Annotated in this window: 55 protein-coding genes (1 of these 55 cut by a window edge); 22 read left to right on the top strand and 33 right to left on the bottom strand. The window is 60.6% G+C overall.

Annotated elements, in window-relative coordinates; genetic code table 11:
- On the bottom strand, positions 1-350 hold the 5' portion of the coding sequence (locus tag AC09SL_RS13455) for an NAD(P)H-dependent flavin oxidoreductase (RefSeq protein ID WP_058544506.1). Its footprint begins 721 nt before the window's first position; 350 of the gene's 1,071 nt are visible here — the first part of the coding sequence; its start codon is at positions 348-350; its stop codon lies off the left edge, out of view.
- A 148-nt stretch (positions 351-498) separates the two neighbouring features.
- Between AC09SL_RS13455 and AC09SL_RS13450 the strand changes: the two genes are divergently transcribed.
- Positions 499-1,014 (top strand): GyrI-like domain-containing protein, encoded by a 516-nt coding sequence (locus AC09SL_RS13450; RefSeq protein WP_058544507.1) that lies wholly within the window; start codon positions 499-501, stop codon positions 1,012-1,014.
- Here the strand turns inward: AC09SL_RS13450 and ada are convergent.
- From ada to AC09SL_RS13425, 5 genes are all read right to left on the bottom strand, one after another.
- Entirely contained in the window at positions 951-2,024 is a 1,074-nt protein-coding gene (gene ada / locus AC09SL_RS13445) for a bifunctional DNA-binding transcriptional regulator/O6-methylguanine-DNA methyltransferase Ada (RefSeq protein ID WP_058544508.1), read from the bottom strand. The genes AC09SL_RS13450 and ada overlap by 64 nt on opposite strands.
- Positions 2,025-2,112: 88 nt before the next feature.
- Complete coding sequence (gene alkB / locus AC09SL_RS13440) at positions 2,113-2,793, bottom strand: DNA oxidative demethylase AlkB (protein ID WP_413468823.1); 681 nt, start codon at positions 2,791-2,793, stop codon at positions 2,113-2,115.
- Positions 2,780-3,499 (bottom strand): 2OG-Fe(II) oxygenase, encoded by a 720-nt coding sequence (locus AC09SL_RS13435; RefSeq protein WP_058544509.1) that lies wholly within the window; start codon positions 3,497-3,499, stop codon positions 2,780-2,782. The genes alkB and AC09SL_RS13435 overlap by 14 nt, the downstream gene beginning before the upstream one ends.
- A gap of 301 nt (positions 3,500-3,800) precedes the next feature.
- Positions 3,801-3,971 (bottom strand): hypothetical protein, encoded by a 171-nt coding sequence (locus AC09SL_RS13430; RefSeq protein ID WP_165826019.1) that lies wholly within the window; start codon positions 3,969-3,971, stop codon positions 3,801-3,803.
- A 30-nt stretch (positions 3,972-4,001) separates the two neighbouring features.
- Entirely contained in the window at positions 4,002-4,304 is a 303-nt protein-coding gene (locus AC09SL_RS13425; RefSeq protein WP_003182962.1) for a DUF1883 domain-containing protein, read from the bottom strand.
- Positions 4,305-4,506: 202 nt separating this feature from the next.
- Here AC09SL_RS13425 and AC09SL_RS13420 point away from each other — a divergent pair, with 202 nt between their 5' ends.
- Positions 4,507-4,857, top strand: coding sequence for a hypothetical protein (locus AC09SL_RS13420; RefSeq protein WP_058544510.1), 351 nt, complete (start codon positions 4,507-4,509; stop codon positions 4,855-4,857).
- Between the two features lie 109 nt (positions 4,858-4,966).
- Positions 4,967-5,197: a hypothetical protein gene (locus AC09SL_RS13415; protein WP_058544511.1), complete on the top strand. Its 231-nt coding sequence runs from the start codon at positions 4,967-4,969 to the stop codon at positions 5,195-5,197.
- A 1-nt stretch (position 5,198) separates the two neighbouring features.
- Here AC09SL_RS13415 and AC09SL_RS13410 read toward each other — a convergent pair whose 3' ends face one another.
- Both AC09SL_RS13410 and AC09SL_RS13405 read right to left on the bottom strand, forming a co-directional pair.
- Positions 5,199-5,480 carry a hypothetical protein gene (locus tag AC09SL_RS13410; RefSeq protein WP_058544512.1) on the bottom strand — a complete coding sequence of 94 codons (282 nt, stop codon included), beginning with the start codon at positions 5,478-5,480 and terminating at the stop codon, positions 5,199-5,201.
- Positions 5,481-5,606: 126 nt separating this feature from the next.
- A complete protein-coding gene (locus AC09SL_RS13405; protein WP_058544513.1) occupies positions 5,607-5,822 on the bottom strand; it encodes a hypothetical protein in 216 nt (71 codons plus the stop codon).
- 235 nt (positions 5,823-6,057) lie between these two features.
- Here AC09SL_RS13405 and galU point away from each other — a divergent pair, with 235 nt between their 5' ends.
- The 4 genes from galU to ahpF all read left to right on the top strand — a co-directional run bounded on the left by galU (position 6,058) and on the right by ahpF (position 11,221).
- Complete coding sequence (galU, locus tag AC09SL_RS13400) at positions 6,058-6,897, top strand: UTP--glucose-1-phosphate uridylyltransferase GalU (RefSeq protein ID WP_003182953.1); 840 nt, start codon at positions 6,058-6,060, stop codon at positions 6,895-6,897.
- Positions 6,898-7,273: 376 nt separating this feature from the next.
- The gene (gene gorA / locus AC09SL_RS13395) at positions 7,274-8,629 is read left to right on the top strand and encodes a glutathione-disulfide reductase (protein WP_058544514.1); all 1,356 of its coding nucleotides are present in this window, start codon (positions 7,274-7,276) and stop codon (positions 8,627-8,629) included.
- 342 nt (positions 8,630-8,971) lie between these two features.
- Positions 8,972-9,535, top strand: a complete 564-nt coding sequence (gene ahpC / locus AC09SL_RS13390; RefSeq protein WP_014337814.1) for an alkyl hydroperoxide reductase subunit C — start codon at positions 8,972-8,974, stop codon at positions 9,533-9,535.
- A gap of 123 nt (positions 9,536-9,658) precedes the next feature.
- Positions 9,659-11,221: an alkyl hydroperoxide reductase subunit F gene (ahpF, locus tag AC09SL_RS13385; RefSeq protein WP_058544515.1), complete on the top strand. Its 1,563-nt coding sequence runs from the start codon at positions 9,659-9,661 to the stop codon at positions 11,219-11,221.
- Between the two features lie 73 nt (positions 11,222-11,294).
- On the opposite strand, the gene gloA is transcribed toward ahpF, so the two are convergent.
- The gene (gene gloA, locus AC09SL_RS13380) at positions 11,295-11,816 is read right to left on the bottom strand and encodes a lactoylglutathione lyase (protein WP_058544516.1); all 522 of its coding nucleotides are present in this window, start codon (positions 11,814-11,816) and stop codon (positions 11,295-11,297) included.
- A gap of 194 nt (positions 11,817-12,010) precedes the next feature.
- Here gloA and AC09SL_RS13375 point away from each other — a divergent pair, with 194 nt between their 5' ends.
- Complete coding sequence (locus AC09SL_RS13375) at positions 12,011-12,538, top strand: DUF4946 domain-containing protein (protein WP_058544517.1); 528 nt, start codon at positions 12,011-12,013, stop codon at positions 12,536-12,538.
- Between the two features lie 109 nt (positions 12,539-12,647).
- Here AC09SL_RS13375 and AC09SL_RS13370 read toward each other — a convergent pair whose 3' ends face one another.
- The 3 genes from AC09SL_RS13370 to AC09SL_RS13360 form a co-directional block, all read right to left on the bottom strand.
- Positions 12,648-13,013: a histone-like nucleoid-structuring protein, MvaT/MvaU family gene (locus AC09SL_RS13370; RefSeq protein ID WP_058544518.1), complete on the bottom strand. Its 366-nt coding sequence runs from the start codon at positions 13,011-13,013 to the stop codon at positions 12,648-12,650.
- Between the two features lie 211 nt (positions 13,014-13,224).
- Entirely contained in the window at positions 13,225-14,769 is a 1,545-nt protein-coding gene (locus AC09SL_RS13365; protein ID WP_058544519.1) for an EAL domain-containing protein, read from the bottom strand.
- A gap of 191 nt (positions 14,770-14,960) precedes the next feature.
- Positions 14,961-15,824: a LysR family transcriptional regulator gene (locus AC09SL_RS13360; RefSeq protein WP_058544520.1), complete on the bottom strand. Its 864-nt coding sequence runs from the start codon at positions 15,822-15,824 to the stop codon at positions 14,961-14,963.
- 246 nt (positions 15,825-16,070) lie between these two features.
- Here AC09SL_RS13360 and AC09SL_RS13355 point away from each other — a divergent pair, with 246 nt between their 5' ends.
- Positions 16,071-17,015 (top strand): DMT family transporter, encoded by a 945-nt coding sequence (locus tag AC09SL_RS13355; protein ID WP_058544521.1) that lies wholly within the window; start codon positions 16,071-16,073, stop codon positions 17,013-17,015.
- A 249-nt stretch (positions 17,016-17,264) separates the two neighbouring features.
- Complete coding sequence (hppD, locus tag AC09SL_RS13350) at positions 17,265-18,341, top strand: 4-hydroxyphenylpyruvate dioxygenase (RefSeq protein WP_058544522.1); 1,077 nt, start codon at positions 17,265-17,267, stop codon at positions 18,339-18,341.
- Positions 18,342-18,430: 89 nt separating this feature from the next.
- On the opposite strand, the gene rarD is transcribed toward hppD, so the two are convergent.
- Both rarD and AC09SL_RS13340 read right to left on the bottom strand, forming a co-directional pair.
- A complete protein-coding gene (gene rarD, locus AC09SL_RS13345; RefSeq protein ID WP_064106926.1) occupies positions 18,431-19,315 on the bottom strand; it encodes an EamA family transporter RarD in 885 nt (294 codons plus the stop codon).
- A 155-nt stretch (positions 19,316-19,470) separates the two neighbouring features.
- Positions 19,471-20,505, bottom strand: a complete 1,035-nt coding sequence (locus AC09SL_RS13340; protein WP_058543506.1) for an aldo/keto reductase — start codon at positions 20,503-20,505, stop codon at positions 19,471-19,473.
- 213 nt (positions 20,506-20,718) lie between these two features.
- Here AC09SL_RS13340 and AC09SL_RS13335 point away from each other — a divergent pair, with 213 nt between their 5' ends.
- From AC09SL_RS13335 to AC09SL_RS13310, 6 genes are all read left to right on the top strand, one after another.
- Entirely contained in the window at positions 20,719-21,855 is a 1,137-nt protein-coding gene (locus AC09SL_RS13335; RefSeq protein WP_058543507.1) for a glycerate kinase, read from the top strand.
- 81 nt (positions 21,856-21,936) lie between these two features.
- Positions 21,937-23,121, top strand: coding sequence for a pyridoxal phosphate-dependent aminotransferase (locus AC09SL_RS13330; RefSeq protein WP_058543508.1), 1,185 nt, complete (start codon positions 21,937-21,939; stop codon positions 23,119-23,121).
- Positions 23,122-23,379: 258 nt separating this feature from the next.
- A complete protein-coding gene (locus tag AC09SL_RS13325) occupies positions 23,380-26,208 on the top strand; it encodes a hypothetical protein (RefSeq protein ID WP_196764462.1) in 2,829 nt (942 codons plus the stop codon).
- Between the two features lie 217 nt (positions 26,209-26,425).
- Positions 26,426-28,960, top strand: a complete 2,535-nt coding sequence (locus tag AC09SL_RS13320) for an autotransporter outer membrane beta-barrel domain-containing protein (RefSeq protein WP_058543509.1) — start codon at positions 26,426-26,428, stop codon at positions 28,958-28,960.
- A 178-nt stretch (positions 28,961-29,138) separates the two neighbouring features.
- Entirely contained in the window at positions 29,139-29,840 is a 702-nt protein-coding gene (locus tag AC09SL_RS13315) for a response regulator (RefSeq protein ID WP_058543510.1), read from the top strand.
- Between the two features lie 4 nt (positions 29,841-29,844).
- The gene (locus AC09SL_RS13310; protein WP_058543511.1) at positions 29,845-31,146 is read left to right on the top strand and encodes an ATP-binding protein; all 1,302 of its coding nucleotides are present in this window, start codon (positions 29,845-29,847) and stop codon (positions 31,144-31,146) included.
- 204 nt (positions 31,147-31,350) lie between these two features.
- On the opposite strand, the gene AC09SL_RS13305 is transcribed toward AC09SL_RS13310, so the two are convergent.
- Together AC09SL_RS13305 and pncA are read right to left on the bottom strand one after the other, a co-directional pair.
- A complete protein-coding gene (locus AC09SL_RS13305; protein ID WP_058543512.1) occupies positions 31,351-31,992 on the bottom strand; it encodes a DUF1345 domain-containing protein in 642 nt (213 codons plus the stop codon).
- A gap of 41 nt (positions 31,993-32,033) precedes the next feature.
- A complete protein-coding gene (gene pncA / locus AC09SL_RS13300; RefSeq protein WP_058543513.1) occupies positions 32,034-32,687 on the bottom strand; it encodes a bifunctional nicotinamidase/pyrazinamidase in 654 nt (217 codons plus the stop codon).
- 281 nt (positions 32,688-32,968) lie between these two features.
- On the opposite strand from pncA, the gene AC09SL_RS13295 reads away from it, so the two are divergent.
- Entirely contained in the window at positions 32,969-35,047 is a 2,079-nt protein-coding gene (locus AC09SL_RS13295) for a putative bifunctional diguanylate cyclase/phosphodiesterase (protein WP_058543514.1), read from the top strand.
- 6 nt (positions 35,048-35,053) lie between these two features.
- Here the strand turns inward: AC09SL_RS13295 and AC09SL_RS13290 are convergent, their stop codons facing one another.
- On the bottom strand, positions 35,054-36,154 hold the full coding sequence (locus AC09SL_RS13290) for a DNA alkylation repair protein (RefSeq protein ID WP_058543515.1): 1,101 nt from the start codon (positions 36,152-36,154) through the stop codon (positions 35,054-35,056).
- 382 nt (positions 36,155-36,536) lie between these two features.
- Here AC09SL_RS13290 and AC09SL_RS13285 point away from each other — a divergent pair, with 382 nt between their 5' ends.
- The gene (locus AC09SL_RS13285) at positions 36,537-36,845 is read left to right on the top strand and encodes an RcnB family protein (RefSeq protein WP_058543516.1); all 309 of its coding nucleotides are present in this window, start codon (positions 36,537-36,539) and stop codon (positions 36,843-36,845) included.
- 8 nt (positions 36,846-36,853) lie between these two features.
- Here AC09SL_RS13285 and AC09SL_RS13280 read toward each other — a convergent pair whose 3' ends face one another.
- On the bottom strand, positions 36,854-37,177 hold the full coding sequence (locus tag AC09SL_RS13280; RefSeq protein ID WP_058543517.1) for a protealysin inhibitor emfourin: 324 nt from the start codon (positions 37,175-37,177) through the stop codon (positions 36,854-36,856).
- A complete protein-coding gene (locus tag AC09SL_RS13275; RefSeq protein WP_058543518.1) occupies positions 37,177-38,238 on the bottom strand; it encodes a M4 family metallopeptidase in 1,062 nt (353 codons plus the stop codon). The genes AC09SL_RS13280 and AC09SL_RS13275 overlap by 1 nt, the downstream gene beginning before the upstream one ends.
- A gap of 146 nt (positions 38,239-38,384) precedes the next feature.
- On the opposite strand from AC09SL_RS13275, the gene AC09SL_RS13270 reads away from it, so the two are divergent.
- On the top strand, positions 38,385-38,726 hold the full coding sequence (locus tag AC09SL_RS13270; protein WP_058543519.1) for an FKBP-type peptidyl-prolyl cis-trans isomerase: 342 nt from the start codon (positions 38,385-38,387) through the stop codon (positions 38,724-38,726).
- A gap of 15 nt (positions 38,727-38,741) precedes the next feature.
- Here AC09SL_RS13270 and AC09SL_RS13265 read toward each other — a convergent pair whose 3' ends face one another.
- Positions 38,742-39,878, bottom strand: coding sequence for a cytochrome P450 (locus AC09SL_RS13265; RefSeq protein WP_058543520.1), 1,137 nt, complete (start codon positions 39,876-39,878; stop codon positions 38,742-38,744).
- Between the two features lie 82 nt (positions 39,879-39,960).
- On the opposite strand from AC09SL_RS13265, the gene AC09SL_RS13260 reads away from it, so the two are divergent.
- Positions 39,961-40,770 carry an ArsR/SmtB family transcription factor gene (locus AC09SL_RS13260; RefSeq protein ID WP_058543521.1) on the top strand — a complete coding sequence of 270 codons (810 nt, stop codon included), beginning with the start codon at positions 39,961-39,963 and terminating at the stop codon, positions 40,768-40,770.
- Between the two features lie 20 nt (positions 40,771-40,790).
- Here AC09SL_RS13260 and AC09SL_RS13255 read toward each other — a convergent pair whose 3' ends face one another.
- Positions 40,791-41,585, bottom strand: coding sequence for an AraC family transcriptional regulator (locus AC09SL_RS13255; protein ID WP_058543522.1), 795 nt, complete (start codon positions 41,583-41,585; stop codon positions 40,791-40,793).
- A 109-nt stretch (positions 41,586-41,694) separates the two neighbouring features.
- Here AC09SL_RS13255 and AC09SL_RS13250 point away from each other — a divergent pair, with 109 nt between their 5' ends.
- Positions 41,695-42,624: a DMT family transporter gene (locus AC09SL_RS13250; RefSeq protein ID WP_058543523.1), complete on the top strand. Its 930-nt coding sequence runs from the start codon at positions 41,695-41,697 to the stop codon at positions 42,622-42,624.
- A gap of 220 nt (positions 42,625-42,844) precedes the next feature.
- Here the strand turns inward: AC09SL_RS13250 and AC09SL_RS13245 are convergent, their stop codons facing one another.
- The 5 genes from AC09SL_RS13245 to AC09SL_RS13225 all read right to left on the bottom strand — a co-directional run bounded on the left by AC09SL_RS13245 (position 42,845) and on the right by AC09SL_RS13225 (position 49,100).
- A complete protein-coding gene (locus tag AC09SL_RS13245; protein WP_058543524.1) occupies positions 42,845-43,864 on the bottom strand; it encodes a branched-chain amino acid aminotransferase in 1,020 nt (339 codons plus the stop codon).
- Positions 43,865-44,149: 285 nt separating this feature from the next.
- Complete coding sequence (lpdA, locus tag AC09SL_RS13240) at positions 44,150-45,532, bottom strand: dihydrolipoyl dehydrogenase (protein ID WP_058543525.1); 1,383 nt, start codon at positions 45,530-45,532, stop codon at positions 44,150-44,152.
- A gap of 3 nt (positions 45,533-45,535) precedes the next feature.
- On the bottom strand, positions 45,536-46,804 hold the full coding sequence (locus AC09SL_RS13235) for a dihydrolipoamide acetyltransferase family protein (RefSeq protein ID WP_058543526.1): 1,269 nt from the start codon (positions 46,802-46,804) through the stop codon (positions 45,536-45,538).
- Complete coding sequence (locus AC09SL_RS13230; RefSeq protein WP_058543527.1) at positions 46,805-47,863, bottom strand: alpha-ketoacid dehydrogenase subunit beta; 1,059 nt, start codon at positions 47,861-47,863, stop codon at positions 46,805-46,807.
- Position 47,864: 1 nt separating this feature from the next.
- Positions 47,865-49,100, bottom strand: coding sequence for a 3-methyl-2-oxobutanoate dehydrogenase (2-methylpropanoyl-transferring) subunit alpha (locus AC09SL_RS13225; RefSeq protein ID WP_058543528.1), 1,236 nt, complete (start codon positions 49,098-49,100; stop codon positions 47,865-47,867).
- A 192-nt stretch (positions 49,101-49,292) separates the two neighbouring features.
- Here AC09SL_RS13225 and bkdR point away from each other — a divergent pair, with 192 nt between their 5' ends.
- Positions 49,293-49,781: a Bkd operon transcriptional regulator BkdR gene (gene bkdR / locus AC09SL_RS13220; RefSeq protein WP_003202929.1), complete on the top strand. Its 489-nt coding sequence runs from the start codon at positions 49,293-49,295 to the stop codon at positions 49,779-49,781.
- 123 nt (positions 49,782-49,904) lie between these two features.
- Here the strand turns inward: bkdR and AC09SL_RS13215 are convergent, their stop codons facing one another.
- The 7 genes from AC09SL_RS13215 to AC09SL_RS13185 all read right to left on the bottom strand — a co-directional run.
- Positions 49,905-50,774: an aldose 1-epimerase gene (locus tag AC09SL_RS13215; protein ID WP_058543529.1), complete on the bottom strand. Its 870-nt coding sequence runs from the start codon at positions 50,772-50,774 to the stop codon at positions 49,905-49,907.
- A 278-nt stretch (positions 50,775-51,052) separates the two neighbouring features.
- The gene (locus tag AC09SL_RS13210; RefSeq protein ID WP_058543530.1) at positions 51,053-52,333 is read right to left on the bottom strand and encodes a TRAP transporter large permease; all 1,281 of its coding nucleotides are present in this window, start codon (positions 52,331-52,333) and stop codon (positions 51,053-51,055) included.
- Positions 52,333-52,860, bottom strand: coding sequence for a TRAP transporter small permease (locus AC09SL_RS13205; RefSeq protein WP_058543531.1), 528 nt, complete (start codon positions 52,858-52,860; stop codon positions 52,333-52,335). Before AC09SL_RS13205 ends, AC09SL_RS13210 begins: the two co-directional genes overlap by 1 nt.
- 76 nt (positions 52,861-52,936) lie before the next feature.
- A complete protein-coding gene (locus tag AC09SL_RS13200) occupies positions 52,937-53,905 on the bottom strand; it encodes a TRAP transporter substrate-binding protein (RefSeq protein WP_058543532.1) in 969 nt (322 codons plus the stop codon).
- Positions 53,906-53,961: 56 nt separating this feature from the next.
- On the bottom strand, positions 53,962-54,867 hold the full coding sequence (locus tag AC09SL_RS13195) for an SMP-30/gluconolactonase/LRE family protein (RefSeq protein WP_058543533.1): 906 nt from the start codon (positions 54,865-54,867) through the stop codon (positions 53,962-53,964).
- A 42-nt stretch (positions 54,868-54,909) separates the two neighbouring features.
- Positions 54,910-55,731, bottom strand: coding sequence for an NAD-dependent epimerase/dehydratase family protein (locus AC09SL_RS13190; RefSeq protein ID WP_058543534.1), 822 nt, complete (start codon positions 55,729-55,731; stop codon positions 54,910-54,912).
- 171 nt (positions 55,732-55,902) lie between these two features.
- A partial coding sequence (locus AC09SL_RS13185; RefSeq protein WP_479571948.1) for an OprD family outer membrane porin occupies positions 55,903-56,080 on the bottom strand: 178 nt, incomplete at its 5' end.

Raw genomic sequence — 56,080 nt, 5'->3', positions numbered from 1 at the left:
AACGGGGTGCGGTTGGACACCGGCGTCGGCGCGTCGAAGTCGACGCCCAGTTCCTGATAGTACGGCTTGAGCCGTTGCTTCCAGGCCTCGGCCCGCTGTTCGTCGAAGGCCGGCGGCTGGTGACAGAAGAAATTCACATTGAATGGCTTGTCGGTCTGTTCGCCGATGGTCGTCAGCGCCTGGCGCAGTTGTTCGACATCGAGCATCGCCGCCGGCATCGAACCCAGCCCACCGGCATTGCACGTCGCAACCACCATGGCCGGCCCGGTCACCCCGGCCATCGGCCCCTGGATGATGGGTAGCCCGATACCGAGCAGGTCAAGAATGCGAGTGTCTGGCCACTGGCTCATGTGCGGGTCTCCGACGGCAGAAATAAACAGCGTTTTTAGCAGGTGTGGGCCGGCCAGGGCCAGTCGAGTTTTTCAATCGAGTTCTGCAACTTGATCCCGGCGACGGGAGGGTTACCATGCGGGCTTCATACAACAAGGACCCCGCCCCATGGACGTGAAACTCAAGACCGTCGAACCCTTCACCGTGGCCGGTTTGCAGGTGCGCACCCGCAACACCGACGAGCAGCAGCCCGACACCGCCCGGATCGGCCCGATGTGGCAACGGTTCTTCAACGAAGGGTTGTTCGATACGATCCCGGCCCGGCAATCGGAGTCGTTCGTCTACGGGGTGTATTCCAATTACGAGTCCGACGCCACCGGCCACTTCGATGTGACGGCCGGGGTGCAGGTGGATGCGACCAGCGCAGGCCACCCCGCCGTGGACATCGAGGGCGGGGATTACCTGATGTTTGCGGCCAAGGGGCCAATGCCCGACTGCGTGATCCAGACCTGGGGCCTGATCTGGGCGTACTTCGCGGATAACCCGCAGACATTGCGCCGTTTCACCACCGATTTCGAGGTCTACAGCAGCCCCGATTCGGTGGCGATCTACATCGGCATTCAATCCCCGGACGAGCGCTCCAGCGCCAGCAACTGGCGCTTGCGCTCCACGCCCCAGCGATAGCCCGACAGGTTGCCGTCGCTGCGTACCACCCGGTGGCAAGGAATCGCCACCGCCAGGCTGTTGGCACCGCAAGCCTGGGCCACGGCGCGCACGGCCTTGGGCATGCCGATGCGCTGGGCGATCTCGGCGTAGCTGGCGGTGCTGCCAGCGGGAATGTCCCGCAAGGCTTGCCAGACCCGCTCCTGGAAGGCGGTGCCGCGCAGGTCCAAGGGCAAGTCCAGGCCCAGGGCCGGGGCTTCGATGAAGCCAACCACCTGGGCGATCAACTGCTCGAACTCGCGGTCGGCACCGATCAGGTTGGCCCGGCGGAACTTGTCTTGCAGGTCCCGCACCAACGCGTCCGGGTCATCCCCCAGCAGGATCGCGCACACGCCACGCTCGCTTTGCGCCACCAGGATCGCCCCGAGGGAGCATTGGCCGACGGCGAAACGGATGTCGGTGTTCTGCCCGGCGGCGCGGTAGTCGGCGGGTTTCATGCCCAACACCTTGTCGGCGGCCTCATAAAAACGGCTGTTGGAATTGAACCCGGCGTCATACAGCGCCTCGGTGATCGTGCCGCCATCGGCCAGGCGTTCGCGCACCTTGCGTGAGCGGTGGGCGGCGACGTAACCCTTGGGGGTCAGGCCGGTGACTGCCTTGAAGACCCGATGAAAGTGGAAGGGGCTCAAGCCCGCGTTTTCTGCCAGTTCATTCAGGCCTGGCAGTTCTTCGGCGGCTTCAATCTGCCGACAGGCGGCCGCGACCCGTGCCGCTTGTTGGGCGGCGATCTGGGTCTGGTCCCGGGCCACGCGCTTGCTGGGCCGGTAACCGGCTGCCTGGGCCTGCTCCGGCGTGTCGAAGAACTCGACGTTGCGCGGGTTGGGCAGGCGCGACAGGCTGCTGGGGTGGCAGTAGATGCCGGTGGTTTTCACGCCATAGACGAAGGTACCGTCGGCGCGCGGATCCCGGGCGAGTACGGCGGCCCAGCGAGGGTCCAGTTCAGGGGCGAGATTGTTCGAAGTGCTGTTCATGGTCGTTATGTCCATTGGCCCGTTTTGACTACAATAGCGAGCCATCCAAGTGACGACACTCCGGGTCTTGCGGTTGAATTCTGCACCTTCACCCGGCGGTACGAAACGTCAGGTTGATCCGCTGGGCACCCAGGCGCGGGTGCTGGCCTTCCTTGAGTGGCAGTACGCCGTGGTAACGCAACCGGTCCACGCCGCCCCAGACCACGATGTCGCCATGGAACAACGGGATGCGCTGGCTTTTGTCGCTGCGCTCGAAGCCGCCGAACTGGAACACTGCCGGCAGGCCCAGGGACATCGAGACGATCGGCGCGGCGAGGGAGCGTTCGTTTTTGTCCTGGTGCAGCGACATCCGCGCGCCGGGCACGTAGCGGTTGATCAGGCAGGCGTCGGGCTCGAAATGCTCGAAGCGCGCCTGCCGAGCGGCGGCCTGGGCCAGTTCGCGAAACACCGCCGGCATGTCGGGCCAGGGGTGGCCGGTCTGCGGATCGTGGGCGGTGTAGCGATAGCCGCTGCGGTCGGTGGTCCAGCCCAACGCACCGCAGCTGCTCAAGGCCACCGACATGGTAAACCCACCGGGCGTGACCATCTGCCGGAACGGTGCAGCCTGCAAAACACTTTCCAGCGCCGGCAGCAAGCGCTCGAGCCAGGGCAGGGCGAACCCGCGCAGCACGAACGCTTGCTGGCCGATCTGCTCGACCTGGCCAGGCGGGGTGGGCGCCTGGTCGGCGAACAGGTCCAACGTGACCGGTATGTCATTACTGCGCATCATGAAAAATGATTCCCAAGGTGTGCCGCCTGCCGCTGTGCACGCAGCTGACGCCATGGCGCATGTTCACCCGATAATAACCGCGAACGCCCTGGACGGGCCGTTGGTGCACGGCAAATACCACGGCATCGCCCTGTTTCAGATCGATGACCTGGGGCCGCGATTGCATGCGCGGGCGCTGTTCGGTGAGGACAAATTCGCCGCCGGTAAAGTCCCGCCCCGGTTCCGACAGCAGGATCGCCACCTGCAGTGGGAACACCTGCTCGCCGTACAGATCCTGATGCAGACAGTTGTAGTCCTGGGGGCCGTATTGCAGCAACAACGGCGTAGGCCGCGATTGCCCGGCACCATGGCAGCGCCGGATAAAGTCAGGGTGTTCGTTGGGGTAGCGCACTTCAATACCCATGTGTTCATTCCAGCGATTCGCCAGCGGGACCAACACTGGATACAACGACTGGCGCAACTGCTGGACGATATCGGGCAGCGGATAGCGAAAATACTGATACTCGCCGCGCCCGAAGCCATGGCGGGCCATGATCACCCTCGAACGAAAAAGCCCGGGCTCGGCGTACAAGCCACTCACTAGCCGGCACTGCGTTGCGGGTAGCAGGTTGCGGATGATAGCGCTGCCGTCCTGATCGAGGCTGTGTTCCAGGGCGGGCCAGTCAAGGTTGGCGAGGTGTGGGAGCAGGGAAGGCGTAGTGGGCACGATGGCAATCCTTGTTGGAAGGACTGTTCAGTCTGCGCAGTGCTGCGTTGCAGGGCACCCCGATTCTTGCGGTGCGGCATTCCTGTGGCGAGGGGCAAGCTCGCGCTGGGCTCTGTAGGAGCTGGCGAAGCCTGCGATCCTTTGATCTTGATCTTGATCTTTCGCTCTTGACTCAATTGTCTGGGGAGAGATCGCAGCCTCGTTGCACTCGACAGCTCCTACACAGCTCCTACACAGCTCCTGCATAGCTCCTACACCGTTCCTACAGAATCGAGTGGGAGCTTCCCTTGCGACAAAAGGCTTACAGCGCCTTGCTGACCTTGAGGTCGCTGATCACATCGTCGGTTTCGCCGTGCAGCTTGTGCAGCGCCGCCCTGGCTTCTTCCTCGGTACCGGTTTGCAGTTGCGCGAACTCGAAACGGCGTTCGCCATTGAGCTTGTACTTGATGACGTATTTGGTCGTCTGGGCCACGGTTTTGCCTGTCTTGAAAGTGGGCGAGGCTTAGCTCAGTTTCGAGCTGGAACGCCGGATGATTTTGATCTTGTGGGTCAGGGTCGGCTTGCGCGTGACGCTGATTGCACGGCGGTTGACGGTGTCGATGGTGATGTTCCAGAAACCGGTGCTGGGGGCGGTGATCCGGGCCGGGAAGGTGTCGAACGCGCCACCGTGATACGTGTGCCGGCCGCCGTTCTTGAAGCTGCGGAAGTTGGCGTCGTTCATCAAACGGATGTTGCACATTTGGGAGCATTCGATGACGACAATGTCGTCCTCGTTCAGGTGCTCGCGCTGGTGGATGAATTTCATGGGCGCCTCCAGAAGGGCTTTTTCTACAAAATCAAAACGATAGCAAGGGGCAATGATGCGCAGTTTATCAGCCCCGAGTGTTAATATCCGGCCCGCGCTCCAGGCTTTGTTCATTTATTGCAGGTTGCGGGAAAAAAAAACGGTGTGGCACCGGAGAAAAACGGCGTCTGCACTGTCGGAGGGTCTTTATCGGAGGAATCATATGAAGCGCAGCGTGTGGGTGTTGGCATTGGCCATGAGTGGATGTGCATCGGTATCGGACATCAACCAGACGCCCCCCACCATGAGCGTCATTTCCGGAAAGAAACCTCACGAATATGCCAAGTGTGTTTCCGACAAACTGGCCAGCAGCCGGGGGCCGCTGCAAGTGGAGCCACACAAGAATGGCGTGCGGCTGATCGTCCCGGGCAAACTGTCGACCCTGCCGGCGGCGGTGTTCGACATTGACGAGCGCTCCAGTGGTAGCAGCATCAAGTTGCACGAAAGCCTGTCCAACGTGCCGGTGCGTCCGGGCGACGTGCAAGATGCAGCCAACGCCTGCATTTCCGGCTGATCACACTCAGCGCCTGACGAGCGGACCGGGCATCGGATAAACTACTGCCCTCGACAAAAAATGCCGCCGCGGTCCACGTTGGCGGCATTGTCATTTATGGAGTCAGTCAATGAAACGCGAGCAGGTGCGCGAGCGCCATGCAGAAGGTCTTATCTGTGCCACCCACGTGATTCAGAACCCGGCGGGCCCGGGCGAATGGATCGTGTTCTTCAAGAAAAGCGCCGGGCGCAGTTTTTTCCTGGTGGATGACCAGGACGAAGTCGAATCCTTCGCCCGTCTCGACGAACTGATCGAAACCTTGCGCGGGCTGGGCATCAAGTTTGCCGAGATCCACATATAGCCTATTTACAGACCACCACGACACTGCGGCTGGTGAAGTTACCGACGTCGACGCCCAGGGTCTTCTCGCTTTCCTTGGCCTGGGGCGTGCCGTCGGTGCCGACGATGCGATAGCCAGTACCGGCACAGGACGCGTCAGCCTTTTCGTAGCACGTCGCCCAGGAGTTGGCCTCGCCCGAGCAATCGATGGTCAGGCCTTGTTCGCCGTTGTCCAGGTAGGTTTTTTCCGCCGAGGCACAGCCCGCCAGGGCCAGGACTGTAAACAGCGCCAGAAGTGTCTTCATGGGATCATCATCGAGAAGGGAAGGGCAACGGCGAGATTATAGCGAATGGCCATTGCGGTACAGCTAAAGTACAGCTAAACAAGCCTCGCTCAATGCTCATTTGGCACTTACTGGAGGCTCGCCTGGTTACTTCTTGCGGCGGGGGCTGCGTGCAGGGGCGGTGTCGCGTTCTTTCTCCGCGGGGGCCGCGCGCTCATCCTGGAATACCGCGGCCACTTCCACCGCCATGGCCTTGCTGGGCAAGGGACCGGCGACCTGCTCGCCGTGGTAGTTGATAATCCACCACTGGCCGTCCTTGCCCTGGCTGACCGAATAACCGTTTGCGTTTCTTGTTGCCGACATCTAGCTGCCTCAATTGGCGGGATCAAGTGCGCCATGATACGGCAAATGCTCGCAAACAGCGCCTACTGGCGTACAGTGGGTCCGCTGCTGCCATCGAAACGAAAGGCGATTGAACTATCCGCCGTTTTTTATTTCTCTATGATGGCAGCGGTTGGCCAGCGCGGGCATTGTAAGGTGCCTGTCGCCTGATTAGACTGCGCCGAAACTCGTACACACCGCCTTTTCAAGGACTTATATGATCAAGAAATGCTTGTTCCCAGCAGCCGGTTACGGTACTCGCTTCCTGCCAGCGACTAAAGCCATGCCCAAAGAAATGCTGCCGGTGGTGAACAAGCCACTGATCCAGTACGGCGTCGAAGAAGCCCTTGATGCTGGCCTGACTGAAATCTCCATCGTGACGGGCCGTGGCAAGCGTGCGTTGGAAGACCATTTCGACATCAGTTACGAGCTGGAAAACCAGATCAAGGGCACCGACAAGGAAAAATACCTGGTCGGCATCCGCAAACTGCTGGATGAGTGCTCGTTTTCCTACACCCGCCAGACCGAAATGAAAGGCCTGGGCCACGCGATCCTGACCGGTCGCCCACTGATCGGTGACGAACCGTTCGCCGTGGTCCTGGCGGACGACCTGTGCGTCAACCTCGAAGGCGACGGCGTACTGACCCAGATGGTCAAGCTGTACAAGCAGTTCCGCTGCTCCATCGTGGCGATCCAGGAAGTCGATCCGCAGGAAACCAACAAGTACGGTGTGATTGCCGGCGAAATGATCCGCGACGACATCTACCGCGTTCACAGCATGGTTGAAAAACCAAAGCCTGAAGACGCACCGTCGAACCTGGCGATCATCGGTCGCTACATCCTGACCCCGGACATCTTCGACCTGATCGAACAGACCGAGCCAGGCAAGGGCGGCGAAATCCAGATCACCGACGCCCTGATGAAACAGGCCCAGAACGGCTGCGTCATGGCCTACAAGTTCAAGGGCAAGCGTTTCGACTGCGGTGGCGCCGAAGGCTACATCGACGCGACCAACTTCTGCTTCGAGAACTTCTACAAGACGGGCAAGGCTTACTGATAGCTTGCACCGCCCCTTGAAAAACGCCCCGACTGGTTCGGGGCGTTTTTTTTTGCTTGGAAAATCTCGGGCAGTGAGTAACCCGTGGCGAGGGATCAAGCCTCGCTGGGCTCTGTAGGAGCTGGGGAAGGCTCGGGCCGCGTTCGGACGATCTTTTGATCTTGGTCTTTCGCTCAAGACTTAATTGGCAGTGGAAAGATCGCAGCCTCGTTGCACTCGTCAGCTCCTACAGAGCCGAGCGGGGCTTGCTCTTTCGCCACAGGGTCAGGTTGCTGACGTCCAGCTGGCTTTTCCATTTTCCACCCCCATAACCATCGCAACGCTGCCTCAGGTGAAAACAGCAGGTATGCTGATGACCTGCCGAAGGAGATAGAAAATGGCCTACGATTTTGACTTGTATGTGGTTGGCGCCGGTTCCGGTGGTGTGCGGGCTGCGCGGTTTGCCGCCGGTTTCGGGGCCAAGGTGGCCGTGGCGGAGAGCCGTTACCTGGGCGGTACCTGTGTGAACGTGGGGTGTGTACCCAAGAAGCTGCTGGTCTACGGCGCGCATTACGCCGAGGACTTCGAGCAGGCGTCGGCCTATGGCTGGACGGCGGGCGAGGCGAGTTTCGACTGGGCCACGTTGATCGCCAACAAGGATCGGGAGATCAATCGCCTCAACGGCATCTACCGCAACCTGCTGGTCAACAGCGGCGTCGTGCTACACGAAGGTCATGCCAGGCTGACCGGGCCCAATGAGGTCGAGATCAATGGCCAGCGCTACACCTCCAGGCACATCCTGATCGCCACGGGCGGCTGGCCGGTGATCCCGGACATTCCGGGGCGCGAGCACGCCATCAGCTCCAACGAGGCGTTCTTTCTCAAGGACCTGCCCAAGCGCGTCATCGTGGTGGGCGGTGGCTACATTGCGGTGGAGTTCGCCGGGATCTTCCACGGCATGGGCGCGCAGACGTCCTTGCTCTATCGCGGTGACCTGTTCCTGCGCGGCTTTGACGGCGCGGTGCGCAAGCACCTGGCGGAAGAACTGACCCGCCGTGGCCTGGACCTGCAGTTCAACGCAGACATCAAGTCCATCGAAAAACTGGACGATGGCAGCCTCAGGGTCGAGCTCAAGGATGGCAAAACGTTGCTCACCGACTGCGTGTTCTACGCCACCGGCCGCCGACCGATGCTCGACAACCTGGGCTTGGAAACCACCGGCGTCACGCTGGATGAGAAGGGCTTTGTCCAGGTCAACGAAAAATACGAGACCGCTGAACCGTCGATCCTGGCCATTGGCGACGTGATCGGCCGCGTCCAGCTCACCCCCGTCGCCCTGGCCGAAGGCATGGCGGTGGCGCGGCGTCTGTTTAAGCCTGCGCAGTATCGCTTGGTGGATTACCGGATGATTCCCACCGCCGTGTTCAGCCTGCCGAACATCGGCACGGTGGGCCTGACCGAAGAGCAGGCCCGGGAGGAGGGGCATGAGGTCGAGATTTTCGAAAGCCGCTTCCGGCCGATGAAGCTGAGCTTGACCGACTGCCAGGAACGCACCCTGATGAAACTGGTGGTGGATGCCCAGACCGACAAGGTATTGGGTTGTCACATGGTCGGGCCGGATGCCGGTGAAATCGTCCAAGGCTTGGCCATCGCCCTCAAGGCTGGCGCCACCAAGCGCGACTTCGACGAAACCATCGGCGTGCACCCGACGGCTGCCGAAGAATTCGTGACGATGCGCACGCCCGTCGCCTGACGCCTACCCGCCGGAGCCATGTAGGAGCCATGTAGAAGCCATGTAAGAACTGTGCGGGAGCTGCGTAGGAGCTGTGTAGGAGCTGTCGAGTGCAACGAGGCTGCGATCTTTCCAAAGACGCTTGCATCTCAAGCGAAAGATCAAAAGATCAAAAGATCAAAAGATCAAAAGATCGTCCGAACGCGGCCCGAGCCTTCCCCAGCTCCTACAGATTTTTTCTATCTATATAGATTCCTGATAGCCAAAACCAATCATTCACATCAGGTTTGCCAATGAGCCAGCCCGGGGATGAGTGGTTAAGATTCCCTCCATCAACTTTTCAACCCTGATGGAGAAACATCGATGCCTATCATCAACAGCCAAGTTAAACCGTTCAACGCTACCGCCTTCAAAAACGGCGAATTCGTCGAAGTATCGGACGCCAACCTGAAAGGCAAGTGGTCTGTCGTGTTCTTCTACCCGGCTGACTTCACCTTCGTTTGCCCAACCGAGCTGGAAGACCTGGCCGACAACTACGCCGAGTTCCAGAAACTGGGCGTCGAAATCTACAGCGTCTCCACCGACACTCACTTTGCCCACGCTGCCTGGCACAACACCTCGCCAGCGATCGGCAAGATCCAGTACACCATGATCGGCGACCCGACCCACGTCATCTCGCGCAACTTCGACGTGCTGATCGAAGAAGTCGGCCTGGCTGACCGAGGTACTTTCGTGATCAACCCGCAAGGCCAGATCAAGATCGTTGAAATCAACGACGGCGGTGTAGGCCGTGACGCTTCCGAGCTGCTGCGCAAGATCAAGGCCGCTCAGTACGTTGCCGCTCACCCGGGCGAAGTCTGCCCAGCCAAGTGGAAAGAAGGCGAGGCCACCCTCGCTCCGTCCCTGGACCTGGTCGGCAAGATCTAAGACCGTGCTCCCCTTGAGGGCGGTCATCCGCACCTAAGCAAGCTGCACCGCCCACAAAAAACGCCCGGGCGAGATTCGCTCGGGCGTTGTTTTTTCTGAAATTCAAAAATGGAAATCGCCCGTATGTTGGACGCCAATCTTAAAGCTCAGTTGAAGTCATACCTGGAACGGGTCACCCAGCCGATCGAGATCGTCGCCTCCCTCGACGACGGTGCGAAATCCCAGGAAATGCTCGCGCTACTCCAAGACGTTGCCAGTCTTTCCCACCAGATTACCTTGCTCGACAACGGCAGCGATGAGCGCAAGCCTTCGTTTTCGTTGAATCGCCCGGGAGCCGATATCAGCCTGCGTTTTGCCGGCATTCCCATGGGCCACGAATTCACTTCGCTGGTGTTGGCCTTGCTGCAAGTGGGCGGTCATCCTTCGAAGGCCAGTGCCGACGTCATCGAACAGGTTCGTTCCCTCAAGGGCGAGTTCAACTTCGAGACCTATTTCTCGCTGTCGTGCCAGAACTGCCCGGACGTGGTCCAGGCGCTGAACCTGATGGCGGTGCTGAACCCGAACATTCGCCACGTTGCCATCGACGGCGCGCTGTTCCAGGCCGAAGTCGATGAACGCCAGATCATGGCCGTGCCCAGTGTGTACCTCAATGGTGTGAACTTCGGCCAGGGCCGCATGGGCCTGGAAGAGATTCTTGCCAAGATCGACACCAGCGGCATCGAGCGCCAGGCCGAGAAAATCAGCGCCAAGGATGCCTTTGATGTGCTGGTGGTCGGCGGTGGCCCGGCCGGTGCTTCGGCGGCGATCTATGCGGCCCGTAAAGGGATCCGCACCGGCGTGGCGGCCGAACGTTTCGGCGGCCAGGTGCTCGACACCATGGCCATCGAGAACTTCATCTCGGTCCAGGAAACCGAAGGGCCGAAACTGGCCGTCGCCCTGGAAGAACACGTCAAGCAGTACGACGTGGACATCATGAACCTGCAACGTGCCGACGCCTTGGTACCAGGCAAGGACGGCGGGCTGCATGAGATCAAGTTCGCCAGCGGTGCGAGCCTCAAGGCCAAGACCGTGATCCTGGCGACCGGTGCCCGCTGGCGTGAAATGAACGTGCCGGGCGAGCAGCAGTATCGCAACAAGGGCGTGGCGTACTGCCCGCACTGCGACGGCCCGCTGTTCAAAGGCAAGCGCGTGGCGGTGATCGGCGGTGGTAACTCCGGCGTCGAAGCGGCCATCGACCTGGCCGGTATCGTCGCCCACGTCACGTTGCTGGAGTTCGATGTGCAATTGCGTGCCGACGCGGTGTTGCAGCGCAAACTGCACAGCCTGCCGAATGTAACGGTGATTACCAACGCCCAGACCACCGAAGTGACCGGAGACGGCCAGAAGGTCAACGGCTTGCGTTACAAGGACCGTCCAAGCGGTGAAGTGCGGGATGTGGCGCTGGAAGGGATCTTCGTGCAGATCGGCCTGTTGCCCAACACCGATTGGCTCAAAGGCACCGTCGAGCTGTCGCCGCGGGGTGAGATTATCGTCGATGCCCGGGGTGAAACCTCGATCCCTGGCGTGTTCGCCGCCGGTGACGTGACCACCGTGCCGTACAAGCAGATCGTGATTGCCGTGGGCGAGGGCGCCAAGGCTTCGCTGAGCGCCTTCGACCACCTGATCCGTACCTCTGCGCCGGACTGAAGTCGATAGTGGAAAAAACAAAACCCCATGAGCCTGGCTCATGGGGTTTTGTTTTGGGTCACGTTGGTGAGGCTTACAACGGCGCAGGCTGGATGATTTCAACCCAGTAGCCATCCGGGTCCTTGATGAAGGCCAGGCTTTTCATGCGACCGTCGCTCAGGCGTTTCTGGAAATCGCAGCCCAGCGCTTCGAAGCGCTCACAGGCGGCAACGACGTCCGGTACCGAGATGCAGATGTGACCGAAACCGCGTGGGTCGGTGTTGCCGTTATGGTAGGCGAACGCCGGGTCGCTTTCGGTGCCGTGGTTGTGGGTCAGTTCCAGGATGCCTGGGATCGACTTCATCCATTCGGTACGCGCCGCCGCGTCTGCCGGGATCTGGTTCTTGTCCACCAGCGCCAGGAAATACAGGCTGAATTCGGCTTCCGGGAAGTCGCGTTTCTCCACCAGGGAGAAACCCAGCACGCGGGTGTAGAAATCCAGGGACCGGGTGATGTCCTTGACCCGCAGCATGGTGTGGTTGAAGACGAACTTGGCCGTGGCGGCGTCGGGTTGGGCGGTGACGCCAGGGAAAGTATTGAGTTCGTGCAGGCTCATGGGCCCTCCGGAAATAAGTGGGGCAAACGGCGTCGCAAGTTTGGTTGCGACGGTTCCTGGGCTTGCGTCAGACGGCTTCCTTGCAGGTGCGCCCATGATACGCAAGGGGCGCGGTGTCGCCAAACCGCGTGTGGCTATTGCCTGGTTTTGTTGCGGGCTTCAGACTTTACGATTCGCCCTTGAGTGCCAACGCAATGATTCGACCGTTCTTTTCACTGTTTGTCCTGCTGTTTGCCTGCGTTGCGAGTGTCGGTGGCGTCCAGGCGGAGGAACCGCAGGTTGCCTGGCCTCAAGGCTGGGTTGTCGAACCGCTGCCTGCCGATGCAGCGTCGCCCGGCCCCTTGCGACAACGTGCAACCAAGAGCGATTCGGCAGGCAATGCCGTGATGGTCATGGAACTGACCACGACCACCGTCGAGCCCGATCACCAGGTCAACTTGCAAGGCGTGTTGCTGGAAATGCGCAAATCAATCCAGAAGGATTTTTTCAAGGGTGGTTACCAAAGTGTCTGCACTAAGATCCATGCTTCCATGTTGGGGGGCGTAACTGCATTGGAAACCACTTGCACGATCACGCAAAACGGACGGCATGTATTGTCTCAGACACTCGTCGCGGCACTGAATGAGGGCAAGGCTTATGTGCTGTCCTATGCAGGGCAGGCGCAGGTGTTTGTTGAAAGCCAGGATGAAATACAGTCGGTGCGAAATAGTTTGAAACTATAACGCCGTCAGCGTAATACGTCCGGGGTTTAATCCAAAAGTTTAGCCCATAAAAAAGCCCTGAGTGTATTCAGGGCTTTTTTGCATCCTGGAGGCTGTCAATCACGCACTGTCAACCACGCAACCAGGAATCGACGGTAGCTGCACCGTACTGTTCTTTCCAGGCTTTCAGGCCGCGGTGATTGCCGCCCTTGGTCTCGATCAACTCGCCGGTGTGCGGGTTCTGGTAAACCTTTACCACTCGCGCACGGCGAGTCTTGGTGGGTTTGGTCGATTGCAGGCTTGCCTTGGACGGGTTTGGGTCGAGGATCGCGACGATGTCGCGCAGGCTTTTGCCGTAGGTTTTCATCAGTCCCTGGAGCTTTTCCTCGAATTCGATTTCCTTCTTGAGCCCGGCATCGTTCTTCAGCGACTCCAACTGCTTGAGCTGTTCTTGAAGGGCCTTTTCGGCTGCACGAAATTCAGCGAGTCTGGACAAAATCGTTACTCCAATCAAAATATTTGGCTGATACCAACCGCAAACAAAGCTATAAGCCAAGCGCCTTGGTGTTAATGACTCTCCTGCTATCTGGCACAGGTAGAAAAATTGTAGTAGTTAATCCGGAAAGTGTAAATCGTAACTTTTTCGTTATGTAACAACAGCAAGAGCTTTTATCAGTTGGGCATCGTAGTCAATGGATAGGCGGTGGTTAACTGCCATTAGTGCCGGTCAAGGTCTCAATGAACGCCTGCCCGCTAATCGGCCGGCCAAATAGATAACCCTGTAGAAAGTTCACCCCGTGGGCGCTCAGGTAGTCGCTTTGCTCGACGGTTTCGACGCCCTCGGCCACCATGTCCAGGCCCAGCTTGCCTGACAGTTCGATGATGCTGTCGAGCAGGTGCCGTGACAGGCTATCGGCACCGATCATCGCGACAAAACTCTGGTCGATCTTCAAGAAGTCCACGTTGAACTGGCGCAAGTACGCCAGGCTGGAATGACCGGTGCCGAAATCGTCGAGGGCGATCTTGACCCCAAGCTCCCGCAGTTGGTCGAACAGTTGCCGGGTAACCGGGGTAGGTTCGATCAGCTCCCGCTCGGTCAACTCCAGCACCAGGGCAATCGTACCTGGGGCGAAGGCGTCGAGAAATTCGCGACAATCGTCCACCAGCGCCAGATCCTGGCAGTGGCGGGCGGTGATGTTGATGCCGACATGAAACGGCGCTTGGAGTTGAGGCGCCAGCGGTGCCAGCAGGCGCATGGTCTGCTGCATCAGCGCCCGGGTCATCGGTACGATCAGGCCGCTGTGTTCGGCGAATGGAATGAACAGGTCCGGGCGAACGAGGCCTTCCTTGGGGTGGTTCCAGCGCATCAGCACTTCGACGCCGGCCCAGCGTTTGCTGTCGCTGTGTACGACCGGTTGCAGATAGGGCACGAACTCGCCGGCTTCCAGGGCCCGTTGCAATTCACGACTGGGCGAGGAGGCGCGTTTTTGCAGCCAGTGGCCGAGTGCTCCGGCGATGGCACCGAAGAAGATCAGCAGGCTGAACAACGGCGGATATTCCCGGGCCATATAGCGCCAGACTTCTCCTTCATCAAAGCCTGCTTCAACATTGAAGGGATAGCGTGATGAGGCGAGGCCGCTCTGCGCGACCGGCAGCACGGGCAGAGGTAACTGCCGGACCTTGCCGTCCGCCGCCAGCCAATTCGGCCCGACTTGCAGCCATAGTCGGGTCTGACGGCCGATCAAGCGCAAGACGTTCGCCAAGTGATACCCATCAAGCGTGGCCAAGGCGCCTTGGCGGCCCTCATTGAGCCGGTAGATCAGTAGCGCGGTGTCCGGCGTGACCGGGTTGCCGTCCATGAGCCACAAGGTGCCTCGATGGTAGTCGCTCGGGATGATGCGCTCCTTGAAGGCACCGAACAGCGAGCTGCAATACAGGTTGTTATCCCAGGTAAGGTTGGTCGAACGGACGAAGGGCCGGCGTGTCACTTGCTCGCGTAATGCCAGCTTCACCACTTCGCAGGGCTGCCCGGCCAGGGGTAATAGTTCACGGGCCGCCAAGGCTGTGTTGTCGAGCATCAGCTCGATCTGCCTGACCAGTTCCTCGGCGGTCTGGCGGGTGTGTTGCGCCAGGGTCCTTTCGGCCTGCATGTACAAAATGGCCAGTCCTGACAGCATCGGTACCAGGCCACAAAGCAGGGTGACGAGATAGCGACGGGGCCGGGTGTGCGAGCGTATGGCGGTCAAGGGCATCGGCACAACCTGAGAAAAGGGGTGAAGGGGAATCGTCGGATGCCGACCATGATAGATGGCCCGCCGAGTGCTTGCTGACTGCAGGCTAACTATGGGAGCGAGGTCTGTGGGAGCAAGCTTTGCTCCCACAGGTTCAATGCCAGGCTCCCCCCCAGGTTCAATGCCATGCTGCCACAGGTTTGATGCTGGGCTCATGACTGCCGGGCCAGCTCGATAAACGCCAGGGTGGCGGGCGAGGCCTGGCGGCTGTCCAGGACTGCCAGGCCAATCTGGCGCGGCACCCGCGGTGACAAGGGGCGCACGACGAAGCCCAGGCTTTCGCCCTCCGGCAACGAACCTTCGGACACCACGCTCACCGCCTCGCCGCGCCTGACGATATCCAGGGTGCTGAGCAGTTGCGAACAACGAAAACGCACATTCGGGGTCAGCCGGGCGGCGTTGAACAGGCGCGAAACCAGCTCCGACGATCCCGCTTCGGTGTGCACGAAGGGGTCGTTGCACAGATCCTTGAGGCTCAGGCGGGCCTGGGCGGCGAGGGGATGGTGAGTGGGCAACAGGGCGACCATCTGATCTTCCATCAGCATGAACGTATCGAAACGTTCCTCGGGCAGCACCACGAAGCCAACGTCGATCCGCCGCTCGTCCAGCCATTGGATGACCTGCCTGTCGGGCCCCTCATCGATGTGCACTTCGATGCCCGGATGCAAGTCTCGATAGCGCCGCAGGATACCGGGCAACAGCTTCATCGATGACGTTGGCCCGAACGAACCGATGCGCAAGGTGCCTCGGCGCATGCCCCGGGCATCGGCAGCTTCCTGGCGCAAGGTGTTGGCCAGCCCGAGCATGGCCCGGGCCCGCAGCAGCAGTTGTTGGCCGATGTCGCTGAGTTCCACCTGGGACTGATGACGCCTGAGCAAATCCACGCCCAATTCTTGCTCCAGGGATTTGATGGCGTGGGATACCGCTGACTGGCCGATGCCCAATCGTGTGGCTGCCGCGGTGAAGCCACGCAGCTCGGCGACCAGGGAGAAGATTTCGAGTTGGGTGAGGGTCATGAGTAATTGCTCATTTTACGATGACGAGGCATGAGCCAGATAATGAGGTATCTGACCTGAATCCGGAAGCAACACTACACCTGTGGCAAGGTTCCACCCTGTGGGAGCAAAGCTTGCTAGCGATGAGCGATGACTCGGTTTGCCTGCTGAATCGCGCCGCCTTCATCGCGAGCAAGCTTTGCTCCCACAATTAATCCCCCTCGCCACAGGTTTTGCGTTGTTCCCATTAATGTGTGGTGGTGAACCATGAAAACCTTCGAACAAACCCTCCCAACCCCGTCAGACCTGCCGGTCTACTTGAAGCTCGCCATGGTCACCATGATCTGGGGCGGGACCTTCGTGGCCGGTCGGATCCTTGCCGATGCCCTGGCGCCGATGTTCGCCGCCAGCCTGCGTTTCCTGCTGGCCAGCATCGCGCTGCTGGCGTTTCTCGCCCTGGCTGGGATCCCGCTGGCCAGGCCCAGTGTGAAGCAGGGGCTGCAGTTGGCCGCGCTGGGGTTGTTCGGCATCTTTTTCTACAACCTGTGCTTCTTCTATGGCTTGCAGTACATCAATGCGTCGCGGGCCTCGCTGATCGTGGCCTTGAACCCGGCGGTGATCGGGCTGGCGTCCTGGTGGTTGTTCAAGGAGCGGCTCAGCCACCTGAAAGTGGTGGGCATCATGCTGTGCATCGGTGGGGCGGGGTTGGTAATCGTCAGTCGTGATCCGTCCCTGTTGCAAGGCGCGGCGCAGGGCTGGATCGGCGATTTGCTGATTTTTGGCTGCGTGCTGGGCTGGGGCATCTATTCGCTGTTTTCCAGGAGCCTGAATGAAAGCCTCGGCCCCTTGCAGACCGTGACCTGGTCGATTCTGCTGGGCACGCTGATGTTGTGGCTGGCCTGCGCGACTGCCGGCGAGATTCGCTTCGAGGCCCTGCGCGGCCTGGATGTGGAGCAATGGCTGAGCCTGTTGTACCTCGGCGTGCTGGGCTCGGCCCTGGCCTATATCGCCTGGTACGACGGCATTCGCCGGATCGGCGCGACCCGTTCCGGGGTGTTCATCGCGCTCAATCCGTTGACGGCGGTGCTGCTTGGGGCGCTGCTGCTGGACGAACGGCTCACGGCCTTGATGTGTGTGGGCGGGGGCGTGATCCTGCTGGGCATTTTCCTGTGCAACAAACCCCTTGCGCGGTCGAAGAAAAAGGCGATTTGATACAGAAGGCGGACAAACCTGGTTACGCTGTGTAGAATCGATTTACGCATATAAGAATAACGTCTTCTGGCAGCAGAAGCCTCGCCCGCAAGAGCCTTGGGTCGACAATGAAGATACTTGGGTTTCAACTGATCTATGGCGATTTCCTCGCCCGCAGCGTTCGTGGCATTTCCTGCGCGCCGCCCCGTGTCCTCAGCATGGCCAGCAACTAACGTTTTTGTTAATTGACCCGACTGATGAGGCGCCGACATGGCAGATCTATACGAAAATCCCATGGGCCTGATGGGCTTCGAATTCATCGAATTCGCATCCCCGACCCCCAACACCCTGGAGCCGATCTTCGAGATCATGGGCTTCACCAAAGTGGCCACCCACCGCTCCAAGGACGTGCACCTGTATCGCCAGGGCGCGATCAACCTGATCCTCAACAACGAACCCCACAGCGTGGCGTCGTACTTTGCCGCCGAGCACGGTCCGTCAGTGTGCGGCATGGCGTTCCGGGTCAAGGATTCACAGAAGGCCTACAAACGTGCCCTGGAACTCGGCGCCCAGCCGATCCACATCGAGACCGGCCCGATGGAGCTGAACCTGCCGGCGATCAAAGGCATCGGCGGTGCGCCGCTGTACCTGATCGACCGTTTTGGCGAAGGCAGCTCGATCTATGACATCGACTTTGTGTTCATCGAGGGCGTTGACCGCAACCCGGTGGGCGCGGGGCTGAAAATCATCGACCACCTGACCCACAACGTGTATCGCGGGCGCATGGCCTACTGGGCCGGCTTCTACGAGAAACTGTTCAACTTCCGCGAGATCCGTTACTTCGACATCAAGGGCGAATACACCGGCCTGACCTCCAAGGCCATGACCGCCCCGGATGGCATGATCCGCATCCCGTTGAACGAAGAATCGTCCAAGGGCGCCGGGCAGATCGAAGAGTTCCTGATGCAGTTCAACGGCGAAGGCATCCAGCACGTGGCCTTCCTCACCGATGACCTGATCAAGACCTGGGATCACCTGAAAAGTATCGGTATGCGCTTCATGACCGCGCCGCCGGACACCTACTACGAAATGCTCGAAGGCCGCCTGCCGAACCACGGCGAACCGGTCGATGAATTGCAGTCGCGGGGCATTCTGCTGGACGGTGCTTCCGAGCAGGGCGATAAACGCCTGCTGCTGCAGATCTTCTCGGAAACCCTGATGGGGCCGGTGTTCTTCGAATTCATCCAGCGCAAGGGCGACGATGGTTTCGGCGAAGGCAACTTCAAGGCGCTGTTCGAATCCATCGAACGCGACCAGGTGCGTCGTGGTGTGCTGGCGACCGAGTAAGGCCTGAGCCATGAAAAAGCCCGCCCGGCAGTGATGCCGGGCGGGCTTTTCATTGCCAATACAGAATCCCTTGTGGTCAGGCGGTGACCTTAAGTCCGGCGCTGCTGCCGCACCAAATGCTTGAACCCTTCGAACACCAGCACCGCGACCGCCATCCAGATGGGGATGTAGGTCAGCCATTCACCGGCCTTGATGCTTTCGCCCAACAGCAGCGCAACGCCCAGCAGCAACACCGGTTCGACATAACTCAACAGCCCGAACAGGCTGAACGGCAGCAGCCGACTGGCGACGATATAGGACACCAGCGCGCTGGCGCTGATCACCCCGAGCAACGGGATCAGCAGCGACAGCCACGGGTATTGATCGAAAACGTCGAGGCCCTGTTCACCGCTTTGCACGAACCACAGCGCCACAGGCAGCATCAGGGTCATGTCCAGCCAGAGCCCGCCCAGGTTGTCGGTCTTGATGCGTTTGCGCAGGATGAAATAGATCGGGTAGCCGAGCACCACCAGCAAGGTTGCCCAGGAGAAACCACCCACTTGGTACAACTCGTTGAACACGCCCAGGGTGGCGAAGAACACGGCGACTTTCTGCAGATAGGAAAGGCGTTCGCCATAAACGATGCGTCCGGTCAGCACCATCGACAGCGGCAACAGGAAGTATCCCAGCGACACGTCCAGGCTGTAGCCATTGAGCGGTGCCCACATGAACAGCCACAGTTGCGCGCCCATCAGCGCCGACGAGGCGATCGCCGCGATCAACAGCCGTGGCGTGGCGATCAGGCGTTGGATCAGCGCCGTGACCAGTTTCCATTCCCGCGTCACCAGCAGGAATGCGGTCATGCAGGGCATCGTCAGCAGCATGCGCCAGCCGAAGATTTCCACGCCGGTCAGCGGTGAGAGCAGCGAGGTGTAGTAGTACATGACGGCGAACAGCGCAGAGGCCGAGACCGATAGAACGATGCCTTTGGACACGGTGATTCTCTTGAGGGCGATCAATCAACACCCTACCTGAGGCGAGGGTGTTGATTGTGGGAGCGAATCATGTGGGAGCAAGACCTGTGAGAGCAAGGCCTGTGGGAGCAAGGCTTGCCCGCGATAGCCACGCCGCGGTCCAAGAGTGAACCGCGTTATCGTTCATCGCGGGCAAGCCTTGCTCCCACAGGCACCCGCCCCGACACGAAATGCCCCACGTCATTGAACCCCGGCGTCGAAGCATGCCCCGGTGTCACCAGCGAGTCGATGAAGGCTTCATCTTCTGCGGTGATCTTCACAGCCTGCGCCTTGGTGTACGAATCCCACTGCTCCTCGGTGCGCGGCCCGACGATGGCCGAGGTCACGGCGCTGTTGTTCAGCACCCAGGCGATGGCGAACTCGACGATACCTACGCCACGGCCCTGGGTGTATTGCAGGATCTGCTGGGCAATGCGCAGGGACTCGACCCGCCATTCGGTTTCCAGGATACGTTTGTCCTGGCGTCCGGCACGGCTGTTGGCGTCCGGGGCCACGTCCGGCGCGTACTTGCCGCTGAGCACCCCGCGGGCCAGGGGGCTGAACGGCACCACGCCGAGGCCATAGTTCTGCGCTGCGGTGATCTGCTCGGTTTCCGCCTGGCGATTGACGATGTTGTACAGCGGTTGGCTGATCACCGGCCGGTCGATACCCAGGCTGTCGGCGATCCTGATCACCTCGGCGATGCGCCAGCCACGGTAGTTCGACAGGCCCCAGTAGCGGATCTTGCCCTGGCGAATCAAATCACCGATGGCCGACACGGTGACGTGCAACGGCGTGTTGTGGTCTTCGCGGTGCAGGTAATAGATGTCCAGGTAATCGGTGCCCAGGCGCGTCAGGCTCGCCTCGATACCATTGAACAGGTGCTTGCGGCTCAGGCCGCTGCGGTTGGGCACGCCGTCTGGCGGGCCGAAGCCGACCTTGGTGGCCAGCACCCATTCCTGACGGCGGCGGGCGATCGCCTCGCCGACAATCTCTTCGGAACGGCCGTTGGTGTAGACGTCCGCGGTGTCGATGAAGTTGATGCCCTGGTCCCAGGCCTTGTCGATGATCCGCAGCGAATCCTCGGTGCTGGTCTGTTCGCCGAACATCATGGTGCCCAGGGTCAACGTCGAGACTTGCAACCCGGAATGGCCTAGCGTGCGGTAGCTCATGACAAGATCCTTTTATCCATGGGGAAAGCCTCAATCAAACCCCAGAACAGTCGCACGGATCAAACAGATTTATCAAACACCCCAATCAACTGTGGGAGCCCGCACCCACAGTTGTGAATTTGAACAATAATGCCCGGTGCCTTTTGTGCAGCGGACCGGCGTCACGGCTGCGGTCAGCTGGCAACATGCTGTGCATCGAAACAGGAGAATAATATGAAAATAGTCATCGCCCCCGACTCGTTCAAGGACAGCCTCAGCGCCCAGGGTGTTGCCGATGCCATCGCCCAGGGGCTGGCCGAGGTCTGGCCGGATGCGCAGTTGATCAAATGCCCGATGGCCGACGGCGGGGAAGGGACGGTGGAGTCGGTGTTGGCGGCCTGCAACGGTGAGTGGCGCCGCACCCGGGTTCGTGGTCCGTTGGGGGTTGCCGTCGAGGCGCGCTGGGGCTGGTTGGCCGAGAGCCGCACCGCAATCATCGAAATGGCCGAGGCCAGTGGCTTGCAATTGGTGCCGCCGGGGCAACGCGATGCCTGTTCCAGCAGCACCTTCGGCACCGGCGAGCTGATTCGCGCCGCCCTCGATGAAGGCGCCGGTCGGGTGATCCTGGCGATCGGTGGCAGTGGCACCAACGACGCCGGTGCCGGTGCGATGCAGGCCCTGGGCGTGGCGTTGCTGGATGACCAGGGCCAACCCCTTCCTCCCGGTGGCCTGGCCTTGGCGAACCTGGCGCGCATCGACCTGAGCGACCTGGACCCACGCCTGGCCCAAGTCAGTTTCGAGATCGCCGCCGATGTCGATAACCCGCTGTGCGGCGCCCATGGCGCGTCGGTGGTGTTCGGTCCGCAGAAGGGTGCCTCGGCGTCTCAAGTGCAGGCGCTGGACCAGGCCCTGGGGCATTTCGCCGAACATTGCGCCCGGGCGTTGAACAAGGATGTGCGCGACGAGCCGGGCAGCGGCGCCGCCGGTGGCCTGGGGTTCGCGGCCAAGGCGTTTTTAGGGGCGCAGTTTCGTACCGGGGTGGACGTCGTCGCCCAGCTGACCGGGCTGGCCGAGGCGGTCAGCGGTGCCGATTTGGTGATTACCGGCGAAGGCCGTTTCGACGCCCAGACCCTGCGCGGCAAGACCCCCTTCGGCGTGGCCCGCATCGCCCGCCAGCACGGCGTACCGGTGGTGGTCATTGCCGGCACGCTGGGGGAGGGCTACCAGGCGTTGTATGAACATGGCATCGACGCCGCCTTCGCCCTGGCCAGCGGGCCGATGACCTTGCAGCAAGCCTGCACCGACGCCCCGCGCCTGCTGCGCGAGCGCGCCCGGGACATTGCACGGCTTTGGCGGGTAGCGGCGCGGTAAATCCTGTGAGCAAGCTTTGCTCCCACACTGTTGAATTTGAGATAGGGTTGAGGCTGGATATCGCGCAATCAGGAGAGATACATGCGCTTCTCAGTCTTGACCCAACGCATCACCGGCGAAGGTGCCGCCGCCTGGCAGATTCATGATCGGGCGCTGGCCATGCGCGAACAGGGCATGGATGTGTTGTTGCTGTCGGTGGGCGATCCGGACTTCGACACCCCGCCCGCCATCGTCGAGGCCGCTGTTGCCAGCCTGCGCGCCGGCGACACGCATTACTCGGATACCCGTGGCCTGCATTCCCTGCGGGCCAGCATTGCCCGGCGCCATCAAGAACGTTGCGGCCAACCGGTGGACGCCGGGCACGTCACGGTGCTGCCCGGTGCCCAATGCGCTGTCTACGCGGTCGCGCAATGCCTGCTCAACCCCGGCGATGAAGTAATCGTCCCCGAACCGATGTACGTCACCTACGAAGCGGTGTTCGGTGCCTGCGGGGCGAAAGTGGTGCCGGTGCCGGTGAGCCCGGAAAACGCGTTCCGGGTCCAACCGGCCGATGTCGCCCGGCTGATCACCCCGCGCACCCGCGCCATGCTGCTCAACAGTCCCAACAATCCCTCCGGCGCCAGCCTGCCACTGCCGACCTGGCAAGCGCTGGCGCACCTGTGCATCGACCATGACCTGTGGCTGATCAGCGACGAGGTCTACAGCGACTTGCTGTACGAAGGCGAACACATCAGCCCGGCCGGCCTGCCGGGCATGGCCGAGCGCACCGTCACCATTAATAGCCTGTCCAAGTCCCACGCCATGACCGGTTGGCGTATCGGCTGGGCCATCGGCCCTGAACCGCTGGCCGAACATCTGGCGAACCTGTCGCTGTGCATGCTGTTCGGCCTGCCGGACTTCGTCCAGCGCGGTGCCCAGGTTGCGCTGGAGCAAGACCTGCCGGAAGTGGCGCGGATGCGTGAGGAATATCGGCAACGCCGGGACCTGGTGTGCGCGGCGCTTGAGGGCTGCCCTGGCCTCAAGCCGGTGCGGCCCGATGGCGGCATGTTCGTGATGGTCGATGTACGTGAGACGGGGCTGGCGGCCCAAGCGTTTGCCGAGCGCTTGTTGGATGGGTATGGGGTGTCAGTGCTGGCGGGGGAGGCGTTTGGTCCGAGTGCGGCGGGGCATATTCGGGTTGGGTTGGTGGTGGGACGGGGGGAGCTGGCTATCGCCTGTGGACGAATTGCAGATTGCGCCGCGCGGTTAGTAAACCCGCCTATCTGACAATTAAGTAAACGCAAATCCCCTTCTGAGCCCATTTGTAATGGGGGAAGGCACTCGTTTGCATTGAGCGAGCGCCGTCCCCCTCGTTATCTGTTTTGATCCCTCCATCCGTTTGTCCAAGTCTCGGTTCTTTTCGTTTATCCGATGAACGGCGTTGTTACCTGTCAGATCTGACAGTTGGAAATTATCATCGCTCCGCGCTAAATGACCTTATGGACCTAGGAAATTTTGATTCAGGTTTTTGACAAGGTGATTGCGATGGCTTCGCTAGAAGAAAGTCGGATGCGGGGTACGAATAGCGAAGTTCTGGCGAAGCCCCTCTTGGTGGAGGGCATCAATGATAATGATCTGGAAGGTCATGTGCCTCGCGAAATATTGCAACGGGGGACTCGAATTGTTATCCCGTATTGGATTGAACCGCAACCCAATGATGAGCTCTGGATCAGTTGGTTTCAAGATGGGTTAGAAAATCGGCTTTACACCGTGTTCTATCCAGTGCCCCTGGCGGTGGATTTTTTATATTTCGACTTGACGCCTCAGCATTTGGCCAGGGATGGTGTGGCATATATTTATTACAAAGTATGGAAGGGAGCAGGTGGCACGGATGACCCCTCCCCTAAAAGAAAACTCACCATCAATCACACACCGCTCATAATATTGGATGAGCCAACATTTCCGCACGCGACTCTTTGGGGGTATTTGAATAACCACACCGTTCCGCCGTTAACGAGTGGCGCTACGATCGCAATACCGAGTTTGGCCAGTATCGCCGTGCCCGGGGATCGGGTGAAAGTTCAATGGCAAGGCTATTCGAGCTTGAATGGCAGCGGTCCGCCAGTTTCGGAGGCATATGGCGTCTGGGAACGAACGCTTCAAGCGCCAGACATATCAGCTGGTTTTGATTTGGTAGTTCCGTTTCAGCCAAATATCAGGCCGCTGGTTGATAACGATTCTGCAGTAGTTATCTATGAACTCTCTCAAGGGGGGAGGCTCGTTGCCGAGTCAAAGAAAGGGTTGGTGAAAATAGACAGAGTGACACCGGGTGAAAGTAATCCCTCAAATATGAATGTGTCAGGAGAGAGAAATATGGCTATCAAAATTCTTCCCCCAAAACATCGCCTCATGTCCAGTCGTTCCGGAACGCTGGATCTAGATCTGAGTATCGACACATTGGCGGACGATTCAATCTCGATCGCTGTTTTGGAGTCCGGCGAAATTATTGCAAATCTGCAGCGGCCTGTACCCTCGGAAGAGGAGGAGGGAGACGAGGTTGACCTATTCTATGCACGGGTAGGAGAACAGATTGACGACGTGGCTAGAAATACTGTGGAACTTGGCCCGATCGCTGACCGACCTGCCAGCGTCATACCTATTCCTCTTCCAGCGGCTGACTTTACTGAAGATCCGCAACCCGCAGCCCCCACCCGTTGGCAGGTTATGTTTAAGTTTTTTAAAGGCGCTGGGGGCAACTTTGATAAAACCAATGTTGTAGAGTTCAACATAGACCGGACGGCACCGTTTGAAGTCAAGTATCCTTCACGTAAAAAAAATCCGCCTTCGCCTGCGCCGGCCTTTACCAATGCGCCCGCGGATGCCCAGAGACGGGTGGACGAAACCTGGCTGGCCGTCAACACAGAACTGGAATTTATGGTTGACGTGTCCTATCCATTACGTCGTCTCGACGATGTGCTGGAGGTGCATCTTTCCGCTGGCGGTACGGATATTGAGGTCTACAACGCGCCAGTTCCCGCTACTGGTGTGTTTACGGTGGCAAGTAGCGTCTTGCGAGGGTTGCCGAACGGGCGCATCAACATCCATTATTTTTGGACGGACCTTCCTGGAAATAGAAGCGCAAGGTCATTGCCCACCGCGCTGTTGACGTTGGCGCTTGCGCTGGATCCGATCCTGAATAAGCATCCTTTAGTCCCGGTCACTGATCCGGATGGAACGACAACCTTATACCTCGATGATTTTTCCGGCAGCGGGGTGTCGGGCATTGTCGAGCGTTTGCCCATCGAAAATGCTGAGCCAGGCGACGAGATAACGTTTTACGTCGAAGAGGCCAATGACCCAACTAATTTCAAGACGTTTGGCTCCCAACCCCTTGCCGGTGTGGATTTAAACTTTGCACTTCCTTATACCGCTGGGCTAGAGGATATTTTTGGCACGTCAACAGATGCCTTGGAGGTCAAAGCCTATTTTGAACTGACGCGCGGTACAGCCACGCCATTTCCTTCCCCAGCATTGTTTTTCTGGATGGATCTGTATCCGCCAGGAGGGCCATATCCAGAGTTGCCGGATCTGACCAATCCCGCATTTGCCTTGCCTGAAGTAACGGGAGAGTCGCTGACACCTAACGAGTTGCTGCCAAGTGATCGCGATAAGCCGGGTACATTCAAAGTTGTGCTCCCGATCGCGGCTCCAGCGATTTCTCCGGCGGAGACGGCTAAATGTTATGTGAACGATCAGTTGGTGGGCGATTTTTCACCCTTTACTGACGCGACTGAGTTCGAGGTGCCTATTACGGCGGCCTTCATCGCCGCGCTTCCGACACCCAGTGTGACTGCGCACTGGACACGACAAAAAACCGGGATCGACAAGAACGTAATCAAATCTGGACCCCAGACAGTCATTGTCCGAGGCATGAGAATTGATCTGCCAGAGCCAACTATCAGGATTCGCAATCCTGCCACCAAGAACCAAATCGACTGTTTTGCAATGAACGACGCTACTACCAACTGGCGTTTGGCTCTTACTATTCCGAAGTCGACCCTTTTGCCACCAGGTTTAGTCATTACCGCACATTTTGCGGCTTATACGGATTCTGCTGGAAGTAATTTGATCCCCGGCACGGAAGATTCACAGCCCTATACTATCCAAGACGCAACGACAGTGGATGTCGCTACTGTCGGAAGTGCTGCGGTGTTCAAAGCAGCGCAACCGGTGCTCGGTTCTCGTGCATTTGGTATGTATTGGTACACAGCCGATATTGGTGGTTTACAGACCTCGATACCGATCATTAAACCGCTTGACACAATCACCTCCAGCGGCGAGTACTGCGACAGGTTGGCTGTACCTTCAGCATGAGGTAAGTATCGCGAGAGGGGTTGGCCCTCTCGCGATACTGTTTGGTTGGGCAGGCTGTATATGGGTTGTACCTCCAGGTATTAAGGGATTTTTCCTACTTTTGGTGAAGAGATTTCCGACATATTTCGTTTGGGTTGCTGTTTAGTCTAGCGAACGTTTTTTTCTATGACTTATCTACTTGAAGAAAAGTTGTTCAATTGATTATGCGGAGTCCCCCATGCCTCAATTTCCAACGATCATAAATCGCAAGAGAACGGGCTATCTGCTTGCCGTATTGTTCCTAGGCACTCCTGCGGTTCATGCCAGAATTCTTGCTCCAGGGGAAAGTGAGACCGTTACTAATCCTCCTGCACCAGAGACGTGGGCCGTGTCTCAAGGTGGAACATTGACAATAAACAATGCGAGCGCACTCACGATCCGCTCGGAAAATGCCAATGTCATATTCAATGGTGGTCAGAGTGCGCGGATTGAAGCCCACAATGGCTCCGATATCGTGATGGCTGGCGCAACTGTAGAAAGCTCGGTGGGGAGAGGAGCGCTTTCGCTTAGTGACAGCTCTGCCACGATCCAGGCCAGCACGATTACCAGTACCAACAGCATGGGCCTGCTGTTGGGGCGTAACATCAACACCCCAACCGCCTCCAGCGCCACAGTCACTGGCGCAAGCACCATTACCGGCCTCGTCGGCGGCGCAAACGCCACGGGCTTCAGCGTCCTGACGGTCAACGATTCGACCGTGCGTGGCACCGGCGCAACCAGTTACGGCGTCCAACTGGAAGGGGCAACGCTTTCAGCGACCGGAAGTACGATCTCCGGTGCTCAGGACGGCCTGCGAATCGGCGCGGACAATACGGGCGTCAAGGCCAGTACGGTGACGTTGAACAATACGCTCGTCACGGGGGACACCGGCTCGGCGATCGTTGTTGGTTCCTTTGGTGCTGCTGGCGCCGTCGCAACCATCAATGTGCTTAATGGCTCCCAACTGAACGGTGGTAACGGAACATTATTGCAAGCCACCAACCGCTCCACTGCCAACGTCAACGTTGATGGCAGCGCGCTTCGCGGCGATGTCATTGCCGAAACGGGCAGTACGATCTCGTGGTTGATGCAGAACGCCTCCTCGCTTGAAGGCAATTTGCAGAATGTCACTAACGTTAACCTCAACACCAACAGCACGCTGAACGGCAACGTACTGGCTGTGGCGGGTACAGCGGCCGCAGTCAATCTGAATAACGGTTCTGTGATCAATGGCAATGTGGAGAACGTATTTGACCTGAAACTGGACAACAACAGCCAAATGACAGGCGATGTGCTGTCGGATACCAACGGCAGTGTATTGCTCAATAACGGCTCAATGCTGACCGGCCAGATCACCAATTCCAGCAACTTGAACATCAATAATGCAGCGCAATGGGTAATGACTGGCGACAGTACCGTGCAGCGTCTCGGGATGAGCAGCGGCGTGGTGCGCATGGGGACGAACGAGCAGTTTCAACAGTTGAACATCGGCGAGCTGTCCGGTAGCGGTACCTTTGTCATGGGCACCGACCTGGGTAACGGCGATACGGATTTCCTGAATGTCACCGGTACTGCCAGCGGGCAACATCAGTTGCTGGTCTCCGCGACCGGGACCACACCAACCAGTGCCGAAGCCGTCAAAATCGGCAACATCGCCGCTGGCGATGCGAGTTTCTCGCTGGGTGGTCGAGAAACGGTCGACGCCGGTACGTTCGTTTACCGGTTGAAGAAGGACGGGGAGGGTTTGTTTCTCGATCCCGACCGAGACACCGTCAGCCCGTCCACCAATACCGCATTGGCTTTGGCCGGCAGTGCTCGTAGCGTCTTGAACGCAGAGATGAACATGCTCAACGATCAGATCGGTGATCGGGGATTAAGCGCACGGCCCGAGGCGTCAATGCGTTCGGCCAGCGATAACGACACCAAGTTGAGCAACAGCGTCTGGGTACGTACTTACGGTAATCAATACAGCGTCGACAACGCCTATGGCGATGGCTACTCGCAGAACCAGAACGGGATCACCGGCGGTGCCGACACATTGGTGGATATCGGCAATCGTGCATGGGTACTCGGTGGTTTCGTAGGCACCAGCCACACCAACATGGATCTGCGGTACGGATCCAGCGCAACGGTCGACAGCGTAAACCTCGGTGTCTATGGCAGTACTTATGACGTCCAGAGCGGTGTATTCGTCAACGTCATGGCCAAGGTCAACCAGTTCAAGAATAAAGCCAGGGTCACCATGAGCGACGGTACACGCGCCAAGGGTGATTACAAGGCATTGGGCGCAAGCGGTTCGGTCGCGGTGGGCAAGCACATTCGCTTGCAAGATAACTATTTCATCGAGCCGCAGGTGCGAGTCTCGACGGGCGTGACCCAGAGCGATAGCTATCGCTTGGACAACGGCCTTGAAGTCAAAGCCGACACTATGCGTTCTCTGCAAGGAAACGTGGGCCTCAGGGGCGGACGCGTGATCAGTCTCGAAAATGGCAGCCTGTTGGAGCCGAGTTTGTCGGCGGGTATTAATCATGAGTTCATAAAGACCAACGAGGTCAGGATCAACGACGACAGCTTCGATGACGACCGCGCCAGCACAGCGCTTGAGTACGGTGCGGGCCTGAAGTGGACGCCGGCCCAACGTAACTGGCAGGTCTCTGGTCAGGTTGGAGGCAGCAAAGGGACAACCGTCAGTCAGGATTGGAGTGGTAGCTTGCGGTTGAGTTATTTCTTCTGATTGATGAGTGCTGCCTTGAGCACAGTGATGCCCCGACAATGTCGGGGCATTTTTGTATTTGCGGTAAATATCTGTAGACGCTGTGTGAAATTATGTAAGGGTTTTGCTCAGCGGCGGATGAGGGCGTATATCCTTGGCGGCTTGAGATTCTCAGCGCCTCGTACCTTTGGATACACCCATGCCCAACATCCTCCTCGTCGAAGACGACACCGCACTCTCCGAACTGATCGCCAGTTACCTGGAGCGCAACGGCTATCAGGTCAGCGTGCTCAGCCGTGGCGATCATGTGCGTGAACGGGCGCGGGTCGATCCGCCGGACCTGGTGATCCTCGACCTGATGCTGCCGGGGCTGGATGGCTTGCAGGTTTGCCGCTTGCTGCGGGCCGACTCGGCGACTTTGCCGATCCTGATGCTCACTGCCCGGGACGACAGCCACGACCAGGTCCTGGGCCTGGAGATGGGCGCCGACGACTACGTCACCAAGCCTTGCGAGCCCCGGGTGTTGCTGGCGCGGGTGCGCACCTTGTTGCGCCGCAGCAGCCTGACCGAGCCGCAGACGGTCAACGACCGCCTTGTCATGGGCAACCTGTGCATCGACCTGTCCGAGCGCACCGTAACCTGGCGTGGGCAAGCGGTGGAGTTGTCCAGCGGCGAATACAACTTGCTGGTGGTGCTGGCCCGCCATTCCGGCGAAGTGCTGAGCCGCGACCAGATCCTGCAACGCCTGCGCGGCATCGAGTTCAACGGCACCGACCGTTCGGTGGACGTGGCGATTTCCAAGTTGCGGCGCAAGTTCGACGACAATGCCGACGAAGCCCGCAAGATCAAGACCGTGTGGGGCAAGGGCTATCTGTTCAGTCGTTCCGAGTGGGAATGCTGAGCCGATGTGGAAGCTGCTGATTCGCTTGTACCTGGTCACCATCGTCTCCTACAGCGCGGCGATCTACCTGATGCCGGAACTGGTGGTCCGCCTGTTCCATGAGCGTTTCCTGACCTACAACCTCGATTATTCCCGTGGCCTGCAAACCTTGATGGTCAAGCAGTTCCGCGCTGTGCCCAGCGAGCAGTGGCCGGCGCTGGCGGCGCAGATGGACAAGGAGTTCGAGCCGCTGCGCATCGAACTGGCCGCTGTCGATGACGAGGGCTTCAGCGCCGATGAACAGGCGCGTCTCAAGCGCGGCGAGAATGTGGTGCGTTTGGGCGACTGGGCCTGGCGAACCCTGGCCGCCGCGCCGCTGAATGAGCGCATGGCGGTCAAGATGATCGTGCCCCCGGACCCGACCGAGGTCAGTGGGCTGTACTGGAGCATCAACGTGTTGATCGGCGCGACGATGCTGGCCTGCCTGTTGCTCTGGTTGCGGCCGCACTGGCGCGACCTGGAGCGGCTCAAGCGCACCGCCGAGCGTTTCGGCAAGGGCCACTTGAGCGAACGCACGCAGATCGCGTCGAGCTCCAACATCGGCAGCTTGGCCCACGTGTTCGACACCATGGCCGGCGACATCGAGAATTTGCTCAACCAGCAGCGGGACCTGCTCAACGCCGTGTCCCACGAACTGCGCACGCCACTGACGCGGCTGGACTTCGGCTTGGCCCTGGCGCTGTCCGAAGAGCTGCCGATGGCCAGTCGTGAGCGCCTGCAAGGGTTGGTGGCGCACATTCGCGAGCTGGATGAGTTGGTGCTGGAACTGCTGTCCTACAGCCGTCTGCAGAACCCGCAGCATCTGCCCGAACGGGTCGAAGTGGCGTTGGACGAGTTCATCGACAGCATCCTGGGCAGCGTCGACGAGGACCTGGCGGCGCCGGACGTGGTGATCGACGTGCTGCTGCATGGGGCGCTGGAACGCTTCGTACTGGACCCGCGCCTGACCGCCCGGGCCTTGCAGAACCTGCTGCGCAATGCCATGCGTTATTGCGAAAAGCGGATCCAGGTGGGTGTGCTGGTCAGTGATCAAGGCTGTGAGATCTGGGTCGACGACGATGGCATCGGTATTCCCGACAGTGAACGCGAGCGTGTGTTCGAGCCGTTCTACCGCCTGGACCGCAGCCGCGACCGCGCCACCGGCGGCTTCGGCCTCGGCCTGGCCATCAGCCGCCGGGCCCTGGAAGCCCAGGGCGGCACACTGACCGTCGAAGCCTCGCCACTGGGCGGAGCGCGCTTCAGGCTGTGGCTGCCAACACCGTCCTGATGCAGGCTCGATATATCGCCCGCCACATCCGTAGGAGCTAATGTAAGAACTGATGTAGGAGCTGATATAGGAGCCAATGTAGGAGCTGACGAGTGCAACGAGGCTGCGATCTTGTCCCAGACAATTGAGTCGCAAGCGAACGATCAAGATCAAGATCAAGATCAAAAGATCGCAGCCTTCGGCAGCTCCTACAGGGGGTAGCCATTAGCCAAACAACCCCGCCGCAATATTGATCGAAAACCCCAGGATCGCCGTGTTGAACACAAACCCGATCAGCGATTGCGCCAGGACGATCTTGCGCAGTTGCCGCGTGGCGACGCCCACGTCCGCGGTCTGCACCGCCACGCCGATGGTGAAAGAGAAATACAGGAAATCCCAATAGTTGGGCGTGGTCAGCCCTTCGGCAAACCTCAGTGCCGGCTCCTTGCCCTCCCAGGTGTAATACAGCCGCGCGTAGTGCACGCTGAAGATCACCCCGATCAGCAACCATGAACCGATCACGGTCATTGCCGTGAAACCGTAATGCAACAGCTTGCCGGCGGCATTCAGGTCGCGGCTGCCGGCCAGTTCCAGGGTGATGGTCGCCAGGCTGGCCAACGCGGCGATGCAGACCACCAGCAGGACCAGCCCGGCATTTTCATCTTCGATTTCAGCGATGCGCCGGACGTCGGGCGCCTTGGCTCGAACGGTCAGCCAGGACATCAGCACCAGGTAGGTCCAGACGCCGACATTCCAGCCGATCAGGATTTTGTTGATGATCGAGTCCACGGGAGCCAGGATACCCACCGCCAGGCCAAGGACCGTGGCGCTGGACAGACGCGGGTGGGTGCGGGCGAGGAAGGGCATGGCAACTCACTGTCCGGAAAGAAGACGCCTAGTATGAGCCGTCAAGCGAAGGGGCGGCCATCTATCGCGCTGGACTCGATCAATTGCACGCCCGCTTCCTGCATTCGCCGGATCGCCGCCTCCATCGAGCCGTCGATACCGATGCCCCGGCAGGCATCCAGCACCACAAACGTGTTGAACCCCGCCAACCGGGCATCGAGCGCCGAGAACATCACGCAAAAATCCAGCGCCAGCCCCACCAGGTAAACCGTGTCGATGCCGCGCTCCTTGAGGTAGCCGGTCAAGCCGGTAGGGGTCAGGTGGTCCGCCTCCATGAAGGCTGAATAGCTGTCGATGTCCGGGTTGCAGCCTTTGCGAATGATCAGCCTGGCATGGGCGAGATCGAGTGTCGGGTGCAGCGCGGCGCCCTTGCTGCCCTGTATGCAGTGGTCGGGCCAAAGTGTCTGTTCGCCATAGGGCAATTGAATGATGTCGAACGGTTGCTTGCCCCGATGGCTGGACGCAAACGAGGCGTGCCCGGCCGGGTGCCAGTCCTGGGCGAGGACGACGTGCCTGAATGAATGGCCCAACTGGTTGATCAGCGGCACGATCTCATCGCCCCCCGGTACAGCCAGTTGGCCGCCGGGGATGAAGTCGTTCTGTACATCGATTACTACCAGCGCGGTGGTCAAAGCCCGGTTGGCGGGAACGCTCATATGAAAGAATCCTTCTTGACGGGGTTCTTCGATAGTAGCTGAACCACTTGGGCCAGGTGTTTGTCCGTAAGCGCTCACAAGGCTTTGTGTTGAACGGATTTGGACTGCCTGAAAAATAGTGTGAGTCCTGAAAAAACCGGCGATGTGTCTTTCGTCGAAAATATCCCAGCGTTGATGGCTTTTTGACATTTGGTTCGTGCGTCCCTGTCACGATTCAGTACAATCGCCGGCCTCCAACCGGGCATGGAAGCAGTCCGGTTCTCCTGTTACGAGAAAAAACCATGCTCATTGGCAGTTATTCCCCAGCCCTTGTTTCGATTTCCCTGTTTGTTGCCGTGCTGGCTTCCTATACCGCGCTGGATCTGGCCGGGCGGATCGCGACCGCCCAGGGGCGCGCCGCGCATTTGTGGATGAGCGGGGGCGCGCTGGCAATGGGCGTGGGCATCTGGTCCATGCACTTCATCGGCATGCTGGCGTTCAGCTTGCCGGTGGCGCTTGGCTACGACGTATCGATCACGGCGCTGTCGCTGCTGGTCGCGATTCTTTCCAGCGGTTTTGCCCTGTGGCTGGTCAGCCAGCCACGATTGCCGGCGTGGCAACTGGCGTTCGGCGCGCTGATCATGGGCGCCGGGATCAGCACCATGCACTACACCGGCATGGCCGCGCTGCAAATGCAGCCAGGCATCGACTATGACCCGACGTTGTTCGGGGCTTCGTTGGTGATTGCCTTCGGCGCTTCGGCGGCGGCGCTGTGGATTGCCTTTCGCCTGCGCCAGAACATCCCCCACGTGCGTCTGGCTCGCGCAGGTGCTGCGGTGGTCATGGGCATCGCCATCGTCGGCATGCACTACACCGGCATGGCCGGGGCGCGGTTCAGCGACGGCAGCTTTTGTGGCTCCCTGGACGGCTTGAGCGGCAAGGGCCTGGACAATCTGGTGTTGATCACCACCCTGGCGGTGCTGGCCATTGCCTTGCTGACGTCGATTCTCGACGCGCGCCTGGAAGCCCGCACCGCCGAGCTGGCCCAATCGCTGACCCGGGCCAACCGGGAACTGACCCAGTTGGCCCTGCACGACCCCCTCACCGGGCTGCCCAACCGGGTATTGCTGGCTGATCGGATCGACCAGGCCATGCACCGGGTACAGGAGCAGGGCGGCTGCTTCGCCCTGATGTTCATCGACCTGGATGGTTTCAAGCCGGTCAACGATGCCTTTGGTCACCACATGGGCGATTTGTTGCTGCGAGACGTGGCCCTGCGCCTGCGCGAAGACTTGCGCAGCCAGGACACCCTGGCGCGGATCGGCGGTGATGAGTTCGTGCTGTTGGTGCAACTGGCCGAACCCGACGATGCCTTGCGACTGGCGGCACGTCAGGTCAGCTTGATCGCACGCACCTTCCGGGTGGCCGATCATGACTTGCAGATATCCGCCAGCGTCGGCATCGCCCTTTACCCTGGCAACGGCCAGAGCGCCGAAGAACTGTTGATGAATGCCGACGCGGCGATGTACCACGCCAAGGGCGCCGGCAAAAACGGCTACAGCTTTTTCGATGCTTCGATGAACAGCAACGCCCGCAAGCAATTGCAGTTGCTTCAAGACTTGCGCCTGGCCGTCGAACAGCGGCAGTTCAGCCTGCATTACCAGCCCAAGTTCGACGCGGCCAACGGTCGTCCGGTCGGGGCCGAGGCCTTGTTGCGCTGGACCCACCCGACCCAGGGCCTGTTGATGCCCGACACCTTCATCGACCTGGCGGAAAAGACCGGGTTGATCATTCCCATTGGCGAATGGGTGCTGAACGAAGCCTGTCGGCAGATGCGCGAATGGTACGTGCTCGGTTATACCGACTGGCGCATTGCGGTGAACCTGTCGGCCTTGCAGTTCTGCCATACCGGTTTGGTGCAGAGCGTGGCCAAGGCGTTGGAGACGCATCAGCTGCCGGCCAACAGCCTGACCCTGGAAATCACCGAAACCACCGCCATGAGCGATGCGGACGCGAGCATGACGGTGCTGCAACAGCTCTCGGACATGGGCGTGGACCTGTCCATCGACGATTTCGGCACTGGCTATTCGAGCCTGATGTACCTCAAGCGCCTGCCGGCCAACGAGCTGAAGATCGATCGCGGCTTCGTGCGTGACCTGGAACACGACAGCGATGACGCGGCCATCGTCTCGGCCATCGTCGCCCTCGGCCAGGCCCTGGGCCTGCGGATCGTCGCCGAAGGTGTGGAAACCGATGTGCAACAAGACTTCCTGACCCAGTTGGGTTGCGACTCGCTGCAGGGCTATCTGCTGGGGCATCCGCTGCCGGCTGAGCGGTTCATCCACGATATTCGCCAGGCACAACGGGTGGCAGTGGGCTGAGCCACTTCAAGGCACGATATCGAACGCCGTGCTACCCAGCCGCTCGCCGTTGACCAGCAGGTGCACGGCATGCCGGCCCGCGTAATGTTTGCGGGTGGTCAGCTCGCGAATGTGCTGGGAGCGGCTGAGGTTGACGCAACCCTGGGCGGGCAGGTCGAAGGTCTTGAGTTTGAAGACTTTGGCCGAGGTGCCGCCCGAGGCTTTCACGTAGTCGACGGCATAGTCGATCACCAGGCGTTGGCTCTGCTCCAGGGTTGATTGCACCGTGAAGGACAGCGTGACCTGTTCCCCCAGGCGAATCACCGCAGGCGTGACCTGCAAATCCAGCACCTGGACCTGTGCCTTGCCGCCGACCCCGATGACGCCCAGCGCCCTGGGGTTGCCTTGTTTGATCAGGCTACGCAGCGCATGCCGGGCGATCCACGCCGTGTGGCGGTTTTGCAGGGGCCAACCTTCGATCTGGTCCAGCACCCAGTCGGGATGCTGCTTGGTGACGTCGTTGAGGTGATTGGCCACGGATTTGCGCACGTAAAGGCTATCGTCGGCCTTGAGCGTGTCGAGGATCGCCGCGGCAAGGTCAGGGTTGGCCTGGATCGGCTCCAGGTGAAACGACCACGGCAAGCGCGGCCGGCTGCCTTCGCTGGCCAGGCGGCGCACGTGCTCGTTGGCGTCCAGCGCCCAGTCGTGCATGACCTTGAGGGTGCGTTCCAGATCGTCGCGCAGGAAGTGCCGCACGGCGAACTCCGAAGAGCCGAACCGGGTGAAGTACTTGAGCGCGTCCAACGACACGTCGAAGCGATGCCGGCCATAAGAGGCCACGTAGTGTGGCAGGAACATGCTGACGAACATGCTGTTCAGGCGCGGGGCCAGGGCGCGCAGCACCTCCAGTGAAGCTTCATAACCGAGGGGCAGCACCGCATGCAGGCACTCACTGACCCGGGCCATGCGCTGCATCACGGACAACTCGGCCAGTCCGTCGTTGGCCATGTGCAAGAACGCCTTGGCATCGAACGCCGGATACACCGCGCGCATTTCGCCAGCGATGTGCGCCAGGCGCGCGCTGTTGAAGATTTCCTTGAGGGCGGGGGAAGAGGCCGTGGTGCTCATGGTAGGTCCATCCGACGGGAGTTGTAGTTCAAGACTTGTCACTATGCCATGTACAACCTGTGGCGAGGGAGCTTGCTCCCGTGTAGGAGCTGGCGAAGCCTGCGATCTTTTGATCTTTTGATCTTTTGATCTTTTGATCTTTTGATCTTTCGCTTGAGATTCAAGTGTCTTTGGAAAGATCGCAGCCTCGTTGCACTCGACAGCTCCTACACAGCTCCTACACAGCTCCTACACAGCGCCTACGCAATTTCTACACAGCGCCTACGCAGTTTCTATGCGGCGTCTACAGGGGCGGCGGGAGCAGCGGTTTCGAGGAATTACGGAATGATTCGCTGCCCGTGAAGTCCCAGATTCAGTCCCTCGAATAACTGGAGTTTTTTCTATGCGCAAACCATCCCTGATCGCCAGCCTGGTCCTGATCGCCGGCCTCGGAGCCCTTGGGCCTGTTGCGCAAGCGGTCGAGAAAACCGGAGACGCCCTGGAGCATTCGCCGAGCAATGGTCGCAGGCTGGTGGAGAACGACCGGGTACCGGCGGATTACCAGCGCGCGGACAGGGCCATGAAAGACTGGAAACAGAAGAAACTCGAGCAACCGACAAACGAGCAGCAATGGGTGCATATCGACGATAAGTACTTGCTGATCGAAACCGTGTCCGGCGCCATCGTCAAGATCGTGCCGGCCACACGTTAGAGCACTTCCTAGAGCACTTCGCCTTTGTCCCACAGGTGAACCAGCTCGCCAGGTGCCTGGTCCTCGGGCACCTGCAGCACCATCTCGTCGTCCTGGTCGTTGGCGTGGTAGTGCACCTCGATCTGGAAAAACCGCTGGTCGCCGCGCCCGGGCGTGGAGGACGTCAGTGGCAGGCAACCCTCCAGCACCGAACAGATGCGCGTGCGCTGGTCGAGGTCGCATTGGGCGAATTCGATTTCCCGTGGTCGGGTCAGCGCGTGGATGGCGGCCACGCCGCCCTGGCGCGACAGCCGTATCACCGCCTTGTCATCGAGCTTTGGAAGGGTTTTCATCAGCTCTCCTGTGTCAGGTCGACGCCGACCTGGGCCCAACCGCTTTGTACCGCTTGCACTTCCCGCGTGCCGAAGCGCTGGCGGGCGTGCTCGACGGTCAGGCGGGCGAAGGCGCTGAAGGACGCGTCATTGGCCAATCTTCGGTCGCACAAGGTTTCATACCAGATCCGGCCGGCCTTTTCCCAGGCAAATCCGCCCAGCGTGGTCGCTACCAGATAAAAGGCCCGGTTGGGGATGCCGGAGTTGATGTGCACGCCGCCGTTGTCTTCACGGGTAATGACGAATTCGCGCATGTGCGAAGGTTGCGGGTCCTTGCCCAGCAACGGGTCATCGTAAGCGCTGCCGGGGTTGGACATGCTGCGCAGGCCGTCGCCGTTGATCTTGTCGGTGAGCAGGTCGGCGCCGATCAGCCAGTCGGCCTGCTCGGCGGTCTGTTCGAGCACGAACTGCTTGACCAGCACACCGAACACATCGGAGATGGACTCGTTCAGCGCCCCGGATTGGTTGGCGTAGATCAAGCCGGCCTCGCTGTCGGTGATGCCATGGGCCAACTCGTGGGCCACCACGTCCAGGGAGCGGGTGAAGCGCTGGAAGATTTCGCCATCGCCGTCGCCGAATACCATCTGCGCGCCGTTCCAGAAGGCGTTTTCATAGCCCTGGCCATAATGCACGCTGCCTACCAGGGCGAAGCCTTTGTTGTCGATGGAGTCGCGCCCCAGCACGTTCCAGAAAAAATCATAGGTGGCGCCGAGTGCATCGTAGGCTTCGTCCACGGCCGGGTCGCCAGTGGCCCGCTGGCCTTCCAGGCGGACCGGCTGGCCGGGCAGTTCCATGGTGTTCTGGGCGTCATGCACGCTGCGTTGCGGCTGTCCGGCCTTGCCGGGCTTGGGCAGCTTCGCGGCGGCGGGAAGGTGGCCGGGCGGGCCGGGGGTGTGTCGCAGGCTGCGCACGTGGGTCAAGGTGCCGAGCGCGCTGGAGCGTTGCTGTTCAGAGCCGTGGGCGATGATGCGATTGAGAATGTACGGCGGAATGAAACCGTGGAGCGGGCGAGAGTCGATCATCAGAACATCCTTATCTGAAATGCAGGGTCGATACCCATGTGAACCGAAGTCAACGTCGCGGTTCCCTGCTGCAGGGTAGACAACGTTTGCCATGCGCCCGGATTTCTGCGAAAACCCCGCGCCTGGATTACACGAGGGATATCGCCATGAATGAAGAGCTGCAAATCATCGACCTGAAACAGGGCGACGGCAAAAGCGTCGTCAAAGGCGCGCTGATCACCACCCAATACCGCGGCACCCTTGAAGACGGCACCGAATTCGATTCGTCCTACAGTCGCGGCAAACCCTTTCAATGCGTGATCGGCACCGGTCGCGTCATCAAGGGCTGGGACCTGGGCCTGATGGGCATGCAAGTAGGTGGCAAGCGCAAGTTGTGGGTGCCGGCCCACCTGGCCTACGGTGAGCGATCCATGGGCGCCCACATCAAGCCCAACGCCAACCTGATCTTTGAAATCGAGTTGCTGGAAGTCCTGACTCGAGACGATTGATGATGCAAGGGCGGGTCATGGCGTGTCGGCGCGGGACCGCTCGCTGAACAGCGGAATGCGGCCGTTGACGGAGGGGCGGTAGCACCAGGTCAACGGGTCCAGTGGCGGTTCACGCTCAAGCATCGCCGCCAGCGTGGCGCGGGCGATGTGCATGGCCAGGGTTTGGCCCGGGCATTCATGGCGCCCGCTGCCGAAGCTGAAACTGCGGCGGTTCGGGCGTTCGAGCAGCAGGGTGTCTGGTCGGGGGTTGAGTTGCGGGTCGCGGTTGGCTGAGGCCAGCAGCACCAGGATCGTCTCTCCAGGGTTCAGTGCGGCGCCAAGGATTTCGCAAGGGGCGGCGACGAAACGGCGGGTGTTCTGCACGGGAGGATCGAAGCGCTGGACTTCGGCCAGTAGCAAGCCGACCTGTGCCGGATCGTTCCGCAGCGCCTGGCGCAACGCCGGGTCGCCGATCAGTGCCAGCAACGCGTTGCCAATCAGGCCTGCCGTGGCTTCATAGGTTTGCGAGAGCAAACCGATCAGGTTGGCGATTTTGCTGTCCGGATCAGTGTCTTCGAAGCCTTGGCCAATGCTCTGCAACAAAGGGCTGTCCTGCGCCTCGATCCGCTCCTTGAACAACCTGGCCAGTTGCTCGCTGGCCCGGTGCGCCGCGTCCAGTTGCGGCGCTTGGCTCAGGGGCGACAGGCCGGCGACGAAATCCCCGGTCAATTCGCTGACCCGGTGACAGTCCGTCGGGCTGAAACCCAGCAACGCCGCAACCACGCTGGCCGGCCCGATGAATTGGGCCTGGTGCAGGCCTTCGGCACCCTCTTGCAGAAAGCGGGCCCTGACCCGTGCCTCGACCTGTCGGGGATCGATGTCCTGCAACCGCGGCGCAATCGCCGCCCTCGGGCAACGCTGTCGTTCACCTTCGTTCATGCGCATCAGGTGCCCGAACACCCGTCCGGCCGGCCCCTCGGCGATGGCCTTTGGCACCGGCTCGTGGGCCGGGCGTACATGGCAATCGGGATGGTGCAACACGGCGCACACGGCCTCGGCGCTGCTGGCGATCCACAGGTTCAGCCCGGGATCGAAGGCCAGCCCGCCGGCAGCGCGCAAGGTGGCGTAAAAAGGGTAAGGGTCGGGATGCGTCGCGGCGGTGATCGGGTCCATGAAGCGCGGCCTTGTTCATGATGAAGAAAGTGTTGCTACTATCTCCAATCGATGCAGGGCTTGATTCGTCGGGGAGCGAAATATGAACGCAGAGCAGCATGACCTGGGCGTGTCCCAAGTGGCCGCGGCCATTGCCGAACCGGCCCGCACCCGGATGCTGTGCGCGCTGATGGACGGCCATGCCCGCACCAGCACCGAATTGGCGAGCATCGCCGAGGTCAGTGCCTCGACCGCCAGCGCCCATCTGGCGAAACTCAAGCAAATGGCCTTGGTGCGCCTGCATGTCCAGGGCCGTCATCGTTATTACAGCCTGGGTGACCCGCGCGTCGCCCAGGCTCTGGAAGCGCTGATGGTGATCGGCCAGAGCGCCGTGCCGACCTTCACCCCGCGCACACCGGACCGTCTGCAATTTGCCCGCACCTGTTACGACCACATGGCCGGCACCTTGGCCGTGCGCCTGCATGATCGGATGATCGAGGCCGGATGGCTGATAGAGGTGGAAGGTGACGGCTATCGGCTGAGTGAATCCGGCGAGGCGGTGTTCGAGGGATTGGGTGTCGATGTCCGGCACCTTGCCACGCAACGCCGCCGATTCGCCTGTCCCTGCCTGGACTGGAGCATGCGCCGTCCGCACTTGGGCGGTGCCTTGGGGGCGGCGTTGCTGCAAGTGGCGATCAAGCGCAAGTGGGTGATCCAGGACCTGGACAGTCGGGCGCTGGGAGTGACGGCCAGTGGTCGCCGGGAGATGGCGGGGCGGTTTGGCGTGAGTGCCGAAGTCGACGTCAAACCCACTGGCGCTATCGCGAGCAAGCTCGCACACAATGGGCCTGCGATGAACGCAAGGCTCATGAACGCCCAAGATATCCTGTGGGAGCGAGCTTGCTCGCGATAGCAGTTTCAGCACCACCCACATCATCCAGCCATGTGCCTGCGGCGATACTCATCCGGCGTGGTGCCCATCATTTTGCGGAACATGCTGATGAACGCCGAGGCGCTGCTGTAGCCCAGGTCCAGGCCAATGGTTTCCACGCTCTGGCCACGTTCGAGCAGGGCCAGGGCCTCGATGACTTTCAGGCGCTGGCGCCATTCCACCAATGACATACCCAGGTCCCGTTGAGCCCGGCGCATCAGTGTGCGTTCGGTGGTGTTGGCGGCGCGGGCCAGTTGCGGCAACGAGCGCGGGTCGCTGGGGTTCGCCTCCAAGGCCCGCAGCACGGGACCCAGCAGGGGATCATCTGAAGAAGGCAGGTAGCTGCCGGCATGGGGTGCCTGCGCCAGCTTATCCACCAACACCTGCAGCAAACGCTGCTGCTCGGGCGTCTGTGGCTGGCTCGGTGGGTCGCTGCGCAACTCTTCCAGCAGGGCGCGGATCAGCGGGCTCAAGGTCAGCGCACAGGGTACGGCAGGCAGCGCATCGCACAGTTCGGCGGCCAGGTACAACGAACAATGGCAGGCCTCATGGCGATTGAAGCCGACGTGTTCCATGTCCGGCGGCAACCAGATGCCGTACTGCGGTGGCGCCAGGTAATGGTGCTGGGCGATCTCGATTTCCATCACACCACTGTAGGAGTAGACGAACTCACCCCAGGCATGCCGATGCCGGGGGTAAGTGGCGTGGGCCGGCATGCAGGCGCTGCGAAAGAAAATCGGCGAGGGCAGGGCCGCTTCGAACGGAGGAGTCTTCAGATGTTGGGCTGGAGGCTGCATATCGACCGCAATGGCGGATTACCGGGATGGCTTGTCGGGTAATCACTATATCCAGCAAAGGTGTCAGGCAGACAATCCTTTCATCTCTTTCTGCCCAAGGACCGTTCCCATGACCACCCGCCGCGCCCTGGATGGCCAGGTCTGCGCCCTGATGACCGGCCTCTGTGCCATTTGGGGTTTCCAGCAAGTCGCGATCAAGGCCGGCGCTGCCGACATGGCGCCGATGCTGCAACTGGGCGTGCGCTCGGCCATCGCTGCGGTACTGGTCTGGCTGTTGGTGCTGGCGCGCGGTGAGCGCCTGTCCCTGGCCGATGGCAGTTGGCGTCCGGGCTTGCTGGTGGGGCTGTTGTTTGCCTTGGAGTTCGTGATGGTCGGCGAAGGCCTGCGGCATACGACGGCTTCGCACATGGTGATTTTCCTCTACACCGCACCGATGTTCGCCGCCCTGGGCTTGCACTGGAAACTGCCGAGCGAACGCCTCAAGCCGGCGCAATGGCTGGGCATCGCCGTTGCATTCGGCGGGATCGTGGTGGCCTTCAGTGGGGGCTCGGGCGCGGCGGACGGCAGTTCATTGCTCGGTGACGGCATGGGCTTGCTGGCCGGCGCATTGTGGGGCGCAACCACGGTGACGGTACGCTGTTCGCGGTTGACGAATCTGCCGGCCAGCCAGACGCTGCTGTACCAATTGGTAGGCGCCGGGGTGCTGCTGATCGGCATGTCGATAGCGTTGGGGCAAACGACGATCAACCCCACGCCACAACTCATTGCCAGCATGGCGTTCCAGGTGTTGCTGGTGTCCTTTGCCAGCTTCCTGATCTGGTTTTCCCTGCTGCGTCACTACCTGGCTTCGCAACTGGGGGTGCTGTCGTTCATGACGCCGCTGTTTGGCATCGGTTTTGGCGTCTGGTTGCTGGATGAGCCGCTGGAGCCGAACTTTATCGTGGGCGCGGTTCTGGTGTTGGGCGGGATCTTGCTGGTCAGCGGTTACGGATGGTTCCGCCAGCGTTGGGGGCGGTGGCCGGTTTTGCGTCGGGGGTAATGGGGGTCCATAGGGTGAGGGAGGGTAGGAGCTGCCGAAGGCTGCGATCTTTTGATCTTGATCTTGATCTTGATCTTGATCTTTCGCTTGAGACTCAAGTGTCTGGGGAAAGATCGCAGCCTCGTTGCACTCGACAGCTCCTACAGAGCTCCTACAGAGCTCCTACAGAGCTCCTACAGAGCTCCTACACCGTTCCTACAGAGCCCGGCGAGGGCTTGGATCAAACCTTGACGATCCAACCCGCTGGCGCTTCCACGTCGCCGGTCTGCACGCCGGTCAGCTCTTTGTAGAGCTTCTGGGTGATCGGGCCGACTTCGGTTTCGCTGTGGAACACGTGCAGCTTGTCCTTGTAGCTGATGCCGCCAATCGGGGTGATCACCGCAGCGGTACCGCAGGCACCGGCCTCCTTGAAGTCCGACAGCTTGTCGATGAACACGTCACCTTCGATCACTTCCAGGCCCAGACGCGATTTGGCCAGTTCGATCAGCGACAGGCGGGTGATGCCCGGCAGGACCGAAGGGGAGTTGGGGGTGATGAATTTGTTGTCGTGGGTGATGCCGAAGAAGTTGGCCGAGCCGACTTCTTCGATTTTCGAATGGGTCAGCGGATCCAGGTAGATGCAGTCGGCGAAATTCGCCTTCTTGGCCTGGGAACCGGGCATCAGGCTGGCGGCGTAGTTGCCACCGACCTTGGCCGCGCCGGTGCCTTGTGGGGCGGCGCGGTCGAAGCTGGAGATCAGGAAGTTGTGCGGGGTCAGGCCGCCCTTGAAGTAGGCGCCGACCGGGATGCAGAAAATCGAGAAGATGAACTCGGGTGCGGTGCGCACGCCGATGTTGTCACCCACGCCGATCACGAACGGGCGCAGGTACAGCGCGCCGCCGGTGCCGTAAGGCGGGATGAAGCGCTCGTTGGCGCGGACCACTTGCTTGCAGGCTTCGACGAACTGCTCGGTCTCGACTTGCGGCATCAGCAGGCGGGCGCAGCTGCGCTGCATGCGGGCGGCGTTCTGGTCCGGGCGGAACAGGTTGATGGAGCCGTCCTTGCAGCGATAGGCCTTCAGGCCTTCGAAGCACTGCTGACCGTAGTGCAGGGCGGTGGAGCCCTCGCTGATGTGCAGCACGTTGTCGTCGGTCAGGGTGCCCGCGTCCCAGGCGCCATCGCGCCAGTGCGACAGGTAGCGCTTGTCGGTCTTGATGTAGTCAAAGCCCAGTTTGTCCCAATTGATGCTCTCGTTACCCATGACACCCTCTATTTCTTAACAACCGTCGAAACGGTTCAAGGCTTCTGACGTTTTTTGGATGGGGACAACAATACTTCATTCCGGGGTTATTTCGCAGCCTGTGGCAAGGGATTTATCCCCACTGGGCTGCCGTAGGAGCTGTCGAGTGCAACGAGGCTGCGATCTTTCCACTACCCATTGAGTCCTAAGCGAAAGATCAAGGTCAAAAGATCGCAGGCTTCGCCAGCTCCTACAATATCCCAGCGGGGATAAATCCCCAGACATTGCTGGTCCATAACTTATGTATTACAGATGCAAAGCATGCCCCAGCGCCCGTAACGCCGCTTCCTGCACGGCCTCGCCCAGCGTCGGGTGGGCGTGGATGGTGCCGGCGATGTCCTCCAGGCGCGCGCCCATCTCCAGGGATTGGCCGAACGCGGTGGACAGCTCCGACACGCCGACGCCAACCGCCTGCCAGCCAACGATCAGGTGATTGTCCCGGCGCGCCACGACCCGCACGAAACCGCTTTTCGATTCCAGGGTCATGGCCCGGCCATTGGCGGCGAACGGGAAGCTCGACACGATGCAATCCAGACCGGCTGCCTTGGCCTCGTCCGGCGTCTTGCCGACCACCACCAGTTCCGGGTCGGTGAAGCACACCGCGGCGATGGCCGTCGGGTTGAATTCCCGGTGCTGGCCGGCGATCAGCTCGGCGACCATTTCACCCTGGGCCATGGCCCGGTGGGCGAGCATCGGTTCACCGCTCAGGTCGCCGATGGCCCAGACGTTGCGCATGCTGGTCTGGCAACGGCTGTCGATTTTCAGCGCCGAACCGTTCATCGCCAAATCCAGCGCTTCGAGGTTCCAGCCCTGGGTGTTGGGTTTGCGACCAACGGCCACCAGCACCCGGTCGGTGCCCAGGTTCAGCGTCTCGCCATCGGGGTCACGCACTTGCAAGGTGCTGGCCTGGGCATCGAAACCTTCGACGCTGTGCTTGAGGTACAGCTTCACGCCCAACTGCTTGAGCGCCTCGTGCACCGGTTGGGTCAGCTCGCCGTCATAGGCTGGCAGGATCCGTTCCTGGGCCTCGACCACACTGACCTCGGCGCCGAGCTTGCGATAGGCGATGCCCAGCTCCAGGCCGATGTAGCCACCGCCGACCACCACCAGGTGCTTGGGCACCGAGGTGGGGGCGAGGGCTTCGGTGGAGGAAATGATCGGTCCGCCAATCGGTAGCATGGGCAGGTCGACGCTTTTCGAGCCGGTAGCCAGCAGCAGGTGTTCACACTGGATGCGGGTGTCGCCAACCTCGACCGTCTTGCCATCGATCACCTTGGCCCAGCCGTGAATGACCTGGACCTTGTGCTTTTTCAACAACGCCGCGACGCCGGTGGTGAGGCGATCGACGATGCCATCCTTCCATTCCACGCTCTTGCCGATGTCCAGCGTCGGTGCCGCCACCGTGATGCCCAAGGCCGAGCCCTGGCTGTGGTGCCGGGTCTGGTGGAACTGCTCGGCCACGTGAATCAATGCCTTGGACGGAATGCAGCCAATGTTCAGGCAGGTCCCGCCCAGCGCCTGGCCTTCCACCAGGATGGTCGAGATGCCCAGTTGCCCGGCGCGGATCGCCGCCACATAACCGCCAGGACCGCCGCCGATGATCAGCAGCGTGGTGTTCAAAGTTTGCATCTCTTACTCCACAAACAAAGTGGCAGGTTGTTCGAGCAAGCCGCGCAGGGCCTGGATGAATTGCGCTGCGTCCATGCCGTCGACCACCCGGTGATCGAAAGAGCTGGAGAGGTTCATCATCTTGCGGATCACGATCTGGCCCTCGATCACCACCGGCCGCTCGACGATTTTGTTCACGCCGACAATCGCCACTTCCGGCAGGTTCAGCACCGGTGTGCTGACGATGCCGCCGAGCGCGCCGAGGCTGGTCAGGGTGATGGTCGAACCGGACAGCTCATCGCGACTGGCCTTGCCCGTGCGGGCTGCCGTGGCCAGGCGGGCGATTTCCGTCGCGCTGTCCCACAAGCTACGGGCCTCGGCGTGACGCACCACCGGTACCATCAGGCCAATGTCGCTCTGGGTGGCGACGCCGACATGCACGGCGCCTGAGCGGTGGATGACCTGGGCTTCGTCGTCGTAGCGCGCGTTCATCTGCGGAAAATCGCGCAGGGCCACGACCAACGCGCGGACCAGGAACGGCAGCAAGGTCAGCTTGCCGCGACTGGCGCCGTGTTTTTCATTCAGGTGAACCCGCAGCTCTTCCAGGGCGGTGACGTCGATTTCCTCGACGTAGCTGAAGTGGGCGGCGCGCTGGGTCGCTTCCTGCATGCGTTGGGCGATCTTGCGGCGCATGCCGATCACCGGGATCTGTTGCTCGTCGTGGCGTTCGGCATAACCGGAGCCGCCCTTGGCCTGGGTCGACGAACCCTGGGCCAGATACGCCTCGAGGTCTTCGTGCAGGATACGCCCGGCGGGGCCGCTGCCCTGGACCAGGCGCAATTGAATGCCCAGGTCCAGCGCGTGTTTGCGCACGGCCGGCGAGGCCAGTGGACGCTCGTCGGGGTCGCGGGCCACAGGCGCTTGCGGGGCGCAGCGTGGCGCGGCGGTTTTTTCCAGCACAGGTTCCGGTGTGGCCGCTGGCGTAGGCTTGGGCGCCTGGGCAACCGCCGCAACGGGAGCCTGTTGGGCCGATTCTTTCAGGTTACCCGCACCTTCGACTTCAATGCGGATCAGTTCGCTGCCCACCGCCATGACTTCGCCGGGCTCGCCACCCAGGGCAATGACCCGGCCATGCACTGGCGAGGGGATGTCGACCATGGCCTTGTCGGTCATGACATCGGCCAGTACCTGGTCTTCGACCACCATGTCGCCGACCTTGACGTGCCACACCGACAGTTCAACTTCGGCGATGCCTTCGCCGATGTCCGGCATCTTGATAACGTGCGTGCCCATTCAGACCTCCATGACCCGTTTCAACGCCGCGCCCACACGGGACGGCCCTGGGAAATACGCCCACTCCTGCGCGTGCGGGTAGGGGGTGTCCCAACCGGTGACACGCTCGATAGGCGCTTCCAGGTGGTGGAAGCAGTGTTCTTGCACCAACGCCACCAGTTCGGCGCCGAAACCGCAGGTGCGGGTGGCTTCGTGGACCACCACACAGCGGCCGGTTTTCTTCACCGACTTGACAATGGTCTCCAGGTCCAGCGGCCACAGGCTGCGCAGGTCGATGACTTCGGCGTCGATGCCGGTTTCCTCGGCGGCGACCTGGGACACATAGACCGTGGTGCCGTAGGTGAGGATGGTCACGTCCTTGCCCGGACGGGTAATGGCGGCGACGTCCAGCGGTACGGTGTAGTAACCGTCCGGCACTTGCGCCGAGGGGTGTTTCGACCACGGCGTTACCGGGCGGTCGTGGTGGCCGTCGAACGGGCCGTTATACAGACGCTTGGGTTCGAGGAAGATCACCGGGTCATCGTTTTCGATGGAGGCGATCAGCAGGCCCTTGGCGTCGTAAGGGTTGGACGGCATGACGGTGCGCAGGCCGCAGACCTGGGTGAACATCGCTTCGATGCTCTGGCTGTGGGTCTGGCCGCCATAGATACCGCCGCCGCAGGGCATGCGCAGGGTCATCGGCGCGGTGAACTCGCCGGCCGAGCGATAGCGCAGGCGCGCGGCTTCGGAAATGATCTGGTCCGACGCCGGGTAGACGTAGTCGGCGAACTGGATCTCGGCCACCGGCCGCAACCCGTAGGCACCCATGCCCACCGCCACGCCGACGATGCCGCTCTCGGAAATCGGTGCGTCGAACACCCGCGAGGTGCCGTACTTGTTCTGCAGGCCTTCGGTGCAGCGGAACACGCCGCCGAAGTAACCCACGTCCTGGCCGAACACCACGACGTTGTCGTCGCGTTCGAGCATCACGTCCATGGCCGAGCGCAGGGCCTGGATCATGGTCATGGTGGTAGTGGTCATGGCGGTGTCCAGCTGGATATTGTTGTTGTGATCGTTCATGTCAGATCCCCAACTGCTGACGCTGGCGCTTCAAGTGCTCCGGCATCTCTTTGTAGACGTCTTCGAACATGGTCGCGGCGCTTGGGATCTGCCCGCCGGCGAGAGTGCCGTACTGCTCGGCCTCCTTCTGCGCGGCGATCACCTCGGCTTCCAGCTCAGCGGTAACTGCCGCATGCTCCTCTTCGGACCACTGGCCGATTTTCACCATGTGCTGCTTGAGGCGCGCAATCGGATCGCCCAGCGGGAAGTGGCTCCAGTCGTCGGCGGGACGGTATTTGGACGGATCATCGGAAGTGGAGTGCGGGCCGGCGCGGTAGGTGACCCATTCGATCAGCGCCGGGCCGAGGTTGCGGCGGGCACGTTCGGCGGCCCAGCGCGAGGCGGCGTAGACCGCCATGAAGTCGTTGCCATCCACCCGCAGCGAGGCGATGCCGCAACCGACACCGCGTCCGGCAAAGGTGGTGGCTTCACCGCCGGCAATGGCCTGGAAGGTGGAGATCGCCCACTGGTTGTTGACCACGTTGAGGATCACCGGCGCCCGGTAGACGTGGGCGAAGGTGAGGGCGGTGTGGAAGTCCGATTCGGCAGTGGCGCCGTCACCGATCCAGGCCGAGGCGATCTTGGTATCGCCCTTGATCGCCGAGGCCATGCCCCAGCCCACACCCTGGATGAATTGCGTGGCGAGGTTGCCGGAAATGGTGAAGAAACCGGCGTCCTTGACCGAGTACATGATCGGCAACTGCCGGCCCTTGAGCGGATCGCGCTCGTTGGACAGCAGTTGGCAGATCATGCCCACCAACGGCACGTCGCGGGCCATCAGGATGCTTTGCTGGCGATAGGTGGGAAAGCACATGTCGTCGATGTTCAGCGCCAGGGCCTGGCCACTGCCGATGGCTTCTTCGCCGAGGCTCTGCATGTAGAACGACATTTTTTTCTGGCGCTGGGCGACCACCATGCGGTTGTCGTAGATACGCGTCTTGAGCATGGCGCGCATGCCTTTGCGCAGGATCTCCAGAGGCACGTCTTCGGCCCATGGACCGTGGGCATTGCCCTGGTCATCGAGCACCCGAATCAGCCCGCGGGCCAGGTCGGCCGTGTCGGACGGTTCAACGTCAATGGAGGGTTTGCGCACCGTGCCGGCATCGCTTAGATGCAGGTAGGAGAAGTCGGTCTGGCAGCCGGGACGGCCCGAGGGTTCGGGGACGTGCAGGCGTAGCGGTTCATACGCTGGGTTCATGGCTTTCTACGCTCGATCTTGTGAATTTCTTGTAGTGGGCGCGCTAGCTGACGAATTTCCCCGGGTACGGGAAATTGTCCTACAACAATCATAGGCTCGACGAAGAAGAATATTTTTCTCTGTTAGCTTGCTGTTCAGATCATTTGCAGATAAAAAATCTGCACAACGATAAAAAACAGGATTATTTGTCCCATGCGTAAATTGGATCGCACTGACATCGGCATTCTGAACAGCCTTCAGGAAAACGCCCGCATCACCAATGCCGATCTCGCCCGTTCGGTCAACCTGTCGCCAACCCCGTGCTTCAACCGCGTCCGGGCCATGGAGGAACTGGGGGTGATCCGCGAGCAGGTCACGCTGCTGGATGCCGACCTGCTGGGGCTGCACGTCAACGTGTTCATCCATGTCAGCCTGGAGAAACAGGTGGAAGAGGCGCTGCAGCACTTCGAAGAGGCGATCTCCGATCGGCCGGAGGTGATGGAGTGTTACTTGATGGCCGGCGATCCGGATTACCTGATCCGCGTGCTGGTGCCGACCATCCAGTCGCTGGAGCGGTTCATGATGGACTTTTTGACCAAGGTCCCGGGCGTGGCGAACATCCGCTCCAGCTTTGCCCTCAAGCAAGTGCGCTACAAGACCGCGCTGCCGTTGCCGGCCAATGGGTTGACCTTGGGCACCTGAACATCAAAAGACCGTACCAATCCCTGTGGGAGCAAAGCTTGCTCGCGATGCAGACGCCTCGGTTCCCGGGAGACCGCGTCCACTTCATCGCGGGCAAGCCTAGCTCCCACAGGGAAGTGGGCATTAGAGCAACCGACACTGCATCGAAAACCCCAGCGTCACCGACTGCCCTTGCTCCAGCAAACGCAAGCCCGGCCGCCCCGGCAGATGGTGGGCGTTGACTGGATGACTCACCGGTTCGATGCAGAAAAAATCCAGCCCGACGGGGCAGTACAGCAGGAAGTACTCACTGCCGCTGGCCCGGCATTCCAGCTCATAACCCAGGTCCGGTTGCTGGATCAGGCATCGCCCGTCCCAACCGCCGAAGCCGTTGTCGACCAGGACGTCTGGCAGTAACCGGGCGTGCTGGAAATCCCACTCTGTGGGAATGTCCCTTAGTTGCGTTGGCAGTTTCGATGCATCGCACAGCCAGACTTCGCTGGCGCGGGTTTGCAAGCGAGTACCGGCGGTGCGCGGAAAATACGGATGCAACCCCAGCCCATGCCACGCGGCCCGTTCGGCCATGTGGGTGACGTGCATGGCGATCTGCAACTGACCGCCATTCAAGCGGATCCGCAGGCTGGCGCAGTAGGCGAATGGGGATTGGCTGTCGAGTTGCAACAAGACTTCCTGGGCGCCTTGTTCTATCACTTGCCACGGCTGTTGCCAGGCGCTGCCATGGATCGGGAACGGATCGTTGGGGCTGTTGGTTTCCAGGGAGAGCCAGCCGTCCGGGCAATCGAAACCGCCTTGGGCGATCCGGTTTGACCAGGGGATCAGGGGGAAGCCGCCGAGTTTGCCGGGCAGACCGTTTTCCAGCGCTTGCGGCGCGGGCGGGCGTAACAGCGGCGCGCCGCTGCTGCGCAAGGTCCATTCCACGAGGCTGGCGCCCAGGTGCGGGGCCAGGGTGAGGCGGGTCAGTTCGTCTTCGAGGTATAGGAGAGGCAGCGTCATGGTAGTCGCGTCTTTCGAATGGGAAAAATCCGTTATGGCAAGGGAGTGGCCGCGACTGCGCGCTGTAGGAGCTGTCGAGTGCAACGAGGCTGCGATCTTTCCCCAGACACTTGAATCTCAAGTGAAAGATCAAAGGATCGCAGCCTCGTTGCACTCGACAGCTCCTACGCAGCTCCTACGCAGCTCCTACGCAGCTCCTACGCAGCTCCTACGCGGCTCCTGCCGCAATTCAGCGGAGCCAGCACCCTCACTCACCATAAGGGTGCTTGCGCGCGGCGTTACATCACCAGATGCGGCAGCCACAGCGAGATGGCGGGGACGTAGGTCACCAGCAGCAGGACCAGGAACAGCATGCCGTAGAACGGCAGCAGGGCCTTGACGGTGCTTTCGATGCTGACCTTGCCGATGGCGGAACCGACGAACAATACCGCGCCTACCGGAGGCGTGATCAGCCCGATACCCAGGTTCACCAGCATGATCATGCCGAACTGCACCGGGTCCACGCCGATGCCTATGATCACGGGCATCAGGATCGGGGTCAGGATCAGGATCAGCGGCGCCATGTCCATCACGGTGCCGAGGATCAGCAGCATCACGTTCATGCACATCAGGATCACGTAGCGGTTGTCCGACAGCGTCAGGAACGCGGTGGTGATCTTCGCCGGGATCTCCATCAGCGTCATGATGTAGCCGAAGCTGGCGGCGAAGCCGATCAGGATCATCACGATGGAGATCGTGCGGACCGTGCGGTGCATCAGCTTCGGCAACTCGCTCCACTTGTAGTCGCGGTAGATGCACATGGTCACGAAGAATGCCCACACCACGGCAATGGCGGCCGATTCGGTGGCGGTGAAAACACCCGAGAGAATGCCGCCGAGGATGATGAACAGCGTCATCATGCCCCACATGGCTTCCTTGCAGATTTTCAACGCTTGCTTGAGCGGAATCACTTCACCCTTGGGGTAATTGCGCTTTCTCGCGAAAATCAGGCACAGCGCCATCAGGCTGAGGTTCATCAGGATGCCGGGGACGATGCCCGCCATGAACAGCGAACCGATCGATACCGTGCCGCCGGCGGCGAGCGAGTACAGCACCGCGTTATGGCTGGGCGGTGTCAGCAGTGCTTGTACCGAGCCGCTGACGGTGACGGCGGTGGCGAATTCACGCGGATAGCCGCGACGTTCCATTTCCGGGATCAGCACCGAACCGACCGAGGCGGTGTCGGCCACCGAGGAGCCGGAGATTGCGCCAAAAAAACTCGAGGCCACGAGGTTGACCAGAGACAGGCCACCGCGCACGAATCCGACCAGCACACTGGCGAACGCCACCAGTCGGCGGGACATGCCGCCCTCGGCCATGATCGCGCCGGCCAGGACGAAGAATGGAATGGCCAGCAGCGAGAATTTATTCACCCCACCGGCGACCTGGATCATCATCGCCTGGAATGGGATATCGATCCACCACGCCCCGATCAAGGCGGCCGCGCCCAGTGCATAGGCGACCGGCATGCCGATCAGGATCAACAACAAAAAACTGCCCAGCAGAATCAGAGCGTCCATTAAGCGGCACCTTCGTTTTCTTCAACCAGGTCGAACTGCACGACCCGACGCTGGCTTTGATCGCCCAGCAAGAGTTTTTCCAGGACAAAAATCAACGTCAGGAAGCCACCGATCGGAATCGGCATGTAGGTGATGCCGACGCGCAGGGTGGGAATGGCGCTCATGAACTGATTCCAGGTGGTCATGCACAGCTTGGTGCCCCAGACGGTCATGAAAATGCAGACGGCCGCCATCAATAGCTGGGTGAAAACCGAAGCCAGGGTTCGCCAGTGTGACGGCAGGCGGCTGGTGACCATGTCCACGGCCATGTGCGAGCCGGAGCGGTAACTGGCGGCAGCGCCAATAAAGGTGAACACGATCATCAGCAGGATAGAGGCGGGCTCCGGCCAGCTGGAGCCGGTACCCAGTACATAGCGGGCAAACACCCCCCACGGAATCATCAGGGCAATTGCCAGGACTGATAGGCCGGCCACCCAGATGCAAGTCATGTAAATCGTGTCGTTGATACGCAGCAGCAAATTCTTCATCGGGTTCCACCGTAACCGGGCGCGCCTTTTAACCGCCGGCGCGCCCAGCCTTTTCATGAGTACAGATCCAGAGGTGTTACTGGACCGCTTCGATACGCTTGATCAAGTCGGCATACGGCGCGCCGTATTTGGCCCGGATCGGTGCGGTGGCGTCGTAGAAGGGTTTTTTGTCGATGGTGATGAACTCGACGCCAGCGGCCTTGAGTTTCTCTTCGCTGGAGGCGGTCTTTTTGTCCCACAGCACGCGTTCTTCAGCCTGGGCGGCCTTGGCGGCTTTTTTCACCATGACTTGCTGTTCTGGGGTGAGCTTGTTCCAGGTGATTTTCGACATCACGATCGGCTCTGGCAGGATCAGGTGGCCGGTCAGGCTGTAGTACTTGGCGTTCTGGTAGTGGTTGTGCTCGAGCATGGTCGGCGGGTTGTTTTCCGCGCCGTCGATCACGCCGGTCTGCAAGGCGCTGAAGATCTCGCCGGTGTCCATGGCGATGCCGTTGCCGCCCATGGCGTTGAGGGTGTCGATGAACATCGGATTGCCCATCACGCGGATTTTCATGCCATGAAGGTCTTCGAGCTTGCGCACCGGTTTCTTGGTGTAGAGGTTGCGCGTGCCGCCGTCCATCCAGGCCAGGGCCACCAGGCCGAACTCGGAATTGGTGATCCTGTCGAGAATGGCGTCGCCGACTTCACCGTCGATAACGGCGCGCATGTGGGCCTGGTCGCGGAAAATGAACGGCATGTTGAAGACGTTCACGTCCGGCACCACAGGGCCGACGATACCCAGGCTGACCCGCGACATCTGGATCGCGCCAGCTTGCATCTGCTCGATGACTTCTTTTTCAGAACCCAGTACACCGCCTGGGAAATACTTGAACTTCAGCTCGCCGTTGCTCTCCTTTTCCAAGGTTTTACCCATGGATTCCTCGGCGACCACGGTCGGGTAGCCCTTGGGGTGGACGTCGGCGATCTTGATGTCGAGGGCATGGGCCGCCTGTGCCAGGAAGGCCAGGGGCAGGGCTGCGATCAGAAGCGTGCGTTTGAAATTCATGGTCAATCTCCAGTGTTGTTGTTTTTATGTCTATCGATGTGAAGCGGCAAAGCAGATCAGTTCGCGGAGTGTTTCCGTCCTCCGAAAGCAGGTTCATCCAGGCCCTTGATGCCGGGGTTGAGGGCGAACACGCCACCGGCCAGGGACTGCGGGTCGTTGTCGTCACCCGGGCGGATCGAGGTCACGAAGAGGGTGTCCAGACGACTGCCGCCAAAGGCGCACATGGTCGGTTTCTTCACGGGCACTTGCAGTGAACGGTCGAGGCGTCCATCGGGAGTGAAACGGTGAATCAGGCCGGCATCGTTGGCGCAGATCCAGTAGCAACCCTCGGCATCCACCGCGGCGCCATCCGGGCGACCGGCCAACGGCATCATGTCGACGAACAGCCGCCGGTTGGACGGCGTGCCGCTGTCGATGTCGTAGTCGAAAGCCCAGATCTGCTGCACCAGCGGGTGTGAATCGGAGAGGTACATCGTGCGTCCGTCCGGGCTGAAGCCCAGGCCGTTGGGTACGATGAAACTACTCAGTTGTGCCTCGACCGGGCTGCGCTGGCCCGCCTCGTAGCGATACATCCGGCCTGCGTCCGCATTGGCGCCCATGTTCAGCACCATGCTGCCGGCCCAGAAGCGGCCCTGGCGGTCGCAACGGCCATCATTGAGGCGCATGTCGGTGCGGCTGTGCTCGACGCTTGCGCACAGTTCGCTGTCCAGGCTGCCGTCATCATGGGGGTACAGGCGAAAGAAACCGCTCTCCATGCCCGCTACCCAACCACCGTCCTGATGACGGGCAAGGCAGGCGAGCATTTCAGGGGCTTCCCAGCCCTGGATTTTTCCGCTGCTGGCGTTCCAGCGCTGCAGGCCACCGCTGGGAATGTCCACCCAATACAGGGCATTTTCCTCGGGGACCCATACCGGGCTTTCCCCGACGGCGTTGCGAGCATCGACAATCAATTCGGCTTGCATGGCGATTCCTTGGTTCGTTTTATCCCATGAACAACAGGCGAATCAGTCGTCGAACGGGCCGGCTGCGACAAAGGCACCGCCCTGATAGATCCTGGCCGGGTCATCGGCGGCCGGCATTGGCTGGGCTTCGACCTTGTCGCGGAAAATCTCGGAAGTATCCTTGGGCTGATAACCCAGGTGAGCGGCGTGGCTGTTGTCCCACCAGACGTCGCGGTTGGCGGAGACGCCGTAGACTACGGTGTGGCCGACTTTCGGGGTGTAGAGCGAGCATTCGATCAGTTGGGTGAGGTCGTCGAAGCTCAGCCAGGTGCTCATCATCCGGCGGTTCTGCGGTTCCGGGAACGACGAGCCGATGCGGATACTGACGGTCTCGATGCCGTAGCGATCGAAATAGAAGCTGGCCACGTCCTCGCCGTAGGACTTGGACAGGCCGTAGTAGCCATCCGGGCGGCGAGCGCAGAGGGCGTCGAGGGTCTGATCTTGTTTGTAGAAGCCGATAACGTGGTTGGAGCTGGCGAAGATCACCCGCTTGACGCCGTGTTTGCGGGCGGCTTCATAGATGTGGAAAACGCCGCTGATGTTGGCGCCGAGGATCTCTTCGAACGGACGTTCCACCGAAACACCGCCGAAGTGCAGGATGGCATCGACGCCTTCGACCAGTTGATGCACGGCCTGCTTGTCCGACAGGTCGCACGGCACCACTTCTTCGCTTTCGTCGATGGCCGGGGTTATGTTGGCGATGTCCGACAGGCGAATGTGGCGCGCGAAAGGCTTGAGGCGTTCGCGCAAGACTTTGCCAAGGCCGCCAGCGGCGCCGGTCAATAGGAGGCGATTGAAGGGGTGGCGAATCTGTGTCGTGGTCATGGCATTACCTGAGCAAACAGTGAGAGGTACAGTTGTTATAAGTTGTCGTACGACCGAGAGGGAATATCCTTATCCTTCTGCTACCTTGTCAACGTTTGATCGACGAACCGCTCTAAACCGGCTTCCCTGCCGCCCGTTGCCATGGGATGCGCCCATGGCAATGATCCTGTATTACAGAAGCGAAATCGGGTAGTTGAAGATGAGTCGATTTTCGTCGAATTCGTTGTTGCTGAAGTCACGACGAATCGATGCGTTACGCCATTTCACGTTGAGGCTTTTCAGCGCGCCACTCTGCACGGTGTAGGCCAGTTCGGTTTCGCGGCCCCATTCCTTGCCGTCATTAACCGTC

Source organism: Pseudomonas sp. PF05 (assembly GCF_056521845.1).
The sequence above is the reverse complement of the archived record's forward strand: the minus strand, read 5'-3'. Positions and strand labels throughout refer to the sequence as shown.

Excerpts from the sequence above, each read along its gene's own strand:
- AC09SL_RS13360 (WP_058544520.1), bottom strand. The coding sequence starts at position 15,824 with ATGACCCTCACCCAACTCGAAATCTTCTCCCTGGTCGCCGAGCTGCGT.
- AC09SL_RS13315 (WP_058543510.1), top strand. The coding sequence starts at position 29,139 with ATGCCCAACATCCTCCTCGTCGAAGACGACACCGCACTCTCCGAACTG.
- AC09SL_RS13250 (WP_058543523.1), top strand. The coding sequence starts at position 41,695 with ATGACCACCCGCCGCGCCCTGGATGGCCAGGTCTGCGCCCTGATGACC.
- AC09SL_RS13340 (WP_058543506.1), bottom strand. The coding sequence starts at position 20,505 with ATGAGCTACCGCACGCTAGGCCATTCCGGGTTGCAAGTCTCGACGTTG.
- ada (WP_058544508.1), bottom strand. The coding sequence starts at position 2,024 with ATGAACAGCACTTCGAACAATCTCGCCCCTGAACTGGACCCTCGCTGG.
- hppD (WP_058544522.1), top strand. The coding sequence starts at position 17,265 with ATGGCAGATCTATACGAAAATCCCATGGGCCTGATGGGCTTCGAATTC.
- pncA (WP_058543513.1), bottom strand. The coding sequence starts at position 32,687 with ATGAGCGTTCCCGCCAACCGGGCTTTGACCACCGCGCTGGTAGTAATC.
- AC09SL_RS13230 (WP_058543527.1), bottom strand. The coding sequence starts at position 47,863 with ATGAACGATCACAACAACAATATCCAGCTGGACACCGCCATGACCACT.
- AC09SL_RS13245 (WP_058543524.1), bottom strand. The coding sequence starts at position 43,864 with ATGGGTAACGAGAGCATCAATTGGGACAAACTGGGCTTTGACTACATC.
- ahpC (WP_014337814.1), top strand. The coding sequence starts at position 8,972 with ATGCCTATCATCAACAGCCAAGTTAAACCGTTCAACGCTACCGCCTTC.
- AC09SL_RS13270 (WP_058543519.1), top strand. The coding sequence starts at position 38,385 with ATGAATGAAGAGCTGCAAATCATCGACCTGAAACAGGGCGACGGCAAA.
- alkB (WP_413468823.1), bottom strand. The coding sequence starts at position 2,793 with ATGATGCGCAGTAATGACATACCGGTCACGTTGGACCTGTTCGCCGAC.
- AC09SL_RS13190 (WP_058543534.1), bottom strand. The coding sequence starts at position 55,731 with ATGACCACGACACAGATTCGCCACCCCTTCAATCGCCTCCTATTGACC.
- AC09SL_RS13415 (WP_058544511.1), top strand. The coding sequence starts at position 4,967 with ATGAAACGCGAGCAGGTGCGCGAGCGCCATGCAGAAGGTCTTATCTGT.
- AC09SL_RS13310 (WP_058543511.1), top strand. The coding sequence starts at position 29,845 with ATGTGGAAGCTGCTGATTCGCTTGTACCTGGTCACCATCGTCTCCTAC.
- lpdA (WP_058543525.1), bottom strand. The coding sequence starts at position 45,532 with ATGCAAACTTTGAACACCACGCTGCTGATCATCGGCGGCGGTCCTGGC.
- AC09SL_RS13205 (WP_058543531.1), bottom strand. The coding sequence starts at position 52,860 with ATGAAGAATTTGCTGCTGCGTATCAACGACACGATTTACATGACTTGC.
- AC09SL_RS13375 (WP_058544517.1), top strand. The coding sequence starts at position 12,011 with ATGATTCGACCGTTCTTTTCACTGTTTGTCCTGCTGTTTGCCTGCGTT.
- AC09SL_RS13215 (WP_058543529.1), bottom strand. The coding sequence starts at position 50,774 with ATGACGCTGCCTCTCCTATACCTCGAAGACGAACTGACCCGCCTCACC.
- AC09SL_RS13410 (WP_058544512.1), bottom strand. The coding sequence starts at position 5,480 with ATGAAGACACTTCTGGCGCTGTTTACAGTCCTGGCCCTGGCGGGCTGT.
- AC09SL_RS13330 (WP_058543508.1), top strand. The coding sequence starts at position 21,937 with ATGCGCTTCTCAGTCTTGACCCAACGCATCACCGGCGAAGGTGCCGCC.
- AC09SL_RS13405 (WP_058544513.1), bottom strand. The coding sequence starts at position 5,822 with ATGTCGGCAACAAGAAACGCAAACGGTTATTCGGTCAGCCAGGGCAAG.
- gorA (WP_058544514.1), top strand. The coding sequence starts at position 7,274 with ATGGCCTACGATTTTGACTTGTATGTGGTTGGCGCCGGTTCCGGTGGT.
- AC09SL_RS13210 (WP_058543530.1), bottom strand. The coding sequence starts at position 52,333 with ATGGACGCTCTGATTCTGCTGGGCAGTTTTTTGTTGTTGATCCTGATC.
- AC09SL_RS13335 (WP_058543507.1), top strand. The coding sequence starts at position 20,719 with ATGAAAATAGTCATCGCCCCCGACTCGTTCAAGGACAGCCTCAGCGCC.
- AC09SL_RS13275 (WP_058543518.1), bottom strand. The coding sequence starts at position 38,238 with ATGATCGACTCTCGCCCGCTCCACGGTTTCATTCCGCCGTACATTCTC.
- AC09SL_RS13325 (WP_196764462.1), top strand. The coding sequence starts at position 23,380 with ATGGCTTCGCTAGAAGAAAGTCGGATGCGGGGTACGAATAGCGAAGTT.
- AC09SL_RS13420 (WP_058544510.1), top strand. The coding sequence starts at position 4,507 with ATGAAGCGCAGCGTGTGGGTGTTGGCATTGGCCATGAGTGGATGTGCA.
- AC09SL_RS13265 (WP_058543520.1), bottom strand. The coding sequence starts at position 39,878 with ATGGACCCGATCACCGCCGCGACGCATCCCGACCCTTACCCTTTTTAC.
- AC09SL_RS13285 (WP_058543516.1), top strand. The coding sequence starts at position 36,537 with ATGCGCAAACCATCCCTGATCGCCAGCCTGGTCCTGATCGCCGGCCTC.
- AC09SL_RS13225 (WP_058543528.1), bottom strand. The coding sequence starts at position 49,100 with ATGAACCCAGCGTATGAACCGCTACGCCTGCACGTCCCCGAACCCTCG.
- ahpF (WP_058544515.1), top strand. The coding sequence starts at position 9,659 with ATGTTGGACGCCAATCTTAAAGCTCAGTTGAAGTCATACCTGGAACGG.
- AC09SL_RS13295 (WP_058543514.1), top strand. The coding sequence starts at position 32,969 with ATGCTCATTGGCAGTTATTCCCCAGCCCTTGTTTCGATTTCCCTGTTT.
- AC09SL_RS13425 (WP_003182962.1), bottom strand. The coding sequence starts at position 4,304 with ATGAAATTCATCCACCAGCGCGAGCACCTGAACGAGGACGACATTGTC.
- AC09SL_RS13255 (WP_058543522.1), bottom strand. The coding sequence starts at position 41,585 with ATGCAGCCTCCAGCCCAACATCTGAAGACTCCTCCGTTCGAAGCGGCC.
- AC09SL_RS13320 (WP_058543509.1), top strand. The coding sequence starts at position 26,426 with ATGCCTCAATTTCCAACGATCATAAATCGCAAGAGAACGGGCTATCTG.
- AC09SL_RS13305 (WP_058543512.1), bottom strand. The coding sequence starts at position 31,992 with ATGCCCTTCCTCGCCCGCACCCACCCGCGTCTGTCCAGCGCCACGGTC.
- gloA (WP_058544516.1), bottom strand. The coding sequence starts at position 11,816 with ATGAGCCTGCACGAACTCAATACTTTCCCTGGCGTCACCGCCCAACCC.
- AC09SL_RS13235 (WP_058543526.1), bottom strand. The coding sequence starts at position 46,804 with ATGGGCACGCACGTTATCAAGATGCCGGACATCGGCGAAGGCATCGCC.
- AC09SL_RS13260 (WP_058543521.1), top strand. The coding sequence starts at position 39,961 with ATGAACGCAGAGCAGCATGACCTGGGCGTGTCCCAAGTGGCCGCGGCC.
- AC09SL_RS13450 (WP_058544507.1), top strand. The coding sequence starts at position 499 with ATGGACGTGAAACTCAAGACCGTCGAACCCTTCACCGTGGCCGGTTTG.
- AC09SL_RS13290 (WP_058543515.1), bottom strand. The coding sequence starts at position 36,154 with ATGAGCACCACGGCCTCTTCCCCCGCCCTCAAGGAAATCTTCAACAGC.
- AC09SL_RS13280 (WP_058543517.1), bottom strand. The coding sequence starts at position 37,177 with ATGAAAACCCTTCCAAAGCTCGATGACAAGGCGGTGATACGGCTGTCG.
- bkdR (WP_003202929.1), top strand. The coding sequence starts at position 49,293 with ATGCGTAAATTGGATCGCACTGACATCGGCATTCTGAACAGCCTTCAG.
- AC09SL_RS13365 (WP_058544519.1), bottom strand. The coding sequence starts at position 14,769 with ATGCCCTTGACCGCCATACGCTCGCACACCCGGCCCCGTCGCTATCTC.
- AC09SL_RS13200 (WP_058543532.1), bottom strand. The coding sequence starts at position 53,905 with ATGAATTTCAAACGCACGCTTCTGATCGCAGCCCTGCCCCTGGCCTTC.
- galU (WP_003182953.1), top strand. The coding sequence starts at position 6,058 with ATGATCAAGAAATGCTTGTTCCCAGCAGCCGGTTACGGTACTCGCTTC.
- AC09SL_RS13195 (WP_058543533.1), bottom strand. The coding sequence starts at position 54,867 with ATGCAAGCCGAATTGATTGTCGATGCTCGCAACGCCGTCGGGGAAAGC.
- AC09SL_RS13355 (WP_058544521.1), top strand. The coding sequence starts at position 16,071 with ATGAAAACCTTCGAACAAACCCTCCCAACCCCGTCAGACCTGCCGGTC.